The 57,671-nt window shown below is 41.0% G+C and carries 44 protein-coding genes and 3 tRNA genes (2 of these 47 only partly in view); 27 read left to right on the top strand and 20 right to left on the bottom strand.

Going from position 1 to position 57,671, the window contains the following annotated elements; all coding sequences use genetic code 11:
• The 3 genes in view from DC487_RS14100 to DC487_RS14090 are tightly spaced (at most 30 nt apart) and all read left to right on the top strand, a layout consistent with a single transcriptional unit that may run on beyond the window.
• On the top strand, positions 1 to 644 hold the 3' portion of the coding sequence (locus tag DC487_RS14100) for an aminotransferase class V-fold PLP-dependent enzyme (RefSeq protein WP_116776597.1). The gene continues 580 nt to the left of window position 1, outside the view; only the last 644 of its 1,224 coding nucleotides appear in the window; its start codon lies beyond the left edge, outside the window; the stop codon is at positions 642 to 644.
• A gap of 9 nt (positions 645 to 653) precedes the next feature.
• Positions 654 to 1,073, top strand: a complete 420-nt coding sequence (locus DC487_RS14095) for a SufE family protein (protein ID WP_116776596.1) — start codon at positions 654 to 656, stop codon at positions 1,071 to 1,073.
• A gap of 30 nt (positions 1,074 to 1,103) precedes the next feature.
• Positions 1,104 to 1,526, top strand: a complete 423-nt coding sequence (locus tag DC487_RS14090; RefSeq protein ID WP_116776595.1) for a Dabb family protein — start codon at positions 1,104 to 1,106, stop codon at positions 1,524 to 1,526.
• On the opposite strand, the gene murI is transcribed toward DC487_RS14090, so the two are convergent.
• Positions 1,523 to 2,347, bottom strand: a complete 825-nt coding sequence (gene murI / locus DC487_RS14085) for a glutamate racemase (RefSeq protein WP_207774434.1) — start codon at positions 2,345 to 2,347, stop codon at positions 1,523 to 1,525. The two genes, DC487_RS14090 and murI, sit on opposite strands and share 4 nt — an antisense overlap.
• 148 nt (positions 2,348 to 2,495) lie before the next feature.
• Here murI and DC487_RS14080 point away from each other — a divergent pair, with 148 nt between their 5' ends.
• From DC487_RS14080 to DC487_RS14070, 3 genes are all read left to right on the top strand, one after another.
• On the top strand, positions 2,496 to 3,539 hold the full coding sequence (locus DC487_RS14080) for a ferredoxin--NADP reductase (RefSeq protein ID WP_116776593.1): 1,044 nt from the start codon (positions 2,496 to 2,498) through the stop codon (positions 3,537 to 3,539).
• Between the two features lie 385 nt (positions 3,540 to 3,924).
• Entirely contained in the window at positions 3,925 to 6,150 is a 2,226-nt protein-coding gene (locus tag DC487_RS14075; protein WP_116776592.1) for a peptidase domain-containing ABC transporter, read from the top strand.
• Positions 6,151 to 7,470 carry an HlyD family secretion protein gene (locus DC487_RS14070; protein ID WP_116776591.1) on the top strand — a complete coding sequence of 440 codons (1,320 nt, stop codon included), beginning with the start codon at positions 6,151 to 6,153 and terminating at the stop codon, positions 7,468 to 7,470. It abuts the gene before it with no gap.
• A gap of 31 nt (positions 7,471 to 7,501) precedes the next feature.
• On the opposite strand, the gene DC487_RS14065 is transcribed toward DC487_RS14070, so the two are convergent.
• From DC487_RS14065 to DC487_RS14035, 4 genes are all read right to left on the bottom strand, one after another.
• A complete protein-coding gene (locus DC487_RS14065) occupies positions 7,502 to 8,842 on the bottom strand; it encodes a TolC family protein (protein ID WP_116776590.1) in 1,341 nt (446 codons plus the stop codon).
• Positions 8,843 to 10,294: 1,452 nt separating this feature from the next.
• On the bottom strand, positions 10,295 to 10,960 hold the full coding sequence (locus DC487_RS14045) for a hypothetical protein (RefSeq protein ID WP_116776586.1): 666 nt from the start codon (positions 10,958 to 10,960) through the stop codon (positions 10,295 to 10,297).
• 193 nt (positions 10,961 to 11,153) lie between these two features.
• Positions 11,154 to 14,345, bottom strand: coding sequence for a S41 family peptidase (locus DC487_RS14040; RefSeq protein ID WP_116776627.1), 3,192 nt, complete (start codon positions 14,343 to 14,345; stop codon positions 11,154 to 11,156).
• A gap of 110 nt (positions 14,346 to 14,455) precedes the next feature.
• Positions 14,456 to 15,595, bottom strand: a complete 1,140-nt coding sequence (locus DC487_RS14035) for a cytochrome-c peroxidase (protein ID WP_116776585.1) — start codon at positions 15,593 to 15,595, stop codon at positions 14,456 to 14,458.
• A gap of 155 nt (positions 15,596 to 15,750) precedes the next feature.
• Between DC487_RS14035 and DC487_RS14030 the strand changes: the two genes are divergently transcribed.
• The 3 genes from DC487_RS14030 to DC487_RS14020 are packed head-to-tail and all read left to right on the top strand — an operon-like array spanning position 15,751 to position 21,459.
• Positions 15,751 to 18,474 carry a TonB-dependent receptor gene (locus DC487_RS14030; RefSeq protein WP_165799094.1) on the top strand — a complete coding sequence of 908 codons (2,724 nt, stop codon included), beginning with the start codon at positions 15,751 to 15,753 and terminating at the stop codon, positions 18,472 to 18,474.
• A gap of 34 nt (positions 18,475 to 18,508) precedes the next feature.
• Complete coding sequence (locus DC487_RS14025) at positions 18,509 to 19,876, top strand: DUF4876 domain-containing protein (RefSeq protein ID WP_116776583.1); 1,368 nt, start codon at positions 18,509 to 18,511, stop codon at positions 19,874 to 19,876.
• Between the two features lie 8 nt (positions 19,877 to 19,884).
• Positions 19,885 to 21,459 (top strand): DUF6850 family outer membrane beta-barrel protein, encoded by a 1,575-nt coding sequence (locus DC487_RS14020; protein WP_116776582.1) that lies wholly within the window; start codon positions 19,885 to 19,887, stop codon positions 21,457 to 21,459.
• Positions 21,460 to 21,525: 66 nt separating this feature from the next.
• On the opposite strand, the gene DC487_RS14015 is transcribed toward DC487_RS14020, so the two are convergent.
• Entirely contained in the window at positions 21,526 to 23,157 is a 1,632-nt protein-coding gene (locus tag DC487_RS14015; RefSeq protein ID WP_116776581.1) for an ABC-F family ATP-binding cassette domain-containing protein, read from the bottom strand.
• Positions 23,158 to 23,403: 246 nt separating this feature from the next.
• Here DC487_RS14015 and DC487_RS14010 point away from each other — a divergent pair, with 246 nt between their 5' ends.
• The 5 genes from DC487_RS14010 to DC487_RS13990 all read left to right on the top strand — a co-directional run bounded on the left by DC487_RS14010 (position 23,404) and on the right by DC487_RS13990 (position 30,264).
• Positions 23,404 to 24,498 carry a hypothetical protein gene (locus DC487_RS14010; protein WP_165799093.1) on the top strand — a complete coding sequence of 365 codons (1,095 nt, stop codon included), beginning with the start codon at positions 23,404 to 23,406 and terminating at the stop codon, positions 24,496 to 24,498.
• A gap of 80 nt (positions 24,499 to 24,578) precedes the next feature.
• Complete coding sequence (locus DC487_RS14005; protein WP_116776579.1) at positions 24,579 to 25,379, top strand: class I SAM-dependent methyltransferase; 801 nt, start codon at positions 24,579 to 24,581, stop codon at positions 25,377 to 25,379.
• Between the two features lie 365 nt (positions 25,380 to 25,744).
• Positions 25,745 to 26,830: a family 43 glycosylhydrolase gene (locus DC487_RS14000; RefSeq protein ID WP_239016391.1), complete on the top strand. Its 1,086-nt coding sequence runs from the start codon at positions 25,745 to 25,747 to the stop codon at positions 26,828 to 26,830.
• 66 nt (positions 26,831 to 26,896) lie between these two features.
• On the top strand, positions 26,897 to 29,371 hold the full coding sequence (locus DC487_RS13995; protein WP_116776578.1) for a glutaminase family protein: 2,475 nt from the start codon (positions 26,897 to 26,899) through the stop codon (positions 29,369 to 29,371).
• A 188-nt stretch (positions 29,372 to 29,559) separates the two neighbouring features.
• On the top strand, positions 29,560 to 30,264 hold the full coding sequence (locus DC487_RS13990; protein ID WP_116776577.1) for an SMUG2 DNA glycosylase family protein: 705 nt from the start codon (positions 29,560 to 29,562) through the stop codon (positions 30,262 to 30,264).
• A 141-nt stretch (positions 30,265 to 30,405) separates the two neighbouring features.
• Here DC487_RS13990 and DC487_RS13985 read toward each other — a convergent pair whose 3' ends face one another.
• The 3 genes from DC487_RS13985 to DC487_RS13975 all read right to left on the bottom strand — a co-directional run bounded on the left by DC487_RS13985 (position 30,406) and on the right by DC487_RS13975 (position 31,179).
• On the bottom strand, positions 30,406 to 30,795 hold the full coding sequence (locus DC487_RS13985; protein ID WP_116776576.1) for a DUF1398 domain-containing protein: 390 nt from the start codon (positions 30,793 to 30,795) through the stop codon (positions 30,406 to 30,408).
• Between the two features lie 219 nt (positions 30,796 to 31,014).
• Positions 31,015 to 31,099 (bottom strand) — tRNA-Leu (locus tag DC487_RS13980).
• 4 nt (positions 31,100 to 31,103) lie between these two features.
• Positions 31,104 to 31,179 (bottom strand) — tRNA-Gly (locus DC487_RS13975).
• Between the two features lie 209 nt (positions 31,180 to 31,388).
• Between DC487_RS13975 and DC487_RS13970 the strand changes: the two genes are divergently transcribed.
• The 5 genes from DC487_RS13970 (at position 31,389) to DC487_RS13945 (ending at position 40,549) form a co-directional block, all read left to right on the top strand.
• The gene (locus DC487_RS13970) at positions 31,389 to 33,581 is read left to right on the top strand and encodes a glucoamylase family protein (protein WP_116776575.1); all 2,193 of its coding nucleotides are present in this window, start codon (positions 31,389 to 31,391) and stop codon (positions 33,579 to 33,581) included.
• Between the two features lie 39 nt (positions 33,582 to 33,620).
• A complete protein-coding gene (locus DC487_RS13965) occupies positions 33,621 to 34,139 on the top strand; it encodes an OmpA family protein (protein ID WP_239016390.1) in 519 nt (172 codons plus the stop codon).
• A gap of 90 nt (positions 34,140 to 34,229) precedes the next feature.
• The gene (gene dnaE / locus DC487_RS13960; protein ID WP_116776574.1) at positions 34,230 to 38,654 is read left to right on the top strand and encodes a DNA polymerase III subunit alpha; all 4,425 of its coding nucleotides are present in this window, start codon (positions 34,230 to 34,232) and stop codon (positions 38,652 to 38,654) included.
• A 94-nt stretch (positions 38,655 to 38,748) separates the two neighbouring features.
• Positions 38,749 to 39,066, top strand: a complete 318-nt coding sequence (trxA, locus tag DC487_RS13955) for a thioredoxin (protein ID WP_066750467.1) — start codon at positions 38,749 to 38,751, stop codon at positions 39,064 to 39,066.
• A 1,174-nt stretch (positions 39,067 to 40,240) separates the two neighbouring features.
• A complete protein-coding gene (locus tag DC487_RS13945; protein WP_116776572.1) occupies positions 40,241 to 40,549 on the top strand; it encodes a hypothetical protein in 309 nt (102 codons plus the stop codon).
• Between the two features lie 85 nt (positions 40,550 to 40,634).
• On the opposite strand, the gene DC487_RS13940 is transcribed toward DC487_RS13945, so the two are convergent.
• The 7 genes from DC487_RS13940 to DC487_RS13910 form a co-directional block, all read right to left on the bottom strand.
• Positions 40,635 to 41,723 (bottom strand): phosphoribosyltransferase, encoded by a 1,089-nt coding sequence (locus DC487_RS13940; protein ID WP_116776571.1) that lies wholly within the window; start codon positions 41,721 to 41,723, stop codon positions 40,635 to 40,637.
• Between the two features lie 34 nt (positions 41,724 to 41,757).
• Positions 41,758 to 42,327 (bottom strand): 5' nucleotidase, NT5C type, encoded by a 570-nt coding sequence (locus DC487_RS13935; protein ID WP_116776570.1) that lies wholly within the window; start codon positions 42,325 to 42,327, stop codon positions 41,758 to 41,760.
• 26 nt (positions 42,328 to 42,353) lie between these two features.
• Complete coding sequence (gene hisA, locus DC487_RS13930; protein ID WP_116776569.1) at positions 42,354 to 43,115, bottom strand: phosphoribosylformimino-5-aminoimidazole carboxamide ribotide isomerase; 762 nt, start codon at positions 43,113 to 43,115, stop codon at positions 42,354 to 42,356.
• Between the two features lie 21 nt (positions 43,116 to 43,136).
• Positions 43,137 to 43,562: an NUDIX hydrolase gene (locus DC487_RS13925; RefSeq protein WP_116776568.1), complete on the bottom strand. Its 426-nt coding sequence runs from the start codon at positions 43,560 to 43,562 to the stop codon at positions 43,137 to 43,139.
• A gap of 8 nt (positions 43,563 to 43,570) precedes the next feature.
• The gene (locus tag DC487_RS13920; RefSeq protein WP_116776567.1) at positions 43,571 to 44,827 is read right to left on the bottom strand and encodes an adenylosuccinate synthase; all 1,257 of its coding nucleotides are present in this window, start codon (positions 44,825 to 44,827) and stop codon (positions 43,571 to 43,573) included.
• A 578-nt stretch (positions 44,828 to 45,405) separates the two neighbouring features.
• Positions 45,406 to 45,482: transfer RNA gene (locus DC487_RS13915), tRNA-Ala, on the bottom strand.
• A 73-nt stretch (positions 45,483 to 45,555) separates the two neighbouring features.
• Complete coding sequence (locus DC487_RS13910; RefSeq protein WP_116776566.1) at positions 45,556 to 47,334, bottom strand: ABC transporter ATP-binding protein; 1,779 nt, start codon at positions 47,332 to 47,334, stop codon at positions 45,556 to 45,558.
• A 152-nt stretch (positions 47,335 to 47,486) separates the two neighbouring features.
• On the opposite strand from DC487_RS13910, the gene DC487_RS13905 reads away from it, so the two are divergent.
• The 7 genes from DC487_RS13905 (at position 47,487) to DC487_RS13875 (ending at position 53,048) form a co-directional block, all read left to right on the top strand.
• Complete coding sequence (locus DC487_RS13905; RefSeq protein WP_116776565.1) at positions 47,487 to 48,560, top strand: Glu/Leu/Phe/Val family dehydrogenase; 1,074 nt, start codon at positions 47,487 to 47,489, stop codon at positions 48,558 to 48,560.
• 74 nt (positions 48,561 to 48,634) lie between these two features.
• A complete protein-coding gene (gene nusB / locus DC487_RS13900) occupies positions 48,635 to 49,585 on the top strand; it encodes a transcription antitermination factor NusB (RefSeq protein WP_165799092.1) in 951 nt (316 codons plus the stop codon).
• A gap of 19 nt (positions 49,586 to 49,604) precedes the next feature.
• Positions 49,605 to 50,051: a DUF1573 domain-containing protein gene (locus DC487_RS13895; protein WP_116776564.1), complete on the top strand. Its 447-nt coding sequence runs from the start codon at positions 49,605 to 49,607 to the stop codon at positions 50,049 to 50,051.
• A 40-nt stretch (positions 50,052 to 50,091) separates the two neighbouring features.
• Positions 50,092 to 50,418, top strand: a complete 327-nt coding sequence (gene yajC / locus DC487_RS13890) for a preprotein translocase subunit YajC (protein ID WP_116776563.1) — start codon at positions 50,092 to 50,094, stop codon at positions 50,416 to 50,418.
• A 191-nt stretch (positions 50,419 to 50,609) separates the two neighbouring features.
• Positions 50,610 to 51,482 (top strand): YbbR-like domain-containing protein, encoded by an 873-nt coding sequence (locus tag DC487_RS13885; protein ID WP_239016389.1) that lies wholly within the window; start codon positions 50,610 to 50,612, stop codon positions 51,480 to 51,482.
• A 2-nt stretch (positions 51,483 to 51,484) separates the two neighbouring features.
• Positions 51,485 to 52,078 (top strand): dephospho-CoA kinase, encoded by a 594-nt coding sequence (coaE, locus tag DC487_RS13880; RefSeq protein ID WP_116776561.1) that lies wholly within the window; start codon positions 51,485 to 51,487, stop codon positions 52,076 to 52,078.
• Positions 52,068 to 53,048: an MBL fold metallo-hydrolase gene (locus DC487_RS13875; RefSeq protein ID WP_116776560.1), complete on the top strand. Its 981-nt coding sequence runs from the start codon at positions 52,068 to 52,070 to the stop codon at positions 53,046 to 53,048. Before coaE ends, DC487_RS13875 begins: the two co-directional genes overlap by 11 nt.
• 11 nt (positions 53,049 to 53,059) lie before the next feature.
• On the opposite strand, the gene DC487_RS13870 is transcribed toward DC487_RS13875, so the two are convergent.
• The 4 genes from DC487_RS13870 to DC487_RS13860 form a co-directional block, all read right to left on the bottom strand.
• On the bottom strand, positions 53,060 to 54,241 hold the full coding sequence (locus DC487_RS13870; RefSeq protein WP_116776559.1) for a cysteine desulfurase family protein: 1,182 nt from the start codon (positions 54,239 to 54,241) through the stop codon (positions 53,060 to 53,062).
• 54 nt (positions 54,242 to 54,295) lie between these two features.
• Positions 54,296 to 54,442, bottom strand: coding sequence for a hypothetical protein (locus DC487_RS17270; protein WP_165799091.1), 147 nt, complete (start codon positions 54,440 to 54,442; stop codon positions 54,296 to 54,298).
• Positions 54,443 to 54,487: 45 nt separating this feature from the next.
• Positions 54,488 to 55,657 (bottom strand): MFS transporter, encoded by a 1,170-nt coding sequence (locus DC487_RS13865; RefSeq protein ID WP_116776558.1) that lies wholly within the window; start codon positions 55,655 to 55,657, stop codon positions 54,488 to 54,490.
• Between the two features lie 108 nt (positions 55,658 to 55,765).
• A complete protein-coding gene (locus DC487_RS13860) occupies positions 55,766 to 57,262 on the bottom strand; it encodes an aminotransferase-like domain-containing protein (protein ID WP_116776557.1) in 1,497 nt (498 codons plus the stop codon).
• 67 nt (positions 57,263 to 57,329) lie between these two features.
• Between DC487_RS13860 and DC487_RS13855 the strand changes: the two genes are divergently transcribed.
• Positions 57,330 to 57,671, top strand: partial view of a TonB-dependent receptor plug domain-containing protein gene (locus tag DC487_RS13855; RefSeq protein ID WP_116776556.1) — the beginning only. The gene runs 1,572 nt beyond the window's last position; the window shows 342 of its 1,914 coding nt (coding positions 1–342); the start codon lies at positions 57,330 to 57,332; its stop codon lies beyond the right edge, outside the window.

The following is a 57,671-nucleotide window of genomic DNA, read 5'->3' as shown; positions in this document are numbered from 1 at the left end:
ATGGTGCCGTGGTGTTGGTCGATGCCGCGCAAGCCATTCAGCATATCGCCATTGATGTGCAGGATTTGGATGTCGATTTCTTGGTTTTCTCCGGACACAAAATGTACGGACCCACAGGTGTAGGTGTGTTGTATGGCAGAGAAGATCTGTTGAACGCTATGCCTCCTTATCAAGGTGGTGGCGACATGATCAAGGAAGTGACGCTAGAAAAAACCACGTACAATGAACTGCCTTTCAAGTTCGAAGCCGGTACACCGAATATAGAAGCTGGAATCTGCTTGGCGCAAGCCATTGATTACCTCAACGACATTGGTTTGGATGCCATTCGAGCGCACGAAGAAGAATTAGTAGAATACGCTACTATCGAATTGGGCAAAATAGAAGGGATGCGATTTATCGGTACGGCAAAAGAAAAAAGCTCCGTGGTATCTTTCTTAATTGAGGGTACGCATCCTTATGATGTGGGCGTGCTATTAGATAAAATGGGCATTGCAGTGCGTACTGGACATCATTGTGCGCAACCTATTATGGATTATTACGGTATTCCGGGTACCATTCGCGCCAGCTTTGCATTGTACAATAGCAAAGAGGATGTGGATGCATTGGTAAAAGGCGTGACACGCGCCGCAAATATGTTACGATAAGATTAGAACATGACAATCAACGAAAAACAAGATGAATTGATAGAAGACTTTGCTTTCTATGAAGATTGGATGGAAAAATACGAATACATCATCCAGCTCGGCAAAGAACTTCCGCTCATCGACGAAAAATATAAAACCGAAGACTACATCATCAAAGGTTGCCAATCCAAAGTTTGGCTGCATCCGGATATGAATGATCAAGGGACAGTAGATTTTGCAGCGGATAGCGATGCGATTATCACCAAAGGTTTAGTGAGCTTAATGGTAAAAGTATTGTCCGGGCATACACCAAAAGAGATTGCCGATGCCGATTTATATTTCATCGATCAAATTGGGTTGAAAGATCATCTTTCTCCTACCAGAGCTAATGGTTTGTTGGCTATGGTCAAGCAAATGAAGCTGTATGCGGTTGCATTACAGATGAAATAATAGTATATTCGAGAAAGCATCAACTAAATTATGGAAAGAAAATCTTTTTTGAAAGGCGTGAGCGCCACCGTGTTGACGGGCGCCGTATTGACCGCATGTGGTTCTCCAGCAGCACAATCTTCTGAAGGTTCGGTAGCGTGGGGCGAAGGTACCATTGTCCATTCGGTCTATTTCTGGTTGCGTACCGATCTCACGGATCAAGAAAAAGAAGAATTTCCGCAATTTTTTGAAGCATTGAAGAAAGTTCCTGGCTTTACGGCCTGTCGTGTTGCAACGCCAGCACCCACCACGCCTCGTGAAGTGGTTGATAATTCGTTTTCTTATCACTGGATTGCGGTGTTCCCTTCTATGGACGAAGTCAATATCTACGAGAAGCATCCTGATCACTTAGCGGCTGCTGAAAAATTCTCAAAGTACTGGACTCGAGTAGAAGTACGCGATTCTATCGCTTAATCAACGGCTTCCACGATCGTGTGAAAGGCGATTACTTCTTGTCCAAAGAATAATTTAGCCTTTTCACCAAAGTCTGCCGGATCATCTGTGGTGTAGAAACTATAGGTACTGCCTCGTCGGCATTGCACTTCTACTTCGGGATGTCTTTGCAGATACTCTACCAAACTATCAGCCACTAAATCACCTTGTGGAACTAGTTTGATATGTTTTGGCGTATGCGCTTGAATCGTAGGGAGCAATAAAGGGTAATGCGTGCAGGCCAGCAAGATGGTATCGATCTCGGGCGATTGACTCAATAAAGCTTCCACATCTTCTTTCACGAAGAAATGCGTGCCTTCACTATCCAAATCATTGTTTTCTACTAAGGGCACCCACACTGGACAAGCATGCTGATGCACCACAATCTGCGGATGAAAACGTTGAATTTCGATTTTGTAAGATTCGGATCGTACCGTTCCTTGTGTGGCTAAAATGCCTACATGACCTGTCTTGGTATACTGGTCGATGATCTCCGTGGTCGGACGAATCACGCCTAATACTTTTTTGCCTGGCGGAAGATCATTTTGCTGAATGCTGCGCAAAGCCTTTGCGGATGCGGTATTGCAAGCCACAATCACTAAGGGACAGCCCATCTCGAAGAGCTTGAACACACATTCTTTGGTGTATTGGTATACGGTCTCGAAAGATCGGTTACCATAAGGTACGCGTGCATTGTCACCCAAATAGATATAGTCATATTGTGGCAAGCGCTCGCAAATGGATTTGAAAACGGTCAATCCGCCAAATCCAGAGTCAAAAATTCCGATAGGTCCTTGATTCATCTTTTGCATAGTTACACATAATTCTCGAAATCCGCGAGTTCGTTGGTTGTAATTTCACCAGTGCATTCTCTTGACACTTGGCTGTCAGGTATTCTGACAATTATACCCTAAATTTGAAGCAGTTTTCCATAACGAATCGTCGTCATACATGCATAAATTTCAAATCTCTCAGATCATCCGTCAACCCAATGATAATATCACGATAACTTTTGAAGATATTAATAAGGATTTTCCACCTTACTTGGCAGGACAGTTTCTGACACTGGTATTTGATTTCAATGGCCGACAAGTGCGACGTTCGTATTCTTTTAGTAGTTCGCCAGTGGTCGATGAGCCGATGGCAATTACGGTGAAGCGCGTGGATAATGGCGAAATTTCTAGATTATTGCATCACCGCACTTCAGTAGGAGATACGATCGAGGTAATGGCCGCGCAAGGTTTGTTGGCTTACAAGCCGCAAGCAGATGTGCCCAAAACGCTTTTCTTATTTGCGGCAGGAGTGGGCGTCACGCCGTTATTTTCGATTCTTAAAACAGCTTTGGTCGCTGAGCCAGATACGAAAGTGGTCTTAGTATACAGCAATGGTTCATCGGAGAGAACGCTCTTTTGGAATGAGCTCCGCGAATGGCAAGCCAAGTATCCTGATCGTCTGCACATAGAATGGATCTTCTCCAATTCTAAAAACTTATTGACGGCTCGTTTGAATCGGGAATATATTATTCGTCTGGTACAGCAGTTCGACGATCCATTAAAGAAAACAGCTATTTACTTGTGTGGACCTGTATTTTACATGGATCTTTGTCGATTTACCCTGTTGGGAATGGGTTTTCCGGATGAAGATATCCATAAGGAAACATTTTTCTTTCCAGAAGAAGAAGCGGATGATGATGAGCACGAAGAGGAAGAAGCAGATACCAATACCTATCAAGTGGTCTTGAAATTTCAAGGTCAAAGTTATGATCTCGCAATTCCATACAATAAAACCATCTTGGATGTAGGACTTGAACAAAAGATCAAGCTGCCCTATTCCTGCAAATCGGGTATGTGCAGTACGTGCATTTCGCAAGTGCATGCTGGCTCGGTGCGCATGACTTACAATGAAGTATTGACCGATCGCGAAGTGGACAATGGCCGCTGCTTGATCTGTACCTCGCATCCTGTGGAAGATGGCGTGGTGGTCGAGGTGTTATAATCCATTGGAGAAGATCTGGCTTATAAAAATCGCCAAGAAAGCAAAAGCCTCGACGAAAGTCGAGGCTTTTGCTTGTTAATTTTATTAGCAGTTATCAATTATCTTCATTTTTTTGAAAAGATTGTTTTTATTAGTTTTTAAGAAGCAAAATATTTCCTTAATTAATGCTAATTTATAGATCAGCGTAAACATTCGTTAATTGCTGATCTCATGGCGAAACTAATAGAGTGTATACTTATATAAATAACTGCATGAGTAAATTATAAAGTATAACTAATCGCTTTGATGTGTAATTTTAATTCATATTAAAATTATATTTTATACTTTTATTTACTATATTTCTTTTTAATTATATTTAATAATTAAAAAAATTTAACTTAAACAAATGCGATCATTCCCAAATGACAGACAATTGGACATAATGGATTGCGGTCCGGCGTGTCTAAAAATGATTGCTAAGTTCTATGGAAAATTCTATTCTCTTCAGTATTTGAGAGATAAGTGTGGCAGTACTAGAGAAGGAGTTTCATTTTTAGATCTCAGTCATGCAGCGGAAAGCATAGGTTTGAGAACATTATCTATCAAGTGTTTGATTGATGATTTAATTTTAAAAGTTCCATTACCAGCTATAATTCACTGGGATAATAGTCATTTTGTTGTCGTATATAAAATTCTGCCAAAAAAACAGCTATTAAATAGCATTGTCTATATATCAGATCCTGCAAAAGGATTTTTGAAATATAAAGTTTCAGACTTCATGGAGAAATGGTATAACAAAAGTGAAAGAAAGGGGGCATTAATAGCTTTGGAACCGCAAGGTGACTTTTACCAAAGAGAAGTATCAGAGAAAACAGAACGCAAAAAGACTTTAGAAAACTTCTTATCGTATTTTAAACCTTATAAGAAAAGTTTTGCCAACCTTTTTGTCGTTATGTTGCTAGTAACAGTATTGCAAGCATTTCTTCCGTTTATTTCTAAGGCCGTTATCGATGTCGGAATACAGACAAATGATCTAGACTTCATCAACATAGTTTTAGTTGCCAATATTGCGATTATTTTTAGTGTTTTACTTTCGAATGTTGTGCGCGATTGGATTCTGCTACATATTACATCCAGAGTAAACATTGCTTTAATTTCAGACTACTTGATAAAGCTGATGCAGTTACCAATTACCTTTTTCGAAAACAAAATGGCAGGAGATATCATACAGAGAGCAAATGATCATGAACGAATCAGGAGTTTTATTATGAATAATTCTCTAAACATGATATTTTCTACCATAACCTTTATTGTGTTTGGTGTAATTCTTTTGATTTATAATGATACTATATTTCTCATTTTCCTCTTGGGAAGTATCCTCTATGTATGCTGGGTACTTGCTTTTTTAGGTCTAAGAAAGAAATTGGATTGGGAGTACTTTGAACTTGTTTCTAAAAATCAAAGTTATTGGCTGGAAACTATTAGCAGTATACAAGATATTAAGATCAACAATTACGAAAAGCAGAAACGTTGGAAATGGGAAGATATACAAGCAAGACTGTATAAGGTAAATTTGCGAGTTCTAAATGTTACCAATTCCCAAAATTCGGGAGGACAATTTATAGATTCGTTAAAAAACTTATTGATTACTTTTTATTGTGCTAAAGCTGTTATCGCAGGAGAAATTACTTTCGGAGTAATGATTTCAACCCAATTCATTATCGGAATGCTAAATGGACCAGTAACGCAATTTATTCAGTTTATTATATCTTTTCAGTTTGCGCAGATTAGTTTTCTTCGCTTAAATGAAATTCATCAAATGTCCGATGAACACGACGAAGTTGGTAGTAATCATGTGAGCTTACCCGATAGGAAAGACTTATTGGTACTTAATGTCGCATTTAAATATAGTTCAAACTCAAATTTGGTCTTAAAGGGTGTAAATATGATAATTCCTGAGGGAAAAGTTACTGCTATTGTAGGAGATAGTGGTAGTGGTAAATCTACATTGTTAAAACTTTTACTTCGATTGTATAAACCATCGTATGGGGAAGTTATGATTGGAAACATGAATGTAAATAATATCAGTTTAAAGCAATGGCGAGAAAAGTGTGGGGCAGTTATGCAGGATGGAAAAATCTTCAACGACACTATCCTGAATAATATTGTATTAGATGATGAATTTGTTGATTACGAGCTACTTAAAAAAGCGGTGAATACTGCCAATATTGCCCTAGAAATTGAGCGACTTCCATTAGGCTATCAAACAATGATGGGAGAGCAGGGAAGGGGATTAAGTGGAGGACAAAAGCAACGCGTCTTGATTGCTAGAGCATTATATAAAGACCCTGATTACTTGTTTTTTGACGAGGCAACTAACGCTTTAGATATGGTGAATGAACAAAAAATTGTAGATGCTTTAGATGAAGTATTTAAAGGAAAGACAGTAGTTATAGTTGCTCATCGGTTAAGTACGATCATGAAGGCTGATCAAATAATAGTAATGCAGGATGGCACTATCGTTGAAACGGGGAATCACGAAAGTCTTATGTCAAGGAAGGGCAGGTACTTGACATTAGTACAAGCACAGTACGATTTAAAAGAGTCATCTGAAAACAGTAATCCGATGTAAATGGATAATTCCGAAGAAAAATTAAATGATGTTTACGGGAGAACCGAGCATGTACAAGAGATCATTACAAGGATTCCGACCACTTTTGGACTATATGTCACAGGGGTAGTAATGTTCGTCCTAACGTTGCTTTTATTTTTTGGTTGGGTTGTAAGATATCCTGACGTCATTGTTGGGGAAATTGTAATTAATTCGAATGTCTCCCCTATAAAGTTAGTGGCTGAAGTTAATGGACGCCTGAATCTTACTTTGTTTGAATCTTCCGACAAAGTATTAGAAGGGGAGATGCTTGCGTACCTGAGGAATGCTGCAAATCCCAAAAATGTGTACTTCATTGATAGTTTATTGAAGCGTTACAACCCATTTGGTGAGGATATTCTAAACTTAAAAAAAGTAATGCCGCAAAATTTTTCAATTGGGGAATTAAACGAGAAGTATTTTATTTTTTTAAATTCATTAGAAGAGTTTAAAAATTATAGAGAAGGAAGGCTTCTTGATAAACAACATGCGGCCCTCAATCGAGCTCTAGTAGAGCAGGAAGAGGTAATTCGTGTCGCTCAAAATCGGTTAGATATGGGTTCCAATTCTTTGGAACATGCACAAAGGATTTATACAAGAGATTCTCTATTGTTTTTAAAAAAAGTGATAAGTGAATCTGAATTGGATAATAGTAAGGTCTCGTATAATAATAGCAGAGAGAGTTACCAAAATAATCTGAATAATTTGATAAATGCAAGACAGCAATCCATGCTGACAAAAGGCAAAATTGAAGAGATTGAAGTACAAAATCCTGAGAAAGAACAGGAGATTAGATCGTATGTCATAGCTAGTTATAATAAATTGTTGGATGAGATTAAATTATGGGAACAAAAGTATGTTTTCAAGGCTCCATTTGACGGACAAGTGCAGTTTTTGAAGTTTTGGAACAATAATCAATTTATACAAGCCGGCGAAGAGATTTTTACGGTTATTCCAAAGGATAATCAATTAGTGGGAGAGGTGATGTTACCGAATAAAGGAGCTGGAAAGATAGCAATAGGTCAAGAAGTCATCGTGAAATTAGACGATTACCCTTATAATGAGTACGGCGCAATCAAAGGTGTTGTCAAAGCGATATCGTTAACTACGAATGTCGTCAGAACTACGCAAGGTGAGATTAATAATTATCTCGTTACGGTGTCTTTTCCAGAACAGCTGAAAACAAACTATGGATCGGTTTTAAACTTTAAATACGAAGCAAAAGGGATCGCAGAAATCATTACTAATGATAGAAGATTGATAGAAAGATTGTTTGATAACTTAAAATATAGAACAAACTAACTGGTTTAATTAGTTTAGAATATACAAGAAGTCAATAGTAGTCACATAGAATGGCAAGTACATATTGTGCGTAGATCTTACTATATTTTGAAGTAATGACATTAAATTCAGCAAGATTTCGATCTAATAGGGCTTTATTATAATCTATAGCAGATGCTACACCGAGTTCATACCTAGCTGCCATAGCATTTAGTGCTGTTTCTAGGCTTTCGAATCTTTTTTGAGACACTAAATGTTCTTGATGAGATCTTTGCATCTCTTGGAGCGCCAGCCTATAAATCTTTTCTTGTTCAACCTCTACTTTTTGTAATTCCTCGGTCTGAATTAAAAATTGTAAATGTGCTCTCTTCTTTGCACTTTTCACTCTGAAGCCATCGAAAATAGGTGCAGATAAAGAAAAGCCTAGATTTAGTGATTCATTTTGCCCGATTTGATCCAAAAGCGACATATACCTTCCGGTTGTGAAGTCCCGTCTCTCAGATGAATAATTTGTTCCATATCCTCCTGAAAATGATAGTGAAGGTAAGTATCTGTTTTTTGCCATTGCTTTTTCCAGTATGGCCTTTTTCAGTTGAGCATTGGCTTGCGCTATCTCAGGGGTTTGAGCGATAGACAAAGAAAGCGCTGTTTCGGTGTTCAGCATATCATCTTGGGAGACAAATTCTTGTGGTACTATTAATTGAATACTGTCTGTATATGGCATGTTGATTAGTTGTTTGAGGTTAACCAAAGCTTCTTGCTTATTGTTTTTACTCGTCAAGACATTGTATTCATCTATCGCTACTTGGCTTTCTGCTAAAGACACATCTACAAGCGTTTTGCTCCCTAAGGCTAGCTGTTCCTTTTGTGTCACTAATTGTTCTTGAGAAAATCTCAATTGACTTAGACTGGATGAATGTAATGCTTGGTTTATGGTAGCATTAAAGAAGAACTGCAGCATTTGTAATTTTAGAGTACGGTTTAACACACGTGTTTGCGCGTGATTCTCTTCCAGGGTCAAGACAGCTGTGCGTATTTGATCGCGTAAAGCAAATCCTTGGAACAATACAACTTGAGTGCCTAAATTAGCATTTGCCGAGTTTGTCCAGCGATTGCCAGTAATCAGCTGTCCTGAGATTTGGTCAAATGTCAAACCATAATTGTAATTATGATTTGCTCCTAGTGATAATACTGGTAGTAAGGCGTTTTTTGCATCCTTCATGTCTTGGTAAGCTAGCGACGTCTTGTATTGCATCTGTCGAATTTCAATATTGTTTTCCTCCAACAAGCGTATAGCGTCATTTAGCGTAATAGTCTGCTGTGCGAATAGTGGTGATAGAAAAAGAAATAGACATGCTAAAGATAACCACTGCATTTTACCATACTTTATCATGATGTGTTATGCTAATGATATTTGGAAACTGGGTAATATCACATAATAAACTTTATAGATTAATCTATACATACCCTTGTTTACTAAAGATGCTTATGTATAAAGGCAAGTAATGATACATGGTATTCAAACTTAAAAATTGAATGAATATCATGTCAATGCCTATTAAAATAAGTGAAGAACATCCCAGTATAATAAGAAAAGCCCATGTCAGTATTTTCTCTCTTCTTGTTGGGTTAAACTTATAATATGGACAGCTCCCATCACTCTTAGAAATTTTCAATTTGGTAAAGAGTATATAATAGTATATAAACCAATACATACCGCAAAGTGTAATGACAAAAAATAGAGTAGATAATTTTTCTGGCATTGTTGGAAAAGTGAATATCGATCTTACACTGTGAAACAAGCCGGTTACTGCAAGAAGCCCTAATGTAAAAGAAGCAGAGCAGGATGTTAGCAAAAGCGTTGCATTGAACCACGGTAACTCTTTCCTTGTGTGAAAATTGGAGAATGCTACATAAAAAATCTTGTAAATATTTTGCATCTAATATTTAATAAAAACCATTTCAATCAATTTGAAAAGTATAGCAGAAAAAATTAACAAAAAAATAAAAATCCATATCAAAAGCCTTTCTTTTCTTGTGGGAGTAAATTCATGATAGGGGCTACTTCCATCTTTCTTGGAGATTTTCATTTTTCTAAATAGAATATAGTGAAATAGTAGCCAGTAAGATGTTAATATACAAATGCTTATTATCATGTTTGATGATTTTCTCGGTAAATCATCAAAAGGGAATAAATTTCTTACAGGATGATAAAGATTGGTTATTACGGCAATTCCAAGTGTAAAAGAAGCAGTACATAGAGCCATATAAAAGACTGCAATAATCCACGGAAAATCTATTTTTTGATTGTAAAAATTGGAGAATATAACATAATAGAGCTTATAGATTAATCTATACATACCCTTGTTTACTAAAGATATTTGTGCATAAAGCCAAGTAATGATACATGGTGTTCAATGCATCTAATATTTGATAAAAACCATTTCAATGACTATTAAGGGGAGAGCAGAGAAAATTAACGAAAAAACAAAAATCCATATCAGAAGCCTTTCTTTTCTTGTAGGATTAAATTCATAATATGGACTACTCCCATCTTTCTTGGAGATTTTCAGTTTTTTGAATAGGATATAGTATAGCAATAACCAATAAGAACCTAATACGCAGATACTGAATATTAGGTTCGATAATCTTGGTGGTAATTCAGGAAAAGAAAATAAATCTCTGAAAGGATCATATAGATTGGTTATTACGGCAAATCCAGTCATAAAAGAAGCAGTCCCTAGAGCCATATAAACCATCGCGAGAATCCACGGAAAATCTACTTTTTGATTGTGAAAATTGGAGAATATCACGTAATAAACTTTATAGATTAATTTCATAAAAACTATCTTGGTACCTGGTTTCCTTCATTATTTTGAGCTTTTTGATAGGCTTCGTACAGCTCCCATGCTGATAATGCAACTCCCATTCCAATACCTACCGGTGCAGTCGCTGGGATAGCAGTTAAAATAAGCGCAACTCCCCCTAATATTACTTGTCCTCCATCCTGCCAGTTTGGGTTATCCCTATATTCAACGATGTTAAAATAAATCCCAGCACCTCCTGTAATTACCCCTGCAGCACTTAAACCGGGAATGCTTTTTATTCCGGCAATCGCACGATTAACTTCTGCATGGGTAGCGGCGGCACCTAGCGCAGTAAAAACATTACTAATGGACTGCATAATATCATAGGCGTTATTATTAGTAATTCCGATTACTACAACCTCTTCTATTGTTCCTCCATCATATGTTTTCTCATTTGTTTGTGGGCTACCAGGTCCAGTACCACCGCCACTTGGACTTCCGCCGCTGCCAAAGTCAGGAGGCTTAGGTAGTACCACCATACCTGGCGAACCGTTACCGTTTGAGTTGGGTCCATAAATCTCTACTTGCTCTATATCTATCGTTGCACCCTGACCACCTTTGAGGGCAGTTTTTGTGTTATCATCTAAGTCAGAAAATAAAAGAGACAGATTTTCTAAATTTTTGATTCTAGCGGTTGTTCTCATATCAGTTATTTGATTAGTTTGTTAAATATATAGATAAAATATTTATTTTATGAAAATAAATTTCTTTGAAATATATTTTTTTACACAAAAAGCCGTTGCGTTGGTCAATTGACTGTTCACCAAATATATGTCCCAAAGCAAAAGCCCCGACTTTCGTCGAGGCTTTTGTAGTTTTAAAGCTAATGGGAGTGAACTACTTCACTTCTTTCAGCATCTCTTCCACGGCGGTTCTCAACTGCGGATCTTCGCCGTTTAAGAAAGCTTCATAAGGAAGTGGAACACGGATATCCGGTTCTACTTGCATATTTTCTGTTGTGCGACCTTCTTTGCCAATTGTTCCGATCATGGGAATACCGAACACGATGGTCGGATCGATTTGTGATTCCCACCAAACAGCCGTTCCGGTTCCCGGTACTGGCATGCCGACCAATTTACCTAATCCATTCTGTTTGTAGATGTACGGGAAAATGTGCGCATCGCTATAATTCCCTTCGCTCATCACTACGATAGATGGTTTGTTCCAACGAGAAGCCGGTTCACCACCTTTTACGATGTTGCCTTGCGGAGCAAATTGTAGGTACTGCTTGCCACTTAAGAACGTATTGAGATCATCGTGCAACCAACCACCACCATTGAAGCGTGTATCGACCACCAATGCTTTTTTATCGGCATTTTCGCCCATGGCGCGCTCGTACAATTCGCGGAAGCTGCCATCGTTCATCCCTTCAATATGCACGTAACCGATCTGTCCGTTACTGATTTTGTCTACATACGCTTGGCGAGATTTGATCCAACGTTTGTACATCAATCCATTTTCTTCGCCTTGCGAAATTGGCTTGATGTTTTCCGAGAAATCAGCTCCGTTAGCGGTTTTTCCGCTAATGTGTACATATTGTCCCGCTTTGCGGTTGAATTGTTTTGCCCAATCTTCATTTGCTTTCAGCGGTTTTCCATCAATCTCGGTAATCGTACTGCCTTTGTCGATTTTGCTGTTCGCTTTATCCAGCGGACCGCCCGCGAGCACTTCTGTAATGCGTAATCCATCGCCTGTGTACAGCTCATCGTACAACAAACCTAAGCTCGGCGTAATATCCGGATTAGACGGACGCGGAGAGTAGCGGCCACCCGTATGTGATGCATTCAGCTCACCCAACAACTCGCTCAACAATTCTTGAAAATCGTAATTGTTGTTGATATGTGGTAAGAAACGAGCGTAGGTATTTTTATAACCTTTCCAATCGATGCCATGCAGCTTTGGATCGTAGAATTTCTTTTCTACTTGTAGCCAGGCGTGGTGAAACATGTATTCCCGCTCGGCCGCAGCATCGAGGCTGATCTCGCTCTTGCTACTGATTGGAGTAACCTTTCCACTTTCGGCATCCACTTTCACCAAGCTTCCACGATTAGTCATAAACAAGCTTTTGCCATCTTTGCTAATCTCTAATCCACTTGGTGATCCACCCAGTTTGGCCAAGATTTTAGTTTCGCGCGTGCGCGGTTCGGTGACCCAAAGATCATAACCTTTCTCAAATGCAGCTAAGTAGAATAGCTTACTAAGATCTTTGTTCATCACGTAATCGCTGATGGAGGAACTATTGATCGTAAGACGTACCGTTCTGTCTCGCAAGTTTTCGATGTTCGGGACGAATTCCGGTGCTGGAACTTTCTTCTTCGTAGAATCCTGCTTTTCTCTTTCTTCCAACAATTTAAACTCATCCTTATTTAGCTGAAAGCGATCGTAAGCTTCCTGATCGAAAAAAGCGGCGAATACATCCACTTCTCGGCTACCTTGGAATGCCAATGATTTACGACCGTAGCGGCTACTTTCCCATGTCATGATTTTGCCGTCTTGAGACCATTTGGCTCCGCCATCACCAAAACCACTGAGTATCGGATGACGTAATTCGCCAGTGCCATCGGCTTTCACCAAAGCGGTGTTGCCGCTCAGAAAGAAGCCACGCTGATCATCCACAAATAACCAACGGCTATCAGGACTCCACTCAAATCCCCAATCGCCATCGGCGTACGAATGATTGCGTCCTTCGGGAAGCAATGTGATCGCTTTGCCACCAGCTGCAGGCATCACTTTTAAGATGTTGCGGTCTTCGATGAAGGCAATGGATTTGCCATCTGGCGAATATTTAGGTGCAAAGTTATTGTGGCTGTTAACCAGTACGGGAGATTCTTTCAATAAGCTGGCGTTGAAGAAATACGGTTCATTCGCTTTCGCAATCTCCGTCTTGTAGATGCCCCAACCGGTACTGTCGCGTTCTGCTGCGTAGATCAATGTTTTGCTGTCAGGCGCCCAGTCGAGCATGCGCTCTTGGCCAGCTGTTTCGGTGATCCGTTTGGTGAAATCACCTTCTACACTGGTCACAAACAATTCGCCGCGCGTGATGTAAGCAATCTGCTTGCCGTCTGGGCTTAATTGAAATTCTCTGGTATCGCCGCTCAACGGCAAGTTTTTGACATCCGGCAAACCAGAATCCGTATTGATCCGAACGCTGATTTTATTCGGCGTGCCGCCTTCGTTCAGCGTATAGATAGCACCATCTTGCGTAAATGCCAAGGTGTTATTTTTGGAAATACTCAAGTGACGTACTGGATTTTTGGTGAAGCGCGTCAGCTGTGTATTGCTGCCTTGTAAACCTTTTTTGTATACGTTCAGCGTACCATCTTTTTCCGAAAGGTAAAACACCGATTGGCCATCTTGTGCGAATACGGGCTCACGATGCTCAATCTCTTCATTGGTTAGCGCTAAATAATTCTTTTTCTCTAAATCGTAGATCCAGATATCACGCGTTACCGAAGAGGTATGGTGCTTGCGCCAAGCATCTTCATATCCTTTACGATCTTGAAATACCAATTGCTTGCCATTTGGACTAAGTTTGGCGTGATCCATACCAGCAGCAGAGACTAACTTGGCGCGTCCGCCATTCGTAGGAACTTGATACAGGTTTTGAAACAAACGGATGCTCGGAAAGCGCACACTGGCTGCTGGCGCTTGGCGCGCACTGCCGAAGTATACCGAGTTATTGTCTGCTGTAAAATCATACGGATAATCATCCGCGCTATTATAGGTCAAGCGGGTGGCTTGCCCGCCATTGGCCGGCATCACAAAAACATCAAAATTACCGTGGCGATTATTAGCAAAAGCAATGGATTGACCATCACGACTCCAGATGGGCATCATGCTATGAGATTCGCCAACGGTAAGAGGTGTGGCATCTCCGCCGGTAGCAGCGACTTTGTACAAGTTGCCTTTATAACCAAATACGATAGATGTGCCGTCTGGCGAAATGCTAGGATAACGAAGCCACAAGGCTTCTTGCGCAGAAAGAAGCGTAGGAACCCAAAGACAGGCTGCCACCAAGAGCTTTCGCATAGAAAAGTAGTTGTGCATATACGTTAGTTAATAAAGTGTTATACACAAAAATACATTTTCTAATAGAAATGCCGTGTCACAGTATTATAGTGAATTGAGTAGACAATTCACTACCGCGGTAATTTTTCGGGGCGACGCATATGGTAGGATGTGGCAGTTATTGCATGCATGAAGGATTCTATAGCCGCGATTTCCGTCTTGGTAAGGTTTAGCTTTTGCATCAAAGGATCGGTAACTGGATAAAGTGGATCTGCTGCTTTTTGGGCTGGCGTAGCCGAATTCATCTGCATGCCGCTATTGTAGATGTTGATCAGCCCGGTGATATTAAAAAACATACCATTATGCATCCACGGGCCTGTATTCATCACGTCGCGAAGCGAAGGCGTGCGAAATTTGCCGACGTCTTCTGCTTTGCCGGTTACATGATAGCGTCCAAGGTCTTCAAATTTGCGCTTGTAGTAGGTGAGCCCGATATTATGGAAGTCTTCATCCGTTAAAAATTGTCCATTGTGGCAATTCATACAACGTGCTTTGGTGCGGAACAAGTGCATGCCCTCGATTTGCTGTGCAGATAAAGCTTTGTAGTTTCCATCCAAAAATTCATCAAACTTACTTCTGCGGCTTTTCAGCGTTCGCTGAAAAGCGCTCAAGGCTTTCAATACTTCAGGCATGGAATAATCGGGATCATCAAAAGCCGCTAAAAATAAAGCATTGTATCCTTGAATTGCTTTTAATTTTGGGATGAGCTGTGTGAGATTCATATTCATCTCGTGGTGTGCTTCGATCGGCGACAGCGCTTGTGCTTCTAAAGCTGTTTCTCGACCATCCCAGAATAAAGTTTTACGTGCATATACATTAAGCAAGGAAGGTGTATTGCGTGTGCCCGACAAATGATCGTGGCCTACCGGTGTACTGACCTTATCTGCCCAACTCGTTTGTGGATGATGACATGAGCTACAGGAGATCTGATTGGAACCTGATAAGATGGGATCGAAGAAGAGATTTTTGCCTAAAACTACAATAGGCGATTCCATAACCTCGAAGTAATCGCTGTCTACTTTGGGTAGAGAACTAAACTCTTGCCATACCACACCAGAATCAATATTTGGCTTTGGCCATTCGCTAATAGGGCGTTGGTATAAAGTCGCAATGGAGTCCGTAGTCGATAGTAATCCACTTCCATATTGTTCGCCAAATGATAATAAAATCACCACCAATAAGCTACTTACAAACACTCCTAAAATACGCATTATACCTCCTCTAAATTGCTGCGAAATTACGGGTTTTATTTAGAATTATTAAAAATAATTAGGCGTATGGGAAAATATCTTTTACATTTGCACACTATTTAGAATAAATATAAATAATGGTCAACCTAGGGAAAATATGCGTTATCGCTATCAAAATGGCGTGTGTAATTCTTCTTGTTATCCATCTCATCCCTTTGTCGGGGCAAGCGCAGGTCCGTAAAATTCCCAATATATCTGGAATAGTTTACGATGGCCACGTAGGGGAAAAGCTTTCTTTGGCTAACGTATATATAGAGGAAACACAACAGCAAACTCGTACAGATAAGCAAGGTGCTTTTAGTATTTCGTTGTCGGCTTATGAAGGTGATATCACCTTAATCGTTTCGTATATCGGCAAAAAAACTATTAAGCAAAAAATCGCTAAAAGCGATCTGAACAAACCTATAGTTGTCACTTTGGTGGACAATAGTTTAACGTTGGAGCAGATCGATGTAAACCCGACGTTTGAAGGAACCAAGAACTCTATTTCGTCCATTACCTTCGACGAAGAAGCTATAGAACGCGTGCAAGCATTTAGTTTGTTGGACGTACTGAATAATTTGCCAGGCAGACAGATCAGCGCGCCAAATATCAATGCACCGCAAACGCTCACTTTACGTAATACCTTGGGTGGTAGCGATGCGCTGAACAATTCGTTGGGTGTGCCTATTATTATGGACGGTGTAGCCTTATCGAATGATGCAAATATGCAATCTCGCTTGCCAGGGCAATGGGGAATGGGCGGTAGCGCGTTGCCAGCAACGAATGGTGGGAATACGGCAGATGTGCCGTTTCGAGGTATTGATTTACGCGAAATCCCCGTCGAATCCATTGAAAAGATTGAAGTAATTCAAGGCGTGGCATCGGCTGAATTTGGTGAATTGACGGATGGTGCTATTTTGATCGAGCGTAAAGCGGGACGATCTCCATGGCATTTTACTACCAACATCAATGGCGGATCGCAGAATTACTCGCTCAATAAAGGGTTCGATTTGCCGAAAGGCTGGGGTGGATTGATGGTAGATGGTAATTATGCGAAATCGAACTCCAATCTCACCGACCGTTTTCAGGAATATCGCCGCTATGGCATGGGTATCCGGTGGAATACGCCACAGTACCGCTATTTCCGTAATAAGCTCAGTATAGATTTTAATCAACGATTGGATGAGGTAAAGCTCGATCCGGACGACGATACACAAAAAAGCTATGAATCTACCGAATCGGGAATCCGTATTTCTAATAATATGGTCATTAAGGTAGATAAACCTTGGCTCGATGATATCAATTTTAGTGCTTCGTACTCCGAACGCAATCAAGAAAGTTCTGCGCAGGTGTTGTTGAATCGCGGTGGAATACCGGTTGGCGGAAAAGATACAACTGGAATCTATGAAGGCCTATTGGTAAGTGGTCGGTATATGTCAGAAGAGCGCATCGTCGGTAATCCCATTACGGCTAGTGCCAACTTACGATTTGCTAGCCGTTTTCGGCTGGGCGGATTCTCCCATGTACTGAGTTATGGCGCGAATGGAAATTACGCGAATAATGGTGGGCGAGGAATAATTGCGGACCCACTGCGTCCGCGCTGGATAGACGTTAGTGACCAAAATGTACGACCGTATTCTTTTGAACTTACGCCGGCAATATTTAATGCTGGGCTTTACCTGACCGATAATATTCGCTATCGCTGGTTGGGCAAAGCGATGAACAGCAGCTTGGGTATTCGGTTTGATTCGCAAAACGGATCTTTATCGGTGCAGCCTCGGCTCAGTACACAAATCGTGCTTGACAAGCATTGGCAAGTATCTGCAGCGTACGGTATTGCGACGAAGTCGCCTACTTTATTACACCGATATCCACCGCCAACATGGATCGATATTCCGCTCGGAAATGTGAGTTATGGTAATACCAGTCTTTATCTCTTGCATACCGAAAGGATTGAATTGGCTAATGCCAACTTGAAACCCAGCCGATCGATGCAAGGTGAGCTCAACATCAATTATAGAGATAAATTCATCTCTTCGAGATTGAATGGCTATTTTAAGCATAATACCAATGGATTTAATTCGGTCAAGCAATTTTATCCCGTCACTTTGCCGCAATTTGCCTTTGAATATGATGCGACGGCAGGCAAAATAAATTATAATGAGACGGGTGAGTACGTCACCTATTACGACAACTCGGTGAATCAGATTGCCAATGTTAGAAGTTCCTACACGTATGGTTTTGACTGGTCATTGTCTACGAAGAAAATCAAAGCGATCGAAACCAGTTTTCTAACCAGTACCTCATTTATCCTCTCGCGGCAAGATAATGGCGATATCTTGGAAGATACCCGCCTGGCACAACCGGTGGTTATTGATGGTCAAAATATTTGGTATGCTTTATATAATCCATTAAATAGTCAGCAGCGCTATATTCTTACAAGTAAGTTGAATTCGACGACGCATATTCCTAAACTAGGTTTTGTGATCATGACCTACATGGATATCAATTGGATGAACAAAATGTCATCCTTGCATAAAGCAGCTACACAGCCCGCCATTGCCTACCTCGATGCGACGATGCAACGCGTTTGGCTGACGCCAGAACAGCAAGCAGCCGGCATTATTCCCGGACGCGATCTGAGTGCAAGTAGCTCGGAGCAGCGCATCGTATACGCTAATTTCTCCGTTTCTGTGGCTAAGGAAATTGGCAAGAAAATGCGGATTGCGGTGACGGCTTACAATACCTTCAACTTGCGCCCGCAATCTTCCTTCATCAATCCCACTAACGGAATAGAAGTCATTACGCGTTATAATAGCCCATTGAGTATTACGGGCGGAGTATCCTTTAAATTATAAGATAAATTGAATAATAATCAACCCAATCACATATATGAAAACTAGAATTACTTTATTATTTGCCTCCATTACGCTATTGATTATAGCCGGATGTCAAAAAGACCAGCAACAAGCGATACCAGTCAATGTACAGATACAACTGGCTGTGGACGAAGAGAAGGTGCCTTTTACAGTTCCCTATGATAAAGCCGAAATTACCCTAGAAAGCAATGCGAATAGTACAAAATATACCCTAAAAGCCAATGCGAATGGTCAGATCCAATTGAGCGATATGGTTCCGGGCATATATTCGGTAAATGTATCACTGAAACTAACTGCGGCGGAATATACCGCATTGACGGGTACAAATCAAGAAGATGATTTCTTCTTAAACTATGCTTTAAATAATAAATCCATTTTTGCGGACGAGAACTTTACCATTACTTTGGTTCCTAGTGAAACAGTCGGTGGTTTTGTGATCAAACAAATTTATTACGCTGGCTCCGATACAAGAAGTGCCGCTACCAACCGGGATAATTTTATTGAGATTTATAATAATACCTCCGAAGATCTATATGCAGATAGTTTGTTATTGGTCACCATTTATGGAAAACCCAATCGCAGTACCGATGCTTACTCGTTATCGAACAATCAGTTTGATTGGAGTAAATCTGTGGGTATGATTTTTTCAAATGGTGATCCAAACGAAGACTTCGTGTATGCTAAATCTATAATGCGTATACCAAGCGATGGTACAGGAAAAAAACATAAGGTCGAACCGGGCAAAAGCATTATCGTTGCGGCTACTGCGGTGAATCATGCCGGATCGTACACGGATTTGAATGGAAAGGTCATCACTGCAGGTGATCCGACGTTGACCGTAGATTTGAGCGGTGCAGATTTTGAGGTAAATATGGCAGAATACCTCAAGCGGATCAATGCGGCGAGCTCACCTTTGGCGACTGATGTCGATAACCTAAATGTACCTAATATGGATGTGATCTTTATAGATCAAGGACGCGATTGGACTTTCACACCACAAACACGTGAATCGTATGCGATTGTAAAATTGGATGCTTCTATCCAAGTAGAAAATCTGCCAGCTTTCGCATCACCTATTGAGCGTACCGTTTCCACGGATACACGCCGCTATCCACAGTTGCCAACTCAGTATATTATCGATGCGGTAGAAGTGGAAACACCTGTTGTAGCCGATCGTTTGCCAAGACGTTTGCCACAGCGTTTTGACGCCGGGGCGATTTCCGTTCCAGGTGGACCGTTCTCCAGCCAATCTGTCGTCCGTAAAACGGCCAAAAAGGTCAATGGACGACGTATCTTGTTAGATACCAACAATTCTACGAACGACTTTGGGTTCTTGAATCGTGCGAACTCATCTAAAGGCGAAAGCTCTTTTATTGATTAATAAAACACATGAGTACTAGATTAGTAATCACCTTATTGTTATTAGTCCAAGTTGTCGCTGCGCATGCGCAGCGCAGCTTGGACTCTGTTTATTTCTTTCGACAAGACCAGCAGTTTGCGGAAGCCTTGATTTTGTCGCCCACGTTCAGGATGCAATCGGATCGGGAAAGCTACGGCATGGTTCAGTTGAATCAACAATTTGGTGGAGGCAGCTTTCGGAAAGCACAGCAGGCTTACAGCGAGCGGATGACCAATTTTGTGGCCACAGGATTCAATCAGTTAGGGCGATTCCAGATTGGTGCTCGTTTCGAATTTAATAATCAATTCGAAGATAGTTTAGCCAATAGTTTGCGTAGCAATATGAATGAGCTAGCGCCCTATTATGCTTACGCAAATAAAAGCGGAGAGTATCAACGGCAGAATTATATCTTGAACGCGGCGCTAGGTTATAAGGTGAATGCGCATATACAACCTTTTTTGAAACTAGATTACCACCGGCATTGGTCTGCCGGCACGGTAGATCCGCGCTTGAGTTCTCAGCGTTTTGAATTGAGAGCTCGTCCGGGTGTGGCTTTTAAGATCGATAATCACGCAGTTGGTATTTACGGACTCATTGGTAAGGCAGATGAGCAGGTAAGTTTAGTCTACAAAAGCTTGGTATTTAAAGAATCGTCCTTATATCCGGATCGCATCTATCATATGAGTTATGGATATGGTAGCTCTGTTGTACGCGATTCTGTGGCCCGCTCTAAGGTCGATACTTACAAAGGTGCTGGTTTAGAATATGCCGCTACCATGAATGGATGGCGTGTGCAAGCTGTAGGAGAATACCAATGGTATCACAATACGAATCAAGTCAATGATAAATCTTCCGTAAAGTACAGTGGCCCGTTAGGCATTTTCGATTTGCATAGCGTCCATGGACAAATTGCTTTGTATAGCCCATCGAACAAAAGCAAACAACAGATGCTCACCGTAAATGGCGGATATCAAATAGGATCAGATGGTAATACCAGAACGACAGGAAGCTTGGAAATTGTCAATTACAAAGTGAATACGATGGATTTAGCAGGCAGTTATCGTCTACTTTGGGGGAAGGATAAAGCTACCGTCAAAGAAATTGGTTTAGATTTAAGTCATCACACCATTCGCAGACAAGATTTGGTACAATCAGTTTTGCTCGATGCAGGAAATATGGAATTGGGATTGTGGGCGAGTCTGTATCACACGCGCGCTTCGGGCAATAGCATCCGACTATCGGCTCATCCCTATTTGAATCTACCTACATCTACGACATTAAATTACAATCCGATCGCAAAATCTGAATTCGTCAAGAATGTGGTTTTCACCGATTATTACTATTATCAAGCACGTTATTGGGGAGCACAATTAAAAGGCGAATATATTGGTCGCTTTTTCGGGAAGAATGACTTAGGATTTTTTGCCGCAGTGGACTATCGCAAAGCGACAGATCCTAGCTTGCGCGCGGATCTAGATCCTACTTTTGTGCCACAAGGAAGCCGTTGGCAAGCACAGGTTGGTGTGCGTATGTATATCAATGAGGCACGAGCTACAGGCAGATAAAAGAATCCAGCTTTATCATATGACAAACATTTAATTCAAAATGACATAGCAATAGAAGTATAATAACTATTTCTCAATATCTTTGAGGTTATCCATTCTCTTGTATTCTAAGAATCCTTTGATATCCTCAAAATGTTCGCGGACACGCTTGTTGCCAAATTCAAATACCTTTTTCGCAAGTCCATCTAGGAAATCTCGATCATGCGATACCAAAATCAACGTCCCATCAAAATCCTGCAACGCATCTTTGATGATGTCTTTGGTTTTCATGTCCAAATGGTTGGTCGGCTCATCGAGAATTAACACATTAACCGGTTCTAAGAGCAATTTGATCATCGCCAAACGTGTTTTCTCACCACCGGAAAGCACTTTCACCTTCTTCGTGGTATCTTCTCCACTGAACATAAATGCGCCTAAGAGATCTTTGATTTTGACCCGTACATCACCGACAGCAATCTGGTCAATCGTTTCAAAAACCGTCATTTCCTGATCCAGCAAAGCCGCTTGATTCTGTGCGAAGTAACCGATCTTGACATTGTGACCCACTTTTAGCGATCCTTCGAAATCAATCTCGCCCATGATCGCTTTGATCATCGTCGACTTTCCTTCACCATTTTTACCTACGAAAGCTACTTTTTCACCCTGCTCGATTACCATAGAAGCTTTCTCAAATACGGTGTGCTCGCCATATCGTTTGGTTAATTCCTCGACCATCACCGGATATTTACCAGAGCGTGGAGCAGGAGGGAACTTCAATCGCAATGCCGAAGTATCTACCTCATCTACTTCGATAATCTCTAATTTTTCCAACATCTTCACACGCGATTGTACCTGTAATGTCTTCGAATACGTACCCCGGAAGCGGTCGATAAACTCCTGATTGTCGGCAATGAAGCGCTGTTGTTCTTCGTAAGCTTTCAACTGATGTTGGCGTCGTTCTTTGCGCAATTCTAGGTAATGGCTGTAAGTCGCTTTGTAATCATAAATGCGACCCATCGTCACCTCAATGGTACGGTTGGTAATATTGTCGACAAATGCACGGTCATGGGAAATCACGACCACCGCTTTGGCAGAATTGATCAAGAAATCTTCCAACCATTGTATGCTCTCAATATCCATGTGGTTGGTGGGCTCATCGAGCAAAATTAGATCTGGTTTTTTGAGTAAGATTTTGGCCAATTCGATGCGCATGCGCCATCCTCCCGAAAACTCCGATGTTTGACGGGTGAAATCTGATCGCTCAAATCCTAAACCTTTCAACACCTTTTCTACTTCCGCGTCGTAATTGGTTTCTTCCAACGAATAAAAACGTTCGCTCAACTCCGAAACCTGCTCGATCAGCTCCATGTAAGAATCACTTTCGTAATCCGTTCGCACGGTCAACTGTTCATTCAGTTCCTCCAACTGCGCTTGCATTTGATAGACTTCGTCAAATGCTTTGGAAGTTTCCTCAAACACGCTCACATTGTCTTGCGTCAAAAGATGCTGCGGTAGGTAAGCGATCACCGCTTCTTTCGGGGCGGAAATGTTACCTGTTGAAGGCTTTCCTGCTCCCGCAATGATTTTTAATAAAGTAGATTTACCTGCGCCGTTCTTGCCCATTAAGGCAATTTTATCATTTTCATTGATCGAGAAAGATACGTCACTAAAAAGGGTGGTGCCGCCGAAGGAAACCGAGATATTGTTGATGCTAATCACTGTGTTTGCTATTGAAATGTTCGCAAAGATAATGGATTTTGTCGGCTCATAAAGTTTTGTCGTAGGGAATAAATGTTTGATGTGATATCGGGTGTTTTGCTAACGAATGTGAGACTCTATGGATGACAAAATCAAATGCAAATAACCATCATCATGCATTGTAAGCCACACTTTTTATATATACATGTTATCTACAACGGATGATACCTGCAAATCATGGAATTAGATTTGCAGATCTGTTCACCTATGAAAAACTATTCTCGAATGTATTACGATCGCAAGACACTTATTGTCTTTTTATTTCTTAGCCTATTCCTTTGTCAGATCATTTCATGCAAAAAGAATAATGATGAGGAATTGCCAGAAGAGCCAGAAAACATACAAGTAGATATTTACGCAACAGGTATTCGCAAAGAAAATAGTATCAATAAACCATTTTACGTGCATAATAATGTCGCACATTCTCTGCCTTATAGTGGAAATGTTGCTGCTATTGCCTCAGATATTTTCGTATCTAATGATGATGTGTATGTGGTAGGATACGTCAACCGAGATGCTAGTGCTATGGCTCAACCAGCTAAAGCGATGTTGTGGAAAAATAGTATTCCTGAAGAACTTGCTATTCCTAATAGGGCTACCGCGCGAGCTTTAGCGGTGTATGTAGTTGCTTCCGACGTATATGTCGTTGGAACTATTAGCGTTGCTGGCCGAGCGATTCCGACTTTGTGGAAAAATGGCGAGGCTAGTACCATTGGTGATGGGAATTTGTCGGCTTATCCGCAAGATGTTATGGTTGTAGGAAATGATGTGTATATCGCGGGATACGAAAATAATAGTGGTAGCAATACCGCGGTTTATTGGAAGAATAATGTGCGCTATGCCTTATCAAAACCCAATGTGAATACCTTTAGTACCGGCATTTTTGTAGATGGCGCAGATGTATATGTAGCAGGTTATGCAGATGCTGAATTTGATCAGAATGCCAAATATTGGAAGAATGGCGAAGAAGCGGTATTGCCATCTGGAGATATTTATTCGCGTACTGGAGCGATTGCGGTAGACGATGGCCAAGTCTATGTTTGTGGTCAGGTACAGCAAGGAGAAAACTTGATGGGTCGTATTTGGCGTAACAAGGAGATAATGGAACTGCAAACTCCATACGGACCAGCACGTTCTGCTTCGGGTATGCACGTGATCAAACGAAATGTCTACACAGTGGGAGCTGTGCGTTCGGAAACGGGGAATATGCCCACCTTATGGGTTAATGGTGCAGTACAGGAATTCGGTCCATTTTCTACGGAATTTGCCAACATCAACAGTATTTTTGTCGTCGAAAAATAGCGAATAAGTAGTAGTGATATGTTTCTCGGATTTCGGTGGACGATGAAGAATTTCATATCTTTAGGTTCACGACTTAAAATATGACTAAAAGCGAAGACTACATAGCCATTAATCGCGTATCTTGGAACAATAGAACGGATGCACATTTGAAATCTGCATTTTATGATATGCCGGGCTTTTTGCAAGGCAAAAGCTCACTGAAAGATATTGAGCTTCAATTGTTAGGTGATGTGCGAGACAAGTCCATCTTGCACTTGCAATGTCATTTTGGACAAGATTCTATCTCTCTAAGTCGATCAGGTGCGGAAGTAACTGGCGTGGATCTATCTGATAAAGCGATACAAACTGCCGTTGATATTGCGAAGCAAACTAATTCTTCCGCAAAATTTATCTGCAGTGATATCTATGATCTGCCGTCTCATCTGAACGAGCAATTTGATTATGTATTTACCAGCTATGGCGTGATTGGTTGGTTGCCCGATTTGGATCGTTGGGCCAAAATCATCAGCCATTATCTTAAGCCTAGTGGCAAATTGGTGTTTGTAGAATTTCATCCGGTCGTCTGGATGTTTGATGATGATTTTACTAAAGTAGGATATAATTATTTCAACTCAGGTGCGATCAAAGAAAACGAAAATGGCACCTATGCCGATAAAGATGCTAATATTAATCAGGATTATGTGATGTGGAATCACAGTTTGGGTGAGGTGTTGGGGAGTTTATTGGCCAATGGATTACAGGTTTCTCATTTTGAGGAGTTTGATTATTCACCGTACGATTGTTTTAGTCATACCGTAGAATTTGAGCCTGGAAAGTTTCGGATTCAGCATTTGGAAAATAGGATTCCGATGCTGTATGCGTTGGTAGCTAGTAAGATATGATAAATGTTGGCACCTATATTGATGAGATAAACTTAAAAAAGATTATTATGAGTGACTTAATAATCCTTCACATACTGGAGGGCATCTTCGTCTTTTGCACTACCTGGCATGCCTACATCGTATTCCGCAAGAAGATTTTACATCTTTAATGACTAGAGATATACGATAGCAAATTGCGCTATTGCATGATTTGCTAAAACCTTTTTATGAGACAATTTGGATATTTTATGAACTAAATTGATAGATTGCTACGAGCATTAATGTCTAAATTCGTTATAGATTCTTGTCTACAACTAATCAGCAATGCCGATATGCTACCTGTGTCGGCATTGCAACCATTATAAATTGAGTTAATTCTTGTACAGATGTTTGTGAATTTTTCTAAAGTTTCTTTTCCCATCGCAGCGGGAGCCATGGTGTTATTTGGCTTCGGTAATTCTACACGTAGCGATTCCAGCAGTATTCAATCTGCAGATTCATTGGTAACTTATGCAAATCCTGTTTTTGAGCCGATTTTGGCAGATCCATCTGTATATCGAGATCCGTCTACTGGAGCATTTTACGCTTATGGTACGCAAGATAATTGGGGTGATGGCCAAGGAAGTCGGCTTGTGCCTATTTTACAATCAACGGATCTCGTACATTGGAATTTGGTAGGAACTGCTTTGAAAGAAAAGCCGACTTGGAAGTCGGCGGGAGGTATTTGGGCGCCAGATGTCGTGAAAGTCAAGGATCAATATCACATGTATTACGCCTATTCGACTTGGGGCGATCCAAATCCCGGCATAGGCTTAGCGATTGGCAAATCACCACAAGGACCATTTACCGATCAAGGAAAGGTATTTGACAGTAAAAGCATCGATGTGCCCAACTCCATCGATCCATTTTATTACGAAGACAAAGGTAAAAAATACTTGTTCTGGGGCAGCTTTAGCGATGCGCCAACTCAAGGCAATTTTGGGGTAGAATTGACGAAGGATGGTTTGGCTCTTGCTCCGAATGCAAAGAAATTCAAAGTAGCAGCGGGCGATTTTGAGGCCGTCATTATCCACAAAAGAAACAATTATTACTATTTTATTGGATCGAAAGGCAGCTGTTGCGAAGGTAAGAAAAGTACATACCGTGTGTTGGTCGGTCGCTCACATACACTTAAAGGTCCTTATCTCGATAAAAATGGAAAAGATATCGCTGAGCGTGGTAACGGTACATTAGTGTTGAAAGGAAATTCTAGATTTGTCGGTACTGGACACAATTCACGTATTATCACCGATGATCAAAAGCAAGATTGGATGCTATACCATGGCATAGATATGCATAATGATCGGGTAGGCAGCGGTACATCAAGACGGGTATTGATGCTCGATCCAATTCACTGGCAAGATGATTGGCCAACCGTCACCGGCGACACCGCAAGTTTTGCTCGACAAGCGGCGCCTTATTTCAAAAAATAACCTATTAGAATCCCAGGATTGATTGCTAATCAATAAATGTGATGATTCCTGAAACGTTTAAATACTATGATAAAACGATTTTTTACTGGCGTGATGATGATCGCCCTAGCGTTGACTGCTACAGCACAATCCACTAAAAGTAGTCTTCGGGCACCAGCCTATCCATTGATCACTATTGACCCGAATACTAGCGCTTGGTCGTACACCGATGAACTGTACGGGTCTACCGTAAAACATTGGACAGAGCGTCCATTTCCATTATTAGGTGTATTGAAAGTAGGCGATGAAAGCTACCGCTTTATGGGGACAGAAGAAGTGGAAGTGTATGCTTTGCTTTCTATGGGCGAAGATGCCGCTTGGGATGGAAAATATACGACCAAAATGCCATCTGGAAATTGGTTCTCTCCTAAATTCGATGATAAAGGTTGGAAGACTGGTAAAGGAGCATTCGGTACGCCAGATAGTGAAAAAGCTTCAAAAACGGCTTGGAATGAAGAGAAAATCTGGGTACGTCGTCCATTTAAATTAGATCAGGATCTAAACGGTAAAACTGTTTACCTAGAATATTCCCATGATGATGATGTCGTGCTTTATCTGGATGGGAAAGAAATCGTAAATAGCGGACCAGCGACTGGCAAAAATAAGCGTGTGAAACTAAGTCCTGAACAGACAGCCAAACTAACAAGAGGTGAACATTTGATCGCTGGATACTGTCACAATACGGGCGGAAATGGTTTCTTTGATGTGGGTGTTGTAGTCGAGAAAGATACACCACGATCGTTTGAAAAAACAGCACAACAGATCTCGGTCGATGTGCAAGCCATGCAGACGCATTACACTTTCCGCTGTGGCGATGTGGATCTGAAAATCACGTTTACCGCGCCTTTGTTTCTGGATGATTTGAATCTTGTTGCACGTCCAGTAAACTATATTTCGTACGATATCAAGAGTGACACACCTCGTGAGATGTCTATCTATTTTGAAGCAGCACCGAATTGGGCTTTAAACCTTCCTTCGCAAGCATCGACTTCGTCGACCAGTAAGCAAGGAAACTTATTATTTGCCAAAACAGGCAGTGCCGCACAACCAGTATTGCAACGTAGTGGAGATCATATCAATATCGATTGGGGCTATTTTTATTTAGCGGGTAGCGATCAAAATGCCCATGTGGGAACCGGTGGTAGTCAGGCATTGCGAAAAGCATTTGCTGCGGGCAATGACATTACTGCGGTAAGCGGAGCGGGATCTGATGGGCATCAAAATATTGCTTACACGAAATCATTCCTTGTCAATGGGACGCACCATGATCATGTGATGGTAGGTTATGATGATGTGTATTCGATTCAATATTTTGGCGAAAACTTGCGTGGTTATTGGAACGTCGATGGAAAAAACTCTATCGAAGCAGTATTTGCCAAAGCAGATCAACAATATAAGACATTGCGCAAGCGAGCTGATGCTTTTGATGCAGATTTTATGCGTCAATATACGGCTACAGGCGGTAAAGAATATGCAGAATTGTGTGCATTGGCGTACCGCCAATCGATTGCTGCACACAAATTGGTAGAAGCGCCGAATGGCGATTTGATGCTGTTATCGAAAGAAAATGATAGCAACGGGTCGATTGGTACAGTGGATGTGACGTATCCTTCTGCTCCATTGTATTTGTACTACAATCCCGAATTAGCGAAAGCACTTTTGAACTTCATCTTTGCCTACAGTGAAAGTGGAAAATGGACGAAGCCATTTGCGGCGCATGATATCGGTACGTATCCATTGGCCAACGGACAAACATATGGTGGTGATATGCCTGTGGAAGAGTCTGGTAATATGTTGATCTTAACTTATGCCATTGCGCGCATGGAACAACATGCCAAGTATGCAGAAAAGCACTGGGATGTATTGACGACATGGACCGACTATTTGGTAGAGAATGGTTTGGATCCAGATAATCAATTGTGTACAGACGATTTTGCAGGTCACTTTGCACACAATGCGAATCTATCCATCAAAGCGATTGTAGGTATCGGTTCGTATGCGAAAATGGCTGCGATGTTGGGTAAAAAGGATATAGCCGCGAAGTATGAAGCCATTGCCAAAGATATGGCTGCCAAATGGAAAAATATGGCCAATGATGGCGATCATTACCGCCTGACGTTTGATAAATCGGGCACCTGGAGCCAAAAATATAATATGGTGTGGGATAAATTGTTTGATATGGGCTTGTTCGATAAAGATATTATCGATACTGAAATCGCCTATTACCTGACAAAGCAAAATGAATATGGCTTGCCATTAGATAATCGCGAAACATACACTAAAACGGATTGGATCTGTTGGACGGCTACTATGGCGAATGATAAGGCTACTTTCGAGCAATTTGTAAAGCCAGTACATCATTTTATGAATAATTGTACCACGCGTACGCCAATGTCGGATTGGGTATTTACCGATAAACCAGTTCGCAGAGGCTTCAAAGCACGTTCCGTAGTAGGCGGATACTTTATCAAGATGCTAGAAGAAAAGATTGCCGCGCAATAACAGCGCAGTGCACTGTACTTTAAAATAGAAAAGCGGCTCTTATTGGAGCCGCTTTCTTGTAATATGGGTTTGGCTGCCGCGAGATCACTATGCTTTATTTTTATGCTTAAACGAAAACAATCCGTATGGACAATTAGTATTGTCCATACATATAGGAACAATACAGATAGAGGAAAGAGCATTATATTATGAGTAAAGCGCAGACCTTCGCAGAAGAAGTAATCGATTTTAACCAAAAGCTACGCTATGATGGTTTGCTACCAGATGGATTTCGTGTGATCAATCCATATATGGATAATCCAGAAACCATGCCCGTGATGCGGCAGTTTTACGAAAAATACTATAATGATACAGAGCAACGTAGATTTATTATTGGTATTAATCCCAGCCGTCATGGTGCAGGGGTCACGGGCGTACCATTTACCGATACCAAACGATTGGAAAGCGTTTGCGGCATACCGATGCAATCAGCACATACACATGAGATTTCCTCCGTTTTTATTTACGATGTGATTGCAGCTTACGGCGGAGCCAAAGCTTTTTATCAGAATTTTTATATCAATTCCCCTTTTCCTTTAGCATTGACTCGTTTGCAAAATGGTAAGTGGATTAATGCCAATTATTACGACGATAAGAGGCTATTTGAGATGGTCAAGGATTTTATGATCGCGTCACTTCGCAAGCATATTAGTCTGGGATTAGATACCTCGGAAGTGATTGTTCTTGGCAAGAAGAATACGCAGTTTATTCAAAAGCTGAATAAGGAGGCAATGCTTTTTGATCGCTTAATTACAGTAGATCATCCGCGCTACATTCAACAATATAAATCAAGGGAAAAACAGTTATACATTGATCAATATTTAATAGCATTGAATAACCATACAGATTATTAGCATATAACCTTAAACAAGAATTATCGAGCTTTAATTAATTAAATTCATTTTACAGCGTATAGAAAGCATGCGTCGATCTTTGAGAGATATCAGCGCGACTTTATCTATTATTTTGGAAGGCACGAAGTGCTTGTTATTTTGTTATTGCGGAATCTGCTCAGTGAGTATTTCATTCTGTGCCAGATCGTAATAAGTACAAGTCATATCGTCCATGCGGATCTTCCATTTTTCAATGCCGTTTTCTGCACACATGCGTATAAAGGTGATGTAGTCGGTTTTACCCTGCTGGTGGGCGAGAAGTTCAGCTTTAAATAGGGTCACGTTTAATTGCGCTGCAATCTGAATGGGATCATAACGCTCGGATACTTGTACCGTATAGTTATCATTTCCATGATAATCAATACGTCCGTCGCTCACGTAGGCTTCGTAATGTGTAACGCCTAATTCTTTTATCTCTCGCATATAAGCTGGGAAATCTGCACCAGACTTTACTTTGCTATGTGCTGCCTTTAGTTGTTCTGCTGTAAACATAATTTTGCTTTCAAAATATTAGTTTAATAATGATGGTATTCACTATAAATTTAAGGATTTGATTGGAATTAATAATCTGTACTGGCTGATTCTTGTGATTCAGCTAGAGTATGTCTACAAAATGTCTACAAAAAGTATGAATTGGCTGCCCATAGAGACATTTGGTCAGGGTCATAAAACAACAAAACCCTTCATATCTCGAAGATATGAAGGGTTTTGTACCTAGGGCGGGAATCGAACCCGCACTCCCTTAACGGGAACAGGATTTTAAGTCCTGCGTGTCTACCAGTTTCACCACCTAGGCATTGTGGAGCGAAAGACGAGATTCGAACTCGCGACCCCGACCTTGGCAAGGTCGTGCTCTACCAACTGAGCTACTTTCGCTTTTGGTGCTGCAAATATAGCTAGAAAAATGATATGCAGAAATTATTTGTGCGTTTCAGCGCCGTCAAGTACACTAAAGGCCTAGTAATGCGCTAATTATTTTTGTTAGAACTGTCACCATGAGGGATTGTATCACTTTGTTAAAAGAATCGACTTACTGGTTTGATTTTTGCTCAATAGCTCACATATTGATGGATTAATTACAAAATATGAAAATTGTACATCTACTTATAGGTATAGGGCTTTTAGTTGGGATCAAGGCATACGCAGACACGTATCCAGAGGTTGTTTTTGATAATAGTCTCATTATGGGGGTCTATGCTAAAAGTGAAATTCGCTCTGAAGGAGGGAGTTGGATCGAGAATGTTGACAAACATCTGCCGGTATCCGACAGTATTTTTTTTACCCCTGGGAATTCCCTTTCATTGCGTTATGTGAATGCAGAAGGTGGCAATTGGGAGGCAGCACTCAAATATAGCCGTCAAAAATACCATTACCGCATATCAAATAAAGATGTTTTAGTGCTCAAATTATACGTTCATTCGGACAAAACGACCAGTAAACAGCTGCCTACACTGTCTATTCGGCAGAAAAATAGCGATAGCGATAAAGTTAATTTAGCCAATTTCATCGAAGACTACAATGTAAACACTTGGTTGGACGTACGTATTCCCATCGCCAAGATTCGCGGCTTAGATGTCGAAAGCGCGATCAAAGCTGTGGTCTTGCATCAGCAAGGTGCGGGTGCGCACCATATCTATATTGATCAGGTAGAGTTTCTTCCTGCCAATTATTCCAAAGTACGCTTGACTTCGCCGGCAGTACTTTCTAAAGTAACACCTTACGATAGAAATATTCATTTACAGTGGCAATTGCCTTTGACTCCGAGCATCCGGTACGTAAAAATTTATCGCTCAGAAGATAAGAAAACCTTCGAACCGGTTTCTATTCGCCCGATCAGCATGCAAGGTGGATTAGACTATGTTCCTGCGTTAGACAAAACATATTATTACAAAATTGCTTGGGTAGATTACGATTACAAAGAATCTCCTTACTCAACGATCCAAGAAGTTAAGCCAGTAAAGCTCGCAGATCAACAAGTGTTTGATCTCATTCAGCGGTCGCATATCAATTACTTCGTAGATAATTTTGATATCAACAGTGGCATGCACACCCCATTTCGTCAACAAGGAAAGACCGTCGTGTCCACGAATGAAACTGGGTTAGCCTTATTATCCTTATTAGTTGGTGTAGAAAGAGGATACGTTTCGAGGAATACATTTACGCACCGCGTTAAGCGCGTGGTAGATTTCTTAGAATCCGTTCCTGAAAAACACGGTGTTTTTGCATCCTATTATGATGGTAGAAAGAAAGAACCGATCTATATGGATGCTCGTCCCAACTATAGCGTTTCGGCAACCACAACGATACTACAATCGCTATTGATTGTACGCCAGTTCTTGAATGGTGAAAGTGAAGATGAGGTCTATATCCGTAACAAAATCAATAAGCTCTGGGACAATATTAACTGGCCTGCTTTGGTGATGGCCAATACAGAAGACGTATTAGTTGCTGATGTGGGCGTACTAGAGGAATTGACCGAAATTAAACCGTTGGGTGGATTCAACGAAAGTATCAATACGTATATTTTAGCGGCGGCTTCTACGAAAAATGGTATATCCTCCAGTGGGTTCATCAATAATCTAAATTACGAGTACTATACGCAGAATACCTTATTGACAGATAGTACAGAAGATATTGATCCAGATCTTATGCTGCAAAATCAACGCCAGCTTAATGCCACATTGGAGTCGGATATGAGTGATCTGGATAAAGCATTAGAAAGGCAAAGTATTTTGCGCGATACGGTGTTGTACGGTGTGCGTATTCCATTTGGCGAATTGAATAATCGCAATCTATTGTCGATGTATATGCCTTTTCTAACCATTGATCCGGCATTAGCCAATACCGCTGATTTCGCCTTTGGCGACGTACTCAAGCGCTACACCGAATATGTGAAAAGAAGAGATAATGAATCGGGTCGCGGTACCCGCAATGTAGCAGTGTGGGGGTATCAATCAGAAACAGATCAGCGTGCGATCTCCCAGATTAATCCTGCAATCAGTGTGTCTTCCGTAGCGGTAGACTATCAAAAAGGTTTGCAAGCATTGCTGACTTTATACAAGGAGTACGGAGATATATTATTGACGGAATACGGTTTTCGTGCATGGATAGATCTCAAAAATCAAGATGTATCCGACGAATACCTGTCGATTAATCAAGCATCAGTAGCTATTATGATCGAAAATGCACGTAGTGGTCTGATTTGGAAGCTGTATCGTGAGATACCTGAAATCAAAGCCGTGCAAGAAAAGATATTTGTCCAAAGCAGTTTGAATTAGATTTACTATATTTACAAAAACGATTAAATATTACCAGACATGATAAAAAGGATCAACCTTATCCCTGTTGCTATCGCTGCTACTTTGGCTTTTTATTCTTGCAAGTCCAAGAATATCACCGTAAACCCAGGTGCAGTTATTTCTAAAGATGGTACGGATGACGGCCTAAATAACGTAAAGGGAGAATTCAAAGATGCAGCGCGCACGAATGAAGGAATTAAATTTACGCTTTCTTCTGACTTGTTGTTTCCAAGTAATTCCTCTTACCTAACAAATGCAGCAAAAGCGGAGTTGGATAAATTGTCTGATTTGTTGAATGCAGATAATAAAAAGAAAATACGCGTAGACGGGCACACCGATTCTACGGGCGAAGCTAACTACAATCAATGGCTATCCGAGAAACGTGCTGCATCTGTAAAAGCATATCTAGAGTCTGCTGGTGTGTATGGATCTCGTATCAGTACCAAAGGGCATGGACAGACTGCGCCAGTTGGTGATAACAAAACGCCAGAAGGTCGTCAGAAAAACAGACGAGTAGAGGTTGTGATCCTCGACTAAAAGGCTGTTTGCCAATACATATAAAAAAATAAAGAGCAGCATATACCATGTGCTGCTTTTGTCGTTATACATAAATCAGGTTTATAGTACATGTATATTATCTTCGATACCGAAACCACCGGATTACCCAAGCGCTGGGATGCACCGATTACCGACACGGATAATTGGCCAAGGTGTATTCAAATTGCTTGGCAATTGCATGATGAGATGGGTAATCTGGTCGAACATCAAGATTTTTTGATCCGACCCGACGGTTTCAACATCCCATACGACGCCGAAAAGATTCACGGAATATCGACCGAGTTGGCTACAGAAGAAGGTATTTCTATCGTCGACGCGTTGCAAAAGTTCAATGATGCACTCGGCAAAGCCAAATTTGTGGTGGGTCAGAATGTGGGCTTTGATATCAATATCATGGGCAGCGAGTTTTATCGATTTGGAATCGATTCGCCCATGGCTACGATGCCACTGCTCGATACCTGTACAGAAGTAACAGCTAATTTATTAAAAATCCCGGGCGGACGAGGCGGCCGCTTTAAACTGCCAAATCTGACCGAACTGCACCAATACCTTTTCGGTGTACCATTCGCAGAAGCGCACAATGCGACTGCCGATGTGGAAGCAACTACGCGTTGTTTCTTTGAGTTGGTACGTCAGGAAGTATTCACGGCTGAAGATTTACAAACCGATACCGGATATTTTGTAGATTTCAAAACGCATAATCCACAAACCATTCCGACCGTCGGACTGCGTCACGTCAATCTCAAAGCTGCTTCGCAAGCGCTTCGCGCGGAGCAGTCGGGCGATGCCGACCGGATCGTGGTCGACAAAAGTTTGTTGGCGGACTTGGAGAATGCGCCGTTCGCACACCTGCACAATCATTCGCAATTCTCCGTCTTGCAATCGACTATTTCGGTAGACGGGCTTGTCGATGCCGCGATCAAACAAGGTCATCAGGCTGTGGCGCTTACCGATCATGGTAATATGATGGGTGCTTTTAAATTCGTGAGCAAGATCTTTGATCATAATAAATCTATAGAGGGCAAGCGAAAGGAAGCCGAAGAAAGCGGTGAACATTTCGAAGGACAAACGCTGAAACCAATCGTCGGTTGTGAGTTTTATGTCTGTGAAGATCGTACCGACAAAACGCGTAAAGACAATGGCTATCAAGTTGTATTCTTAGCGAAAAATAAGCAGGGCTACCACAACCTCGCTAAAATGTCTTCTGTGGCCTATACCGAAGGGTTTTATTATGTGCCTCGGATCGATAAAGCTACGGTGGAGAAATACAAAGAACACCTCATCGTGCTCTCTGGTAATCTGTATGGCGAGATTCCGTCGAAGGTGTTGAATATGGGTGAAAGCCAAGCGGAGGAAGCTTTGCTGTGGTGGAAAGCGCAATTCGGCGAAGATCTCTATTTGGAAATTATGCGCCACGGACAGGAAGATGAATCTCGGGTGAATGAAACCTTGATTCAGTTTTCCGAAAAGCACAACGTCAAGCTGCTCGCTACCAACAATACCTATTACGTGAGCAAGGCAGATGCGCACGCACACGATATTTTACTGTGTGTGAAGGATGGCGAAAAGCTATCCACCCCAAAAGGTCGCGGTCGCGGATACCGATTTGGATTCCCTAATCAGGAATACTATTTCAAGTCTGATGCGGAGATGAAAAAGGCTTTTGCCGATCTGCCGCAGGCGATTATAAATATACAGGAAGTCATCGACAAGATTGAGCCCTATTCCCTGTACCGTGATGTATTACTTCCGAAATTTATTATTCCAGAGCAATTCAAATCCGAGGAAGATGAATTAGATGGTGGCAAGCGCGGAGAGAATGCCTTTTTACGTCATCTTACGTATGTTGGTGCTGAAAAGCGATATCCCGAGATAACGCCTGACATTCGCGAACGCTTGGACTTCGAATTGGCCACTATTGAAAATACCGGTTATCCCGGCTACTTCTTGATTGTGCAGGATTTTATTGCCGAGGCAAGAAATATGGGCGTTTCTGTAGGGCCGGGGAGGGGTTCGGCGGCTGGATCAGCCGTGGCTTACTGTCTTGGAATTACCAATATTGATCCGATTGCGTACGATTTGCTTTTTGAGCGTTTCTTGAATCCGGATCGTGTTTCCATGCCCGATATTGATATTGACTTTGATGATGAAGGCCGCGGTCGCGTGATGCAATACGTGATCGACAAATATGGTGCATCGCAGGTAGCGCAAATTATTACCTACGGTACGATGGCGGCCAAATCGTCCATCAAAGATACCGCGCGTGTACTAGATTTACCTTTGTCGGATGCTAACGAAATCGCAAAGCTGATTCCTAACTTAAAACTGAGCAAAATCTTCCACTTGGAAGAGAAGGCTTTGAAAGAAGCCTTGCGTGGCGATGAATTGGAAGCAGTAAAGAGGCTGAAAGATATTGCGGATGGTGCTGGTCTAGAAGCCGAAACCATCAAGCAAGCGCGTGTACTGGAAGGATCCATGCGCAATACCGGAATTCACGCCTGTGGAGTTATCATCACGCCAGACGATATTACCAACTTTGTCCCTGTATCGGTTGCCAAAGATTCAGATTTGTACGTCACGCAATTTGATAACTCGGTCGTAGAAAGTGCCGGCTTGTTGAAGATGGACTTTTTGGGTCTCAAAACGCTAACGCTAATCAAAGATACCGTAGTCAATGTGCGCCTACGGCACAATATAGAGCTCGATCCCGATCTATTCCCAATCGACGATCGGTTGACCTATGAGTTATTCCAACGTGGAGAAACGGTTGGAGTATTCCAATACGAATCGCCCGGAATGCAGAAATACATGAAGGAGCTGAAACCAACGGTTTTTGCCGATTTGATTGCGATGAATGCGTTGTATCGTCCCGGCCCGATGGAATATATTCCTTCCTTCGTCAAGCGTAAACACGGTATTGAGCCGATTACCTACGATTTGGATGCTTGCGAAGAATATTTGCAAGAAACGTACGGAATTACGGTTTACCAAGAGCAGGTGATGTTGCTGTCGCAAAAGCTGGCAGGATTCTCTAAAGGTGATGCCGACGTACTGCGTAAGGCGATGGGTAAAAAGCAAAAAGCGGTTTTGGATAAAATGAAGCCGAAGTTTGTGGATCAGGCTGCCGCGAAAGGTCACAGCCCAAAAACGTTGGAAAAGATCTGGACCGACTGGGAAGCTTTTGCCAGTTATGCCTTCAACAAATCGCACTCCACCTGTTATGCGTGGATCGCGTACCAAACGGCTTATTTGAAAGCACATTATCCGGCTGAATACATGGCTGCCGTACTTTCCAACAATATGAGCGACATCAAGCAGGTGACGTTCTTTATGGAAGAATGTAAGCGTATGGGTTTGGTGGTATTAGGACCCGATGTCAACGAATCGCATTATAAATTTACGGTAAATGACGAAGGCGCGATCCGTTTCGGAATGGGCGCGGTGAAAGGCGTGGGAGCTGGTGCGGTGGATACAATTGTGCAGAATCGTGACAAAGGTCTGTACAAATCGATCTTTGATATGGCCAAGCGCATTGATCTGCGCGCAGCGAACAAAAAAGCTTTTGAAAGCCTGACCTATGCGGGAGGATTCGATAGTTTCACCGATACGCATCGAGCACAGTATTTCAATAAAGATGGAGACCAAGCGACGGGTTTAGAAAAAGCGATCCGCTTCGGACAGCGGTTTAAAGAAAATGAAAGTTCTGCACAGGCCAGTTTATTTGGTGGTGGTGGATCAGCAGAACTGCCTGAACCGGTATTCGCGCCTTGTGCACCATGGGGTTTAGTGGAAAAACTGAAGTACGAAAAAGATGTTATTGGTATTTACCTCACCAATCATCCTTTGGACAGCTATAAATTTGAGATGACGCATTTTTGCGCCAACAAAGTTTCAGATCTACAGCTCATTAACCAGGCTAAGGCTTTGGAAGTAGACGAAGAGGTGACGCAACAATTTGCCAAAATCAAAAATAGAGAAATTGTAATCGGCGGTATCGTAGCTGCCGCTTCGCATCGCGTGTCGCAGAAGAATGGGAAACCATTCGGATCCTTCGTGATCGAGGATTATTCTGACTCTTTCGAGATTATGGCTTTTGGTGAGGACTATGTGAAGTTCAAAGGTTATTTACAAGAAGGTTATTTCATTCAAGTACGTGGTATCGTGCAAGAGCGCTTCAAGCAAGTCGGCAATTGGGGATTTGAATTAAGAAGCATCCAATTGCTGTCTGATCTACGCGATAAGATGGCCAAATCATTTACCATTCAGGTGCCTTTGCAGTCACTGAATGATGAGTTCGTACAAAACTTGGAGGAACTAATTGCGCTCACTGTCGTAGAGGATCAGCAAGCCAACTGTCAGCTCAAATTCAAGATATTGGACATGCAGGATGAACTGGCCATTGAGATGCCAGCCAAGCAGATAAAGATTAATCTGACGAATGAGTTCTTAGAAGGTTTAGAAGAGCTGGAATACGTCAAGTACAAATTGAATTAATCCGGTGGGAATATTTAATTACATTTTTTGGACACGTCACTAACAAATGAATAGCTATATTTGTTATTAGAGATAAATTAATAGGAATAATATTATGGCATTAGAAATTACAGATAGCAACTTCGACGAAGTTGTTTTGAAATCGGATAAACCAGTTTTAATAGATTTCTGGGCGGAGTGGTGTGGTCCTTGCCGTATGGTAGGTCCAGTAGTAGATGAGATCGCGAAAGACTATGATGGTAGAGCGGTTATCGGTAAAGTAAACGTAGATAACAACCCAGATATCTCTGTTCGTTATGGTATCCGCAACATCCCTGCATTATTGTTTTTCAAAAATGGAGAGATCGTTGACAAGCAAGTTGGTGCAGTACCTAAATCGGTATTAACCGAGAAATTAGACAAGCAATTGTAAAACTGGATGGATCTGCGTGAAGCAGATTTCGAATCCGTACATATAAAAGGCGAAACCATCTGGTTTCGCCTTTTATATTTTGTTTTTTTTGGGAGTTAAGGGAGTTAAGGGAGTTGATAAAGTTGATAAATTTAAGGGAGTTAAGGGAGTTGAGAAAGTTAAGCAAGTTGATATTTTAATGACGTCATCGCTCGGAGGTACTACAAAGCGATCTAACTTTTGGGTTGATAGGGTTTATAAAGTAGATACGGTTTAGAAAGTTTATGGAGGTCGTTAGCGTTAAAGAAAGTTATAAAACAAAAAATGCCGTAGCTTGGGAGACTACGACATTTGTATTGAGAAGAGATAATGTACTTAGAAGTTGTTTCTAATATTTATTTAGATTAAATATAAACAACAGTACAAATGTAATAGCTACCCTACATATATGCAAGTATATAATCAGAAAAAAACGTTCAAATTCCGAAATTTTTAAAATAGATCGCAGATTTTTCTATTATTCCGCTGATGCCTGCGATGAATATGCAATGCAAGAGTTTAAGATTGATTGTACGGTTGTCTTGAAACGGCGGCTATGCTGGAATCGAATCTCTCAGCGATGGCAGGGTATTAAGAGCATCCGGAAGAAAAATAACTCCAATGTTCAGTATCGTATATGCTATCAACCATAGATTACTATCGACAGGAATGGATGGTCGGATCAACTGATAAATGATTATACATATGCTTACCGCCAAGAAGATTAAAATGATCATAAAACCAACTTCATATAAGAGCGATGTAAAAACGGTAATCATTCGATGGTTAATCAAATTGTATTGAACCATATGGGATACAACCAGAAAGGTGCTGATAACCGGATGAGCATAGAGGCAAAGCTGAATAAAATTATTCCAGTCACTATTTGCTGCAAACTGTTTTTTCTGATCTCTATCCCTCATCAATCTATATTAGAATGGACAATACTTTATTGGTACGATTATGAATGAAAGCTTACGATAGAATCCTTCAAAATCTTTACGTACTATACAATATGAGTTTAATGGAAGCACTTCTCATTGCCTTAAGTTAGCAAAACTAAATGACATAGGATTTTGTTATTTACGGTTTTTAAGGGTTTTTTATCTTTCGCTTCATATGAAAATAACATAGATTTGCGTATTGGTCACACACAATGAAAATTTTAAACCTACTATCTCGTCTTGTTTTACGTCGCAAATCCAAATCGCTAGAAGCGAAATTGATTGGTAAGTGGCGCTATGTCAATACACTTAGTCGGGTGTCAACAGACGGTGGTGAGGAATTGATTACACATTATAATAACCAAAATAAGGTGTCGATTGAGTTTGTAGAAGGAAACTTTGTACTAGTAGAAGATCAATTGACGTACGATAGTCAGGTGTTTAAGGTCGAATTTCACCATGATACCTTAGTATTGTCACATGCTCAATCTGAAGAAACTTATATTCGGTGGGAGGAGTGATATTGTTTACTGAAGGTTAGTTTTTTCTGCGTATTGCCTTCCTGTCTTAATTTTGATAGGAGAAAATTAATGTAACAAATACCGACTATCCACTTGTCTTCTCTAGCTGATGAGCTATGTAAGACCAATTCATTTTTTGATCATTACCTACTATTTGATTTTTGATTCTTAGTAAGTCTACTGATAACTCATTAAGGATTTGTTCGGGCAAGAATGATCGAAATTTATTAGTTAACTCGAAACAGCTATTGATGTATGAAAGGTAATCGGGATAATCTTTTAAATTTAAAGCAGAAAACTGTTCTCGCCATATTATAAGGTTCTCAAAGTGTCTGTACCACAAAGGGGAGCACCTCAAAAACTGATCTGGATCAAAGGATTCAATTATTCCTTTTTTTGCACGGATAAACTTTGACCAGTTCATTTCAAAAGCTAAAAACCTGACATCTTTAATGGCTAGAATTTTACTTACTTCAAGCATTGATTTTCCAGAGCCAACATTATCATCAATAATCACACAAGATTCATTTTTAATAGTATAAGTAGGTGCAACATTAACTTTTCTATCATAAATTGAATAGTTGATATATTCCCATTTAATTGCATTGAGACAAGCAATAACGGGTGCTACAAATAAGCCCCCTAATAACGGAGAAATAATACGTGTTGCATGTATATCTAAAGTACTATTCCATAGCTCACATAAAGAGATTGATTCTAACTCAATAGACTTAAAATCAAGCGTCTTATTGTTATTAACTTGACTAATTAATCTTTCAAAATGATATGTACAAAGTGGATCCATCTCTTGCATATCAAATGTCCATTTAATTGCATTATCTATGAGATGCTTAAAAGAATTGTAAACCTCTTTTTGCTTGCTGTCGTCGAAGCTTACGAACAGTAGTGCACATCCTTTAATAAATCGTTCTGATAATGCGATTCGATAAGGCTTGGTAAGTTGTGGGGAAAAGCTAAAAATGTGTTCGAGAATATTTCTAAGTAGTTTAACTTCCGTTTTTATCTTTTTGTTGGCATAAAAGAATCTTGATCTAAGAATTAGATGTGTACTTGTGCGCTCGCAAATCTCTTCTTTGAGCTTCCCCAAGCAATCAATTTCTTCTGATAGAGGAAGCCAAATTTCTCCCAAGATTCCTAACCTAACTTTTTTCACATCAGTACAAGCTAAATAACGGTAATGACATCCTTCAAAAATTATCTGCCAATTCTAAAAGATTGCTAACTCGAGGCCCCTTGTAGTTTATATCGTATTCATTCCACGGCTGTTTGAGGCAGTAAGTGGAAACTCCTACAGATTGCGCATCAAGAAGATTATATACTCGATCATCTACAACAAACTCTGGATTGCCATATTTAAGATAGTATTCCGATTTTTTTTCGTGATAATCAATGAAATCTATAGAATCATACGGAATGTTATTATCATAGAACCATTGGTGTGTATCCTCTTCTATGTTTGAGTTAGACTTGCCTCTGGCCGTAACAATGCGTAAAGCAAATCCTTTTTCCTTCAAAAGGTACATTCCCTCGACCACCTTATCTAAAGGTTTCAGCCGGAGGTATATACTTTCTCTTCTCAAAATATCTCCCATGACACTTACGGGCAGATCGTGGAATTTGTAAAAGTCGTGATGTATATAGGCCTCTTTTGTTAGTTGGGTACCTGACAACTGATTCAATTCTTCTACGATAAAGCTGCCGAAATCAGCAAGGACATCATCGATATCAATAATGCCAATTCTTATCTTTTTATCCATGTTGTTATACAGATTTAGATTTCATTTCAATTAAGATTATTCCATTGTACCACGTCCTGATAGGGTAGGTTACCTCCATAAATACTCAGTGCTGTTCCAATACAGGGGTCAATCTTTTCATTTCCTAATTCCTTTATTAAATTAAGATCAGAAATAGAACTAATTCCGCCCGCATATACCGTTTTTATTGGCGTATGTTCTGCCAAAATTTTTACAAGATCAGATTCTAATCCCTGTTTTCTTCCTTCTGAGTCAACCCCGTGGACAATAATCTCATCACAATATCCGGATATCTCTAAAAGTGATTGTTTGTTTATTCTAACGTTAGTAAACTTTTCCCATAGGTTCGTAACGATGTAATACTCACCATTTCGTTTTCTACAACTCATGTCCAGGACTAGTTTATCTTTTCCAATGCTTTTAACCAGTGAATCGAGATTAGAGTAGTTAATTTCACCGTTATTAAAAACGTAAGAGTTGACGATTACATGCGTCGCTCCGGCATCTAGATAGACATGAGCATTTTCAGCTGTAACGCCACCGCCATATTTCATACCTCCACTGAATGCGCTTAATGCTTCTATTACGACGTCATTATTACCGCTCCCCAGTGAAAGTATATGTCCACCTTTTAAATCATCTTCTTTAAATAATTTGGCATAGTACGCCGGGCTATATTCACTCTCAAAATGTTTGATAATAGTGCGCTCATCACCGCCAAATAGTGAAGTACCTATTAGTTGTACAACTTTTGCTTTAAATACATCAATACAAGGCCTAAAATTCATGATCAAAACATTAAATAGTAACTATTTTACACTGACATAGTCAATAGGGATATTTATAAACACATGTTCTTCCAGAATTAGTGGGATAAGCCAACGTAAATTGGGAACAACATTATCAGGTAATTCAGCGACTTTACTTAAGAAGATTTCCTCTTTCTCCATACTTTTAGCTAAGTAAACTTGATCAGAGAAGCAGCATAAAAAATAGATTTTTTTTAATTTTGGTCTTGTTAAAGTAATAACAGTTTTCCAATCAGCCTGTCTGGTTTCCACTCCCGTTTCTTCATGAAATTCTCGCACGATTGCTTGTTCGATTGATTCGCCTTTTTCGATTTTACCTCCTGGAGCATTTACCTTATTATTCTGCCATGATGGAGTACGCTTGCGAATAAGTACAACATACTGTTTGTCTTCACTGAACATAAAGCCCGTTACATAGTTGATCATACAATGTCTTACTTTTTAAGTGTCTGATGGCGCTTAGGTCCGTAAGAAATATATTCTATAGGTACACCAAGCTCTTTTTCAATATAGCCGATGTATGTTTTACACGCTTCAGGGAGATCATCGTAGCAGTCGTATACACTATCTAACTTACGCCAAGACGGGAAATCTTTGTAAACAGGCACTACGCTTTCTAAACTTAGTAGAGCTTCATTAGGATTTACACTTTTACCTTCAATTGTGTAAGATACGGCAACCTTTATGGTCTCTACACAAGACAAGACATCGACATTAGTAAGACAAATGCTATTGATACCATTCAGTTTAACAGCTTGTTTTGCTAATACAAGATCCAACCAACCACAACGTCGCTTACGTTTAGAAACAGTGCCATACTCATTACCATGAATTCGCAGCGCTTCTCCAATATCATTATCCTGCTCTGTTGGGAGAGGCCCATTCCCAACTCGTATGGTGTAGGATTTAAGTACTCCAACGATATTAATAGTAGAACATGGGATTCCGATTGAGCTGAAACATGTACTTATCAAAGTTTGGTAAGCTACGGTGTAAGGATAGGTGCCAAATGTATTATCTAAAAAAGTAGCTTGCGAGCCCTCAAGTAGAATATTTTCATCGTTCAATAATTTTTCAGCAATTAACTCATTAACGAATTTTAGATAAGGTTTAATCCTAGCACCGTACTCGCAAATTTCTATTAGAATATTTTCATATTCATCAGATATGTTACCATTGAAAACCGTCTTAATTTGGGTTTTCCTGAAATTTAGTAAAAAGTCGATTCTCTTCTTTAATCTATCTTCATCCAATAAATCCCAAATCCTTATACCATTCCTATTTACCTTATCTTCAACACAAGCTCCGACACCAACCCCTACCGAGCCAATTTTATCAATACCTTTGTAGAGTTCTGAAAACTTATTATATTCCAAATGAATTGGAAGAATGACGTGGCATCTAGGATCGATGATAATGTTAACATCTGGATTAATGGTTTTAATTAACTCTATCTCTTCGAGCAATTTTTCAAGAGATACCAATGTTCCAGAGGCCAAGTAGAGGTTTTTCCCTGTGAAAGTCGCTGGAATTTGCGAAAAATGCTCTCTACGCTCGTTCGTTTCCACTGTGTGCCCTGCATTAGGACCGCCATTAAATCGGACAATATGATCGTAGTTTTGTGAAAAAAAATCGACAAACTTACCTTTTCCTTCATCTCCAAACTGAAGTCCTACAATTGCTTTTAACATTTTAATTAAGTATTAGTAGATCGTATATTAAATTATAGCGCTAAGCGTCCAGTTACATAATATCATATCCAAATTGTTTAATACTCTGTAGTGTTATTCCTATATTGATAATCTTATAAATTATGTAGCTAATAGTGTGATTGTTTCGTTTTACAAATATAATATTTTCAATTGATTAATAAATTATTATTTATAAATAATAATTTTATTTTAATAAAAAATTAGGTTTTAGATTAAAGCAATCGGTGTTTTATATGGTTGAAAAACACTTTTGGCAAATTTTTTCAGCTTACTTTTCATGTATAATGGAAAAAAGTTCGCTCCCCCAACATCAGATAGATGCAAAAACTTCTTCGTTGTTATGATTTTAAACCTATGAAAGTATACTCATTGAACAGCCTATAGGAATTATGGTGCAACGCTGAACTTTTTGGTTATCACCTTCGTATTCAAGGGTATACATTAAGCGGATTTTACTTAAAGTTGACGCGTCGATAAATTTATTTTTTCGATAACGGAGAGAATGTGTATCATTGATATATACGAAAAAAAGCGACTATTTCTAGTCGCTTTTTGATTGGTGGAGAATATCGGATTCGAACCGATCACCTCTTCACTGCCAGCGAAGCGCTCTAGCCAAATGAGCTAATCCCCCGTTGCACTGATTTGCATGCAAATATACTATTTCGGCTAATATATCAAAACAAAATTCATGCAAAAAACATGGCCTATTCCGCCGTTTCGAGCAGTTGCATTTCGTACAAGTTGGCATACTCGCCTTGCTGTTGCAAGAGTGATTCATGCGTACCACGTTCTACGATTTCACCCTTATCCATCACCACGATGAGGTCCGCATTTTTGATCGTCGAGATCCGGTGCGCGATGAAGATAGTTGTTTTGCCTTCCATAATCCGTGATAAGTTGTGCAATATCTCTTCCTCGGTCTTGGTATCCACTGCCGATAGACAATCATCAAAGATCAGGATTTGAGGATCTTTTACCAAAGCACGAGCAATGGAGAGCCGTTGTTTCTGTCCGCCGGACAAGGTGACCCCACGTTCACCAATATACGTTTCAAAACCTTCTTCAAATCGGACGATATTGTCGTATACCGCGGCATCGCGAGCTGCTTGTTCGATCCTGTCATCATCTTGCGTATCCAAACCGAAAGCAATATTTCGTGCTATGGTGTCTGAAAAAAGAAATACCTGTTGCGGTACGAACCCAATCTGACTGCGCAAACTTGTCGTTTGCAAATCGCGAATGTCGTATTCATCATATAAGATACGCCCTTCATCCGTATCAAACATGCGAAGCAGCATATTGGCCAAGGTTGTTTTGCCCGAACCAGTACGACCGATTAATGCCACCGTAGTACCCGGTGCAATATCCAGATCAATATTTCTCAGTGCCTGAATGCCAGTTGTTTCATACGTGTACGACAAGTTTTCAATTTTGATGCGTCCTTTCAATTTTTCGTCAACCGTACCATCCGGAATGTCCGATTCCGTGTGCAAAAATTCGTTAATACGTTTTTGCGAAGCGGCAGCACGTTGAATCAAAGAAGTCACCCAAGCCAATGACATTGCTGGAAATGTCAATTGATTCACGTAGATAATAAACTCCGCAATATTACCTGCCGTAATATTTCCCTTGCTCAATTCCAGACCACCAACATACACCGTGATAATTGTACTAAGGCCAATCAACAAAATAATAAGCGGGAAAAAGTAGGCCTGTACACGTACCAGATCTAGCATACGATCTTTGTATTCGTTACTTTCGGCCGCAAACATGTCTAGTTTTTCCTTTTCCTTGGTGTACGTTTTGACTACACGAATACCTGAAAATGTTTCTTGTACAAAAGAGGAAAGTTTAGAAAGCTTCGCTTGAATACGCGTACTACGCTGATTGATCACTTTATTGACAACCAAAATCACGGCAGCCAAAATCGGTATAGGCAATAATGAATACGTAGCCAAAGTTGCATTGACGCTATACATAGCATAGATAATCATAATCGACAATACAATAGTGTTGATGGCGTACATAATTGCTGGCCCAAGGTAATTCCGAACCTGATTAACATCTTCCGTGACACGATTCATCAAATCACCGGTATTGTTCCGGCGATAAAAGCTGAAATCTAGTGCCTGATAGTGCTCATAAATCTCATTTTTGATGTCATATTCAATCCTTCTGGAAGTGAGAATCAAGGTTTGGCGCATCAGAAATAAAAATATTCCCCTGATCAAGGCAAGCACCAATACCACCACACCGAAAAATAATAAACTACTGCCAAAGACGCTGTAAATGACGCTCTGACGCTCGAACCCATCGTACAGACGATACATGTCGATATTTTCTTGCACTAAATCGAATGCCTCGCGAATAACCTGCGCGGGCAAGATGCCGAAGTAGTTGGAAATGATAACAAAGAGAATACCGGGGAGTACATGCCAGCGGTATTTATAGAAGTATTTATTGAGGTAGGAAAGCTCTTTCATGTAGTACAAAAGTACGCAAATATCTGCGATCTGATTTCTTTAATTTCGAGGTAAATCTTGCGCGCTTGACAGCTTAGTATTTGATGCAATAAAATTCTGCACGTGGAATATTATTTCTAATTTTGCGGAGCATAATTCTTTATACAAGTACCATGAGTCAGCAACAAGGCCATTCTTTGTTTGATTTGATGAAAGCATCGGATCACCAAAATTTATTTTTTTGTCAAGATCCAGAAGTTGGATTACAAGCTATCGTAGCCATTCACGATACGACATTAGGTCCGGCAATCGGCGGAGTGCGGATGTTGCCTTATGAATCTTTTGATGATGCCATCGAAGATGCATTGCGCTTGTCCAAAGCCATTACGTATAAAGCTTCTTTGGCGGGGCTAAACTTAGGCGGTGGTAGTGCTATTATTTTAGGGAATCATCGCACCGAAAAAACCGAATTATTGATGCGTCGATTCGGACGTTTTGTAGAAGGATTGAATGGTAATTTTATTGCCAGCACCGATGTAGGTACCTCTCAAATCGATTTGGAGCATATTCATGCCGAAACGGATTATGTAGCAGGTTTACCGGCTTCATTAAATGGTGCAGGCGATACGACTGTTTTTGCAGCGAAAGGGGTGTTCTATGGCATCAAAGCGGCGATCAAAGAATTGTATGGAGACGACAACTTAGCGGGTCGCAAGATCGCGGTAGAAGGCGTTGGTAGCGTTGGTGAGCATTTGGTAGCGCTATTGCGCGGCGAAAATGCGCGTGTATATGTAACCGACATGACCGAGGAACGCAAGATGAAAATTGCGGCGAAATACAAAGCCGAGCCATTAACTTATGCCACTAGCTTTGAGCACGATATTGATGTGTATGCTCCTTGCGCGTTGGGCGGAACGGTTAATCCGGATTCTGTACCACGCATGCGTTGTAAAGTGATTGCAGGCTCTGCCAACAATCAGCTAAAAGAAGAAGAACGTACGATTCAACTATTAAAAGATCATAATATATTGTACGCACCCGACTTTTTAATCAATTCTGGTGCGCTGATTAGTTGCTACTCCGAATTGGAAGGTTACGGAGCAGAACGTACCGAATATTTGATTCGTCATATATACACAGCTACACGCCACGTAATCCAAAAAGCAAACGAAGACAACGTATCTACCTACGAAGCCGCAAAACAATTGGCAGAAAAGCGTATCTTTGACCTTCGTAAATTGAAATAAGCACATAAAGTGCTTATTATCTACTAATACATATTTAATTGTTCGTTCTTACATACACACCCGTTCTTTAAAAAATGCTAAACAGAAGACATCTCCGCGTAAAAGTTATGCAGGCGCTTTATGCGTATTCCCTCACTGAGGATAAAAGTATCAAAGATTTTGAAAAAGCTTTATTCCGAAGCATCGAAGAGGTAGATCATATGTACATATGGACCTTGAATTTGTTGGATGAAGTGGCTGAATATGTGGTGATTGACTCGGAGGGGCGCGGAAAGAAATGGTTGCCATCTGAACAGGATAAATTCTTGTCGTCAACGAAGTTGAATAATAACGCGTTCATCGATAGTCTGCGTCAGAATAGAGAGTATGTGGAGAAGGTGAAGAAATATAACGTAGATTGGAGCTTCGATCCGGAGATTGTTCGCTCTATTTACGCACAACTTACCGCCTCAGATACGTATACCGCCTATTTGCAAGAAGGAGATCGTTCTATTGCGAAGGAAAAGGATATTATAAAATTTATATTTAAGAAAATCATCCTTAAAACGCCTAACATAGAACAAGCGCTTGAGGCACGTTTTATTGATTGGTCGGTAGACAAAGAGGTTTTACAGGCGATGATTGCTAAAACATTCAAAAACTTCTCTAACGATAATCCAGCTAAAAACAAGTTAGCTGATCTTACGCCTAACTGGGCCGAAGATCAAGAATACGTGCAAGATCTCCTGTCCAAAGCTATTCGTTACCAACAAGAATATGCGGTATTGGTGGGCGATAAAACCAAAAATTGGGAATCAGATCGTATAGCATTGATGGATAGTTTGCTGATGCAGATGGCGATTACCGAATTGTTACATTTCCCAACCATTCCGGTAAAGGTGACGATGAACGAATACATCGAAATCTCAAAAGATTACAGTACAGCGAAAAGTAGTACCTTTATAAATGGTATCTTAGACAAGATTCTTTCTGACTTAAAACAGCAGGGACGTATCCGCAAAGAAGGTCGGGGATTGCAAGATTAGTTACATAAAAAATAAAGCAATGAAATATATCAACAACCTATCTGCAGCTTTGAGTTTGCTGCTATTAGTAGCTTGCAATAATGCAGGTAATACATCCAATACTAGTGCTACTGACTCCACTTCAAGCTCGACAGAAGTCGCTAAAGCCAATACAGGTAATGGCGAAGTTTCATTTGCAGAAGAGGCATTCGACTTTGGACAGATAACAGACGGCGAAGTGGTCGATCATACTTTCAAATTTAAAAATACGGGTACAGAGCCTGTAATCATATCACGTGTGTCTACTTCCTGCGGTTGTACTACACCCGAGTATACATCTACTCCAGTTGCTCCAAATGGCGAAGGTGAAGTAAAAGTACGTTTTGATAGCCATGGTCAATCTGGAAAACAACAAAAGATCATTACGGTGGTATCCAATGCCAAAAACAATATCCAAACGATTCAGCTTAAAGGTGAAGTAAGCTAATCATATCTTATAATCTACATTAAATCTAATACGTTAAATAATGCTATCAACAATTTTACTACAAGCTCAAGGCGGCGGACTAGGTATGTTCCTTCCTATGATTTTGATTTTCGTGGTTTTCTATTTTTTCATGATCAGACCACAGATGAAGAAACAAAAAGATCACAAAAAATATATTCAAGAATTAGGTGTTAATGCTAAAATCGTCACTACGGCAGGTATTCACGGTCGTATCGTGGAAGTAGGCGAGACTTCTTTCTTGGTAGATGTAGGTTCTGGCGTAAAGATTCGTTTCGACAAATCGGCGGTTTCATTAGATGCATCAAAAGCTTTAAACGCCGATAAAATAGAGAAAAAAGACGCATAAGTATCTTTCTAATTATCGTACAAGCTAATCCGAAAGCCATTCTTCGATTCGAAGAATGGCTTTTGTGCTATTCAAAAGTCATGGTTATTTAATCCGTTAATGCTACATTTGTAGGTATGCCAACACGTCGGTTTTCTAAAATTCAACGGCGAAAGATCAATATCTTTTTGCGATGCCTCGTGATATCCTTTGTGGCATGGTCCTTATTTGCTATCTCTAGCTCCTATGATTTCTTGCAGATGGCGCGCGTGAGTTATGTTAATCTCCCAGAAGAAAGAGCATTTCACCCACTACAATCAGATATGGTACAAGTTCGCTTGCGTATGAGTGGCTGGGACATCTTGGTCAAGCGATTTCATCCCGATACCGCTCGTCTAGAAGTAGACCTTGGCGGGCTGAAAACTAGAAATTTTATCGCGTTTAGTAGTCAAATTGGGTTCGTAAACAAGCAATTCCCGATTAATAAACAGGCTATTTCAGTCATGCCGGATACATTATTTTTTGATTTTTCAAAGCAAATCCAAAAACGTGTACCCGTCAAACCAGTGTATGGTATCACGTATAGAAAACAATACGGCATCGTAGGTGAAGTGCGCACCAATCCGGCTTTTGTGACGATTACCGGGCCTGCAGAAGATATCGATGAGATCGCATACATTGAGACAGATAGTATCAAGGGCGAATTGCTCGATAATGATGTACGCACCGTCAGTTATCTTAATCGTAAAAGTAAAACAAACATCGCGGTTTACCCCACGTTTGCAGAGGTGTTGATACCGATAGGAGAGATGACAGAGAAAGTGATCGAATTACCCATCCGTGTGCAAAACGCAGAGTCTTACACATCGGTACGTACCATACCAGGAAAGGTAAAAGTCACCTTATTAGTTTCGCTATTGGATTATGCCAAGTGGACAGCGCGCGATTTTGAAGCAGTAGCCGATGTGCAAGATTGGACACGTGGCAAAGCGACAAGCTTACCTGTGCAACTCACGAAGATTCCTCCGTATTGTCAGGTATTGCGCATCGAGCCGCAGAATATTGATTTTTTTGTACGATTGTAATTATGGGACTTAGAGTAGGCATAACAGGTGGTATCGGCGCTGGCAAAAGTATTGTTTGCCGATTATTCCAGGTTTTGAGTATTCCGGTTTATGATGCCGATCGGGAAGCTAAGAGTATTATGGTGGAGGACGACGCTGTCGTTGCTTCGCTGAAAAAAGCTTTCGGAGAGAAAGTATATCAAGCGTCTGGTGAACTAGATCGTGCGTACTTAGCGGAGATGGTCTTTAATGATAAGGACAAGCTTGACGAACTAAATAGTATTGTGCATCCTGCGGTTATTCGCGCTGGCGAAACCTGGGCAGATGCACAAGAGGGCGCTTATTCTTTGAAAGAAGCCGCATTGCTGTTTGAAAGTGGTTCGTACAAAAAGCTTGATTTCACCATCATGGTTACCGCAAATGAAGCAACTCGGATCCAGCGCGTGATGGAAAGGGATCAGGTGACAGAGCAACAAGTACGAGCACGCATGGAAAAGCAGTGGCCAGATAGTCAGAAAATCGCATTGGCCGATGCCATCATTGTAAATGATGGTACAGAATCTCTGATCTCGCAAGTGATGACATTACACGAGCGTTTATTAAACTATGAAAAGTAAAACCATTCTACCCGATTTTCTGGTAAAAAAGGGAGATGCCTATTATTGCCGTTACGGCGATTTTTATATCGATCCTTTGTATCCAGTGAAGACGGCAATCGTATCGCATGCGCATGGCGACCATGCTAGTCCGGGTCATTTAGATACGTACGCAACACCATTTACGGTGGCATTTATGCAACAGCGCTTTCCTAAATATACCAGAGAAGCGTATACTATTAAGCCATTCAATCAATCTTGGGAGCTCAATGAGGTGCGGATCACGCTAATACCAGCTGGGCATATTCTGGGGTCGGCTCAGATCTTGATGGAATATCAAGGTGTACGCTACTTGTACACCGGAGATTATAAGTTGCAAGAAGATCCCACGTGCGAACCAATCCAAGTGGTGCAAGCTGATGTCTTGATCACCGAAACAACGTTTGCTGATCCAGACGTCGTGCATCCAGATCCAGTAGAAGAAATACGAAAGCTTAATGCGATCAACGGCAATATTTTGTTGGGCTGTTATACGCTCGGCAAAGCGCAACGAATCACATATTTGCTGAATTCCTATTGCCCAGATAAAGTAGTGCTGTTGCATCATCGCATGACGATGGCACATCGGTTGTACGATGAATATAGTCCGGTATCACTACATTATAAAGTGTATGGGCGTAAGGATATGAAAGAAGGGCCGGCGAATAAAGTGTATTTGGTGCCGCCTTTAACCTTCAATAGTTACTTTCGAGCAACGAATGTGACACGCGTATTTGCTTCGGGTTGGGCTAGATTGCAGCAGCACAATGATTTGTCATTATACATTTCGGATCATGTGGATTGGGCAGATCTTTTGCATTATATCACGCTGGTAAAGCCTATCGAAATTTGGACGATACATGGCGATGGCTCTAAATTGAAAATACACTTGCAAGATCAGATTGATGTACGGGATATTCAGTCGGTAACTATGATTCCAGCAACTGCGTAATCATTTTTCACTTAATCGATCAACCCTTTTTCAAACAGCATCCAGACGGGCGATTGCGCTCGTATTTTTTTAACAGCGTTTGCTATTTGTTTCGCTACCTCAGCGATCTCTTCTCGCGTAGTATATTTACTAAGCGATAGACGGATGCTGCAGCGTGCCATGTCTTCCGATAAACCCATTGCAATTAATACGTGTGAAGGTGCTGCACTGCCCACTACACAAGCTGAGCCAGTAGAAAATGCGATATCAGGCAAGCGACTAATTAATTCGGTAGCGAGCACATGTTTGATCGTTAAGTTACTCGTATTGCTCAATCGTGGAGCATCCGCACCATTGATAGAAATGTGCGGTATGGATTCCAATAAAGATGTTTCTAAGTAATCGCGCAAAGTAGCAACTGTTTTCCATTCCTCGGCTTGAAGATGCTCCAAAGCTGCGCCGAAACCCACTATAGCGGGAACATTGTAGGTGCCGCCTCGTAGCGCGCCTTCCTGATTTCCACCAACGATTAATGGTTCGATTTGTATCGGTTTACTTTTACGACGACGAATGTACAAGGCGCCGACGCCTTTTGGTCCGTGAAATTTGTGTGCACTCAAGCACAGTAGATCGACTGGGATTTGCGCCAAATCTAGTGCATTTTGCTTACCGATATATTGCGTGGCATCGCAGAAAAAGAGTATTCCATGTTGCTGGCAAATCTGAGCAATATCTGCTATAGGATGCAGTACACCGGTTTCATTATTGGCCGTCATGAGGCTGATCAAGATCGTTTCTGGGGTGATGGCTTCTCGCAACTGAGCAAGATCAATCTGTCCATTCGCTAAAACGGGTAAGTATGTCACCCGGCAACCTTCTTTTTCCAGTTGTGCACAGGTTTCCAGTACCGCTTTGTGTTCCGTTTGACACGTAATGATGTGATTTCCTATCGAATGATATCTTGTAGCCACACCCTTCAAGGCGATGTTTATCGCTTCCGTCGCGCCGCTGGTAAAGATTAATTCATTAGGATCTTGAATCTTGAGCGCACGAGCGATTTGCTGACGCGCGAGCTGAATCGCTTCGTTGGACTGCCTGCCCAATCGATGTTGCGTGCTCGATGCATTGCCGTACGATTCTCTAAAGTAGGGCATCATCGCGTTTAGCACATGCTCATCAATACGAGTAGTCGCGTTATTGTCCAAGTATATCATCGTATAAAAATAAGGTTTCTATACGAAGAAACCTGTTTCGCTAAGAAGATAAACCTAGTCTTTGGATTGGATCAGCACGTAATAGCGAAAGGCTAAAATAGCTTGTTGAAATTTGGTCAATCCGGCAGGATCTAATCTGCTGTAGCTTGGTAGCACAGCCTTATTCAATCTGTTTATGAAACCGAAAAATTGCTTTTTCATGCGCGGTGGTTTTATCAAGATAACACCACCATCGCCGAAAATGTTTTAAGCGCTTACCATTGTGGTGGTTTTACTACTTAATAGTTTGTAATAAAAAGCAATCAATGCACCAATAGATGCCATCCCGATGCCTACGAGCAAAGGTGAGTTGTAAGCCATGCCATACAACACCGGAATCCCACCAAGATACGCACCTAAGGTATTTCCCATGTTAAACGCAGCTTGACCACCAGCTGCTGCTAATGTTTCGGCACCACGTGCCGAATTGATGAGCGTGATTTGCAATGGTGAACCGATCGTGAAGGAAATCATTCCCGTCAGGAAAGCTAAAAAGTATGCCAAATACTCAATGTGTATGGTGAAATATACTAGCAGCAAGCAGGCGGCCATAGATGAAAAACAAACGATAGAAGCTCGTACCGATCCAATACTATCCGACAGGCGTCCGCCCAGAAAATTCCCGACAACCATGCCTAATCCGACTAATGCCATGATGTAACTCACGTGCTCTTCGGGCAAATTCGCGACTTTAGTCATCAAGGGCGAAATATAAGACATCCATGCAAATAAACCACCCGTACCGATAGAGATCATCGCGATCAGAATCCACGCTTCTTTGGTGGCAAAGTACTTAAGTTGCTTGTACATGTTTTCTGCTTGATAATTGACCACTTTAGGCAACCAAAGGAAAACGGTGATGATAGTAGCCAATCCGCAAAGGCTGATGATACCATACGTCCATCGCCACGAATAATGATGGCCAATGTACGTGCCGAGTGGCACGCCAAATAAGTTGGCCAATGTCATACCGGTAAACATAATAGAAATTGCCTGCGCTTCCTTGCCTTTGGTGGCCAACTGTGTCGCTACAACGGAACCAACGCCGAAGAATGCACCATGTGGTAAACCCGATAAAAATCGTGTAATCATCAAGGAATTGTAGTCTGGCATGATGGCAAACAGACTATTAAAAACCACAAAGAGAAGCATCAAAAAGAGAAGCACATTCTTTGGTTGGTATTTGCTAGTAAACAACACCAGCGTAGGTGCTCCGACCACGACGCCTAAAGCATAGATGGCGATAAGATGCGCAGTCGTAGGGATACTAATATTCTGATCTAAGGCAATATCTTGCAATATGCCCATGATGGTAAATTCTGTCATTCCGATCGCAAATGATCCGAATGCAAGTGATATCAAACTTTTTTTAAGCATGGGGTAGAATCCTATTAAGTATGATTTTAGAATGTTGTGGCGACAAGATCACCCTTCTAAATTCGGAAGCAAATGTAAAGGTATTTGTCTGCTCCTGCAATACGGATTTTAGATCACCTTCATTTGCGTTAACGCGGATTGCATTTTGCTTATAGAAGTCGTCATTTCATCTTCGTCCATTCGTCCAAATCCGATGCGCATCCCCGCGATGTCTTTGTGTTGGTACAATAGGTTTCTAGGAATATGAAGGCCTTGATTTTCGCATTGTATGGCCAATTGAGATAGATTTATACGGCGATCCCAGGTTGTCCAGACAGCCAGTCCGCCGCGCGGTGATTCGAATTGCAAATAATGAGAAAGACGGCTTTGCAGTAGATCTACCAAATGAGCACGCCTTTGTTCATAAATCTTTAATGATTTCTTAGCATAGCGATTGATCTCGCCTTCGGCAATCATTTCCCCAAGAGCCAATTCCATGGTGATGTCACCCTGCCGATCAATGATGCCAAGATATTTGCGCATTTCTGCAATAATATCGCTTGGAGCGACGGTAAACCCTGTACGGAAACCAGGAGCAAGCGTTTTGCCAAATGAGCCGAGGTAAATCACCATGCCATCGGTATCTGCACTGGCCATTGGTAAAATGGCTTGTTGATCATAGCGAAATTCATAATCATAGTCATCCTCTACAATCGCAAATCCAAATTCTTGCGCTAGAGCCAATAACTCCACTCGGCGTTGTGCGCTTAATGTCACTGTAGTAGGATAATGATGGTGAGAAGTAACATACACCATGCGTACTTTTTCTTGTTGACATAGGGCACGAATACTTGCCGTATCTAAACCATTTGAATCTACGGGCACCGTTTTCATTCTTGCACCAGACTCCTGAAAAATCATGTTGGTAGCGAAGTAGCTCAGCGCGCCGACTATCACGACATCGCCACGAGAAAGCATTACCTTAGAAATGATGTATAAACTCATCTCCGTGCTTCTGGTGACCAGAATGTTTTGTTCACTAATGCGTAATCCACGTGATTGATGCAGATAAGTGCTCAGTTGCTCCTTGAAATACTCGCTACCTTCATTGGTATAGCGATCCAGCTTTTTGATATTGCTTTTCCTTTTTAGGTTGGCCGAATAAAAAGTTGATAATTGATTGATCTGCGTGAGCCGAATATCTGGAACACCATCATCGAAGCTGAATTCACTAGCGGTTTGTGTCCAAGGATTATCTAGAATATTCGATTTTTTGAAGGTAAATCCTACGTTCGTAGGATACAGTTGTTCTTTCGGAGTTGCATCATCCAACTGAAGTCGAGCACCAACGGCGGGTTTATTGCTCAGCACAAACACGCCTCGATTAGGAGAGATCGCCACCCAACCTTGCGCTTCCAATTCCTGAAAAGCAGCAACGACGGTTTGCCGATGTACTTGCAATACCGTGCTCAAACTACGCGATCCCGGGAGCTTGCTGCCTTCGCGCAACAGCCCGCGCTGAATCGCATTGGCGATCTGTTGCACGATTTGCAAATAGATATCTTTCGTCGCGGATCGATCAATCGATAATAGATGGAGAATAGGATTTGTAACCGGACTAGTCATTATATAAAAAGTGGTACAGTATTGTAGTCCGGCAATATACTACTTTTGCCACACTTAAAATACATACATGATTCAGATTCTACATCGATCACAGACTATTAAGTCGAAAAAGAAGAGAGGTATACTAGCTATAGTGGGTTTATTAACTTGCTATACCGCAGTTGGGCAGATCAGCCAGCGAGATACCTCTCAAATTTCCGAGGTCATCATCCAGGAAAATAGATTGCAAGTGCCTTTTAATAAGAATAGCCGTCACATTGAAATCATTACCTATGAGGAAATTCGGCGAATGCCGGTACGTACCATCAACGAAGTGTTGACGCATATTAATGGTGTGGATCTGCGACAGCGCGGTCCATTTGGTGCACAAGCAGATATTGGTATCGATGGCGGAAGTTTTGAGCAAACC

Source organism: Sphingobacterium corticibacter, from assembly GCF_003076635.1.
GTDB lineage: Bacteria > Bacteroidota > Bacteroidia > Sphingobacteriales > Sphingobacteriaceae > Sphingobacterium > Sphingobacterium corticibacter.
Note: the sequence above shows the minus strand (reverse complement) of the source record. Positions and strands in the feature narration are given on the sequence as shown.

What these genes read in the sequence shown, in the direction of transcription:
- DC487_RS14095 (WP_116776596.1), top strand. Translation starts at nt 654, where the DNA reads ATGACAATCAACGAAAAACAAGATGAATTGATAGAAGACTTTGCTTTC.
- DC487_RS14090 (WP_116776595.1), top strand. Translation starts at nt 1,104, where the DNA reads ATGGAAAGAAAATCTTTTTTGAAAGGCGTGAGCGCCACCGTGTTGACG.
- murI (WP_207774434.1), bottom strand. Translation starts at nt 2,347, where the DNA reads ATGAATCAAGGACCTATCGGAATTTTTGACTCTGGATTTGGCGGATTG.
- DC487_RS14080 (WP_116776593.1), top strand. Translation starts at nt 2,496, where the DNA reads ATGCATAAATTTCAAATCTCTCAGATCATCCGTCAACCCAATGATAAT.
- DC487_RS14075 (WP_116776592.1), top strand. Translation starts at nt 3,925, where the DNA reads ATGCGATCATTCCCAAATGACAGACAATTGGACATAATGGATTGCGGT.
- DC487_RS14070 (WP_116776591.1), top strand. Translation starts at nt 6,151, where the DNA reads ATGGATAATTCCGAAGAAAAATTAAATGATGTTTACGGGAGAACCGAG.
- DC487_RS14065 (WP_116776590.1), bottom strand. Translation starts at nt 8,842, where the DNA reads ATGATAAAGTATGGTAAAATGCAGTGGTTATCTTTAGCATGTCTATTT.
- DC487_RS14045 (WP_116776586.1), bottom strand. Translation starts at nt 10,960, where the DNA reads ATGAGAACAACCGCTAGAATCAAAAATTTAGAAAATCTGTCTCTTTTA.
- DC487_RS14040 (WP_116776627.1), bottom strand. Translation starts at nt 14,345, where the DNA reads ATGCGAAAGCTCTTGGTGGCAGCCTGTCTTTGGGTTCCTACGCTTCTT.
- DC487_RS14035 (WP_116776585.1), bottom strand. Translation starts at nt 15,595, where the DNA reads ATGCGTATTTTAGGAGTGTTTGTAAGTAGCTTATTGGTGGTGATTTTA.
- DC487_RS14030 (WP_165799094.1), top strand. Translation starts at nt 15,751, where the DNA reads ATGGCGTGTGTAATTCTTCTTGTTATCCATCTCATCCCTTTGTCGGGG.
- DC487_RS14025 (WP_116776583.1), top strand. Translation starts at nt 18,509, where the DNA reads ATGAAAACTAGAATTACTTTATTATTTGCCTCCATTACGCTATTGATT.
- DC487_RS14020 (WP_116776582.1), top strand. Translation starts at nt 19,885, where the DNA reads ATGAGTACTAGATTAGTAATCACCTTATTGTTATTAGTCCAAGTTGTC.
- DC487_RS14010 (WP_165799093.1), top strand. Translation starts at nt 23,404, where the DNA reads ATGAAAAACTATTCTCGAATGTATTACGATCGCAAGACACTTATTGTC.
- DC487_RS14005 (WP_116776579.1), top strand. Translation starts at nt 24,579, where the DNA reads ATGACTAAAAGCGAAGACTACATAGCCATTAATCGCGTATCTTGGAAC.
- DC487_RS14000 (WP_239016391.1), top strand. Translation starts at nt 25,745, where the DNA reads ATGTTTGTGAATTTTTCTAAAGTTTCTTTTCCCATCGCAGCGGGAGCC.
- DC487_RS13995 (WP_116776578.1), top strand. Translation starts at nt 26,897, where the DNA reads ATGATAAAACGATTTTTTACTGGCGTGATGATGATCGCCCTAGCGTTG.
- DC487_RS13990 (WP_116776577.1), top strand. Translation starts at nt 29,560, where the DNA reads ATGAGTAAAGCGCAGACCTTCGCAGAAGAAGTAATCGATTTTAACCAA.
- DC487_RS13985 (WP_116776576.1), bottom strand. Translation starts at nt 30,795, where the DNA reads ATGTTTACAGCAGAACAACTAAAGGCAGCACATAGCAAAGTAAAGTCT.
- DC487_RS13970 (WP_116776575.1), top strand. Translation starts at nt 31,389, where the DNA reads ATGAAAATTGTACATCTACTTATAGGTATAGGGCTTTTAGTTGGGATC.
- DC487_RS13965 (WP_239016390.1), top strand. Translation starts at nt 33,621, where the DNA reads ATGATAAAAAGGATCAACCTTATCCCTGTTGCTATCGCTGCTACTTTG.
- dnaE (WP_116776574.1), top strand. Translation starts at nt 34,230, where the DNA reads ATGTATATTATCTTCGATACCGAAACCACCGGATTACCCAAGCGCTGG.
- trxA (WP_066750467.1), top strand. Translation starts at nt 38,749, where the DNA reads ATGGCATTAGAAATTACAGATAGCAACTTCGACGAAGTTGTTTTGAAA.
- DC487_RS13945 (WP_116776572.1), top strand. Translation starts at nt 40,241, where the DNA reads ATGAAAATTTTAAACCTACTATCTCGTCTTGTTTTACGTCGCAAATCC.
- DC487_RS13935 (WP_116776570.1), bottom strand. Translation starts at nt 42,327, where the DNA reads ATGGATAAAAAGATAAGAATTGGCATTATTGATATCGATGATGTCCTT.
- hisA (WP_116776569.1), bottom strand. Translation starts at nt 43,115, where the DNA reads ATGAATTTTAGGCCTTGTATTGATGTATTTAAAGCAAAAGTTGTACAA.
- DC487_RS13925 (WP_116776568.1), bottom strand. Translation starts at nt 43,562, where the DNA reads ATGATCAACTATGTAACGGGCTTTATGTTCAGTGAAGACAAACAGTAT.
- DC487_RS13920 (WP_116776567.1), bottom strand. Translation starts at nt 44,827, where the DNA reads ATGTTAAAAGCAATTGTAGGACTTCAGTTTGGAGATGAAGGAAAAGGT.
- DC487_RS13910 (WP_116776566.1), bottom strand. Translation starts at nt 47,334, where the DNA reads ATGAAAGAGCTTTCCTACCTCAATAAATACTTCTATAAATACCGCTGG.
- DC487_RS13905 (WP_116776565.1), top strand. Translation starts at nt 47,487, where the DNA reads ATGAGTCAGCAACAAGGCCATTCTTTGTTTGATTTGATGAAAGCATCG.
- nusB (WP_165799092.1), top strand. Translation starts at nt 48,635, where the DNA reads ATGCTAAACAGAAGACATCTCCGCGTAAAAGTTATGCAGGCGCTTTAT.
- DC487_RS13895 (WP_116776564.1), top strand. Translation starts at nt 49,605, where the DNA reads ATGAAATATATCAACAACCTATCTGCAGCTTTGAGTTTGCTGCTATTA.
- yajC (WP_116776563.1), top strand. Translation starts at nt 50,092, where the DNA reads ATGCTATCAACAATTTTACTACAAGCTCAAGGCGGCGGACTAGGTATG.
- coaE (WP_116776561.1), top strand. Translation starts at nt 51,485, where the DNA reads ATGGGACTTAGAGTAGGCATAACAGGTGGTATCGGCGCTGGCAAAAGT.
- DC487_RS13875 (WP_116776560.1), top strand. Translation starts at nt 52,068, where the DNA reads ATGAAAAGTAAAACCATTCTACCCGATTTTCTGGTAAAAAAGGGAGAT.
- DC487_RS13870 (WP_116776559.1), bottom strand. Translation starts at nt 54,241, where the DNA reads ATGATATACTTGGACAATAACGCGACTACTCGTATTGATGAGCATGTG.
- DC487_RS17270 (WP_165799091.1), bottom strand. Translation starts at nt 54,442, where the DNA reads ATGAAAAAGCAATTTTTCGGTTTCATAAACAGATTGAATAAGGCTGTG.
- DC487_RS13865 (WP_116776558.1), bottom strand. Translation starts at nt 55,657, where the DNA reads ATGCTTAAAAAAAGTTTGATATCACTTGCATTCGGATCATTTGCGATC.
- DC487_RS13860 (WP_116776557.1), bottom strand. Translation starts at nt 57,262, where the DNA reads ATGACTAGTCCGGTTACAAATCCTATTCTCCATCTATTATCGATTGAT.